Here is a 51,681-nt window from a genome sequence, read left to right as displayed (position 1 = left end):
CCTCCGTCAAAGGGCTGCCTCTGACTAATCGCGTGCGTTCGATGTACTCCATCTAGCACATAGTTCAAACGAGGGTTCCCTTCACCGGGCTCTTTGCCTTCAGGTCCGACATTTAACCTGTTCATGCTTCAACAAATAATGGTATGACACACCTGCTGCCTACTACTCTAGGCTATTGTAGAAATGGTGTTTTATTATCGTGTTGCTCCGCGGTACAACCTATCGCCCAAATAAACCCAAGCAACTCCCTTGCTACCGCCGTGACTGCCACAGCATGCGGCTTACCCTTTGGATACCATTCGAGTGTACTTTCGGTGCAATCGATTTTGAGCTTTCCATGCAATATTTTGTTCCTTGTGGCGCATAGATACCATTACGCAATAGGAACTTGAGCAGGCGATGGCGTGCCGCCAATTGATCTTTTTTGGCGTCTTCTCGCGCTCGAACAAGATCTCGCAGTGCATCACGTCGATCCGTCTTTACACGATCCCCCTGGCGAACTGGAATGAGTGATGGAGCCACCACGATACACGTGATACCCATTGAATGAAGTTGGCGGTACCCAATCCATATCCCGTTGGCCCCGCTTCATAGCAAACCTCAAGTTGAGCGTCGCTCCCTAACTTTCCAATGAGTTTGCGGACTGCCTCTGGTGTATTGGCGATGGTACCGTGGAATCTCGGCGCTTCCCGGCCTGTGTCGGCAATTCCAATGGCAATTGTGTCCTTTGATACATCTAAACCTACGAATTTTATGTTATTCTTCACTGTAACCGGCTCCTTTTCGTATTGTGGCTCTGCACTGGTTATCCAAAATTCAGTGTAACCCACGTGCTTACGAAATGGGGCTGGCCTCGTTCATTATGACTAAAGAGCTATTAGATCGGAGTTTCGCTGTCCATATCGAAGATGCATTCCCATGTTGGATATGCGTTTGTACAGCTTGGCAGACTCGTCTTCAACTCGAGGCCAGGGGATGATCATAGCTAATTGGCATCAGCGGTTATTTTCGTTCATATGGACCTCGAAAGGAAGAAAGAACCCGTGAGGGAGAAGCATCTGATTCGGGCCTTTGTGATACACAACAGTGTCCTCGTTTTCAAGTGATCCCAATCCGTCTGGACCATCAGTAATACAGACCATTCGAGATTTGCAGTCGCTGTTGAGTGCATTACAGGATAATACGCCAGTAATCTTGGCAGGTCATTCTTACCGTGGGCTTTGCGCTCAACGATTTGCTCGTGAACATCCCAATAGCGTTTGCGGTATTGTGCTTATTCGTTTTACTATGGCGAAGGCGTGCGAATAAGTTTCATGACGCTCCCCTGTAAGCTGATAGGATGTTGCTTGAACTGCTCTGATACTTGAGCCTGAAAGTTCTGATTGACCACTTGCTCTAAATAAGCGGCCAACACCCTCATCTACATTTGTAGACCATCTCCTCTTTTACACAATCATAAGGACTTAATTGGAATGAGTCGAATGGTTATACAGAAGATGGTATATATTTGCGCGCTACTTGATGCATTACATCATTTTGCAAGTGGGAAGTTGGCTTGTGCTGACTGTATTTTATATGAATTACCATTTGATGGATATTGATGTAGTTAATTACGATTTGAATATTCAACAAGCTGTCTTGTCAGAAAAGAGGGGCTTGGGATTGCCCCTCTCACTTCTTTGATTTATATGCTCTTTTGGTAATCTTTCTGGTGGGGTTTCTTAACTTCTTTATACCGATTCTTCTTCATTCTTTTGACACACAAAATAACAAAGAGTGTAGTTGGAAACAGGTAAATGAACAATGCCCAAGGTTTATTTGAATCTGTTCCCGAAAATACCCCATGAAAGGTTACAGATAAGAACATCGGGAATGAAATAATGTGGATGGTACGCCAAACTCTCACTCCAATCTTTTCTCTAAAGTATGAACTAGCAATTAGCATTACCCAGGCATATAACGCGAGAATACCGAACGCTACAGGTATCATCCGATAGTTATCCGTAAATGGAATCAGTAAGTTTTTGATTGTCGTAGGTACGGATTTATCCATATACAGACCAAAAAGATGACAGAATAAAAAGGGGAAAACGAGAAGGGATGCATATTGGTGCATCTGAGTCATGAGTTTACGCATATTCCATCTGTCCCAAAATGAAAGCGAACTTGACGCACCAAGTAGTACTGCAATGGACAACAAACCATAAGATGTAAATCCTGCTGAGCGCTCTAAGTACCAATAGGTAGTATTCGCTGTAGCTGCAGGCGGATTAAGGACCTTGGTTGTAAAAAACGAAAATCCGACTACGGCAGCTGCTATAATGAAGGCTAAGATCAGTGGAAAGCGTTGACGCTCGTTTATCAGTTGCATGAATGTTCAACCTCCCCAGAGATTTTCACGATTATCCAATCACACTGTTTATTCATGTCAAAAAGTTGTTGAGCGGCGGAGGTACCTAATATTAATGCAGCCTTTGCTAGAATTTCTGCTTCAATAAGGCTTGGGGAAATCACTGTACACGATATAATGTCAGTGTCCGCAGGCTCGCCTAAAAACGGGTCGATAATGTGGTGAACTTTTCGCCCTTGTTTGGACCACGTTCTGCTATAAGTCCCACTGGTAGCGACACACATGTTCGACACATTGAGATTGAAAATGTGTTTATCTTCATTAAACGGATCAGTAATACCAACCACCCATGGCTGACCGTTGTTTGTTCCCTTGCAAACTAAGTCTCCTCCAGCGTTACAGATAAAATCACTGACACCATTGTTTAAAAGGTGATCTGCTGTTTGTTCTACAATCCATCCTTTTGCAATTCCACCTAGGTCTAACATATAGCCATTGTCTAAGCGTACTTCCTGGGTCATTTCATTTAATTGCAATGGTGAATGCATAGGTGGTAAATAGGGATACTGAATCCTAAAGAGTTCTTGGGTTTGATTATGAATGTCTTTGAAAGTCACACGATAACCTAAATTTTGAATCACATACCCCATAAAGGGATTAAATACCCCATTCGTTAGATCAAATTGTTCGTTCGCTAAGCGCAAGATTGTAAATGTGTCTTTCGTTACTGCAATCCATTTTCCAGTTTGTTGATTAATATGAGATAGTTCACTGTCATTACGAAATCTCGTCAATCGGGACTCCAAAGCTTCCATCCTGCTCTTAGCTGACAGAATCACATCATTCAGTGATGAAATAGGTTGGAATTTAGTGTCATCGATGATGAATTCGACGTTGGTTCCCATTGCACGAAATAAGTTCATTTTCATGGCTGGGACGCAGAAGAGCTTGTGATTGGTGGCACAGTCGGTTGACTCTGAGTCACTTTGTTCTGACTGGATGACCGAGTCGGTGTTTGATTTCTAGTGCTAGACGATGCACTACTTGAACTTGACTGCCTAGTCTGAGTATTGGTTTGCTTCGTACTTACAGTAGGTAGGGTCCTCAATTTATGAGTCTTGACCGCTTGTTTCAGTGTATTTAATGTTGGACGGTCTATTTCGCCAGTGATTGTCAAATGATAAGCCTGTTGAAATGATTTTACGGCTTGTGAGGTGACAGGCCCGTAATACTCAGTAAATGCATGATTAAAGTAACCAAGTTCATATAGCTGCTCTTGAATTGTTGTTACTTGAGAGCCTGTGGAACCTATTTTGTAAAGCGCAGAAGCAGTAGTGACTGTCTTTTCAGTCGGTTTAACTGTTTCAACTGCAGTAGTAGTCGCTTTATTTTGAATGGATTTCGCATCAGAATGAATCGATGCACTGATATTGTGCCAGATGGAAAAGAAACCACCAAAGGCTACGACGGGCATGGTCCATGACAAAGAAGCCAACCATCTACGGAATTTCCTCTCTCTACGTTGACGTTCCAGTTGCTTTTGCTCATTTGGCATCAAAATCTCACTCCTTCTCAATACGCTTCAAAGGTAGAGATGTTCATTTCAGAATGAAATTTTTCACGCGGTTCGAATGTTGCTAACATTTCATTACAAAGATCATTTTAATTTTGCATTTCGGAGTAGTGGAATCGCGATTAAGACTGCAAATACTGCTGCGATGATTCCTAAAGTGAGCGGACTTGGCAATCCATGACCAATTCGCCAATGGTGCCACGGGGCGGAAACAGGAATCATTATAATCGCAGCAATCGCCCCCACAAGTAGTCCAATGATGTTGATCCCGAGACGTCCATTGCGACCAGACACGCCTAATTGTCCATTCCAATCATTTGCAATCAGGCGCGGTACCCTTCGGATATGAGCGTAGATATGGACGGCAATTAAAGGCAGCCACAAAGCAACACTAACGGCATGAATCTTAAAAAACAGACCAGTGTGGGTAGGCCCGACAAATGCCAGCCCAAATCCACTAATGAAGACCAAAAAAGTGATAAAAACGAGGAACGGAGCTAACAGTCGGAGCCATATGTTTGGTGGGCCTTTCTGGACGAAAGCAGGCGACCTCGTATAGAAACGGAAAAAACGATATCCTGTGCTGCACATCTTTACGATCAGTGGTCCAGACAAAAGCACGCCCACAAAAATGTGAACTGAGATCAGTGAGTGTAAGTTCGCTGTGATGACAAGTTCTGTCACAATGAGTACAAATAGCACAGCGCCTGCAAGCGCAGTTAATCGTTCGTTACAGACGACAGCTGATTTTTTTTTCGCAATAATCTTAGGTTGATTCATCAATTCCGTCGCTCCAATCACTTTTGAGAAAACATGATATTAAGCTTCGATTTTCTGGAATTTAGTATTAAGTATAGTAGTGAATTCTCAAATAAAGATTTGAGAGGAGAATAGCCAGATTGCCCAAAATGCAGGATGAATGGTTCTTAGCTCGGGCAAACTTATATCGTTTGGATCAGTCTTATGTGTGATACAGATGTATCTAATAGATCAAATTATCGTTGACTTAGAATCAGTCTAAATCCGATACTGGCATTGTATAAAGAAGCGAGGTGATATGTATGGCGACTCTTTCCGCTTCAAAACGGCTAGACGAGGTTTTAGGGAAGGATCACAAGCACAATGTATCAGATTGGATTGGCGACGCTATATATGGCGTTAACGATGGATTAGGTGCCATTTTTGGCATTATTGCAGGGGTAGCAGGTTATACATCTAACAGCCACACGATATTAATCTCGGGCCTATTTGGAGCATTAGCGAGTACCTTATCGATGGGGGCAGGCGCATGGCTGGCAACTAAGTCGGAGAATGAACTTATGGACACAACCATATCTCGGGCGCGAAGGTCGATTGAAACTCAACGTGAACGTGAACTTGAAATCTTGTCGCTTATCTATCAAGTAAAGGGTTTTAATGAAAAGGACGCTCAGTATATCGCCAAGACCATTGCCAAGGACGAAAAAATGTTTCTTCAGACCGTTGCACAGGAGAAACATGGACTTCATGAATCAGCCAAAGGAAACCCATGGTCATCGGCGACATCAGGCTCGATATCTACACTGATTGGAGCAATCGTTCCCTTAATACCATTCTTTTTTATCGGTGGCAGGGTGGCCTTAATCCTAGCTGCGATCATATCAATTTTAGCCCACTTCGTAGTTGGGGCGCTAAAAAGTCTAGTCACCGTTCGTTCTTGGTGGTCAAGCGGTTTGGAAATGACGATTGCAGGAATTATTGTTGGTGTTGTTTCCTACGCACTAGGACTATTGGGCAATGTCATATTTGGAATAGGTTAACTAAAAGTTATTTCTTTGTTGTACGGATTGTGAGGCAGCACAAAATATGTTGCTCCTATAAACTCAGCACATTAGGTGTATAGTGAATCCAAAAAAGGTGAACAGAAATTATTAGTTTGCAGTTTACCATATTATAAACAATTCTGTGCGGTAAGCACGTCGATTGGGATTACGGAAGGGCTCCAAATGGCTCGGCGGGAACTGCAGATCCTGTTGGGGCAGTACGATTTGCCATACGAGCAACTAGAACACCGCTTGAGAGTCTAATTTGCACCATGTGATTTAGCAGTTTTGTTAAGGCAAAGCCAGACAAACGAAGCGCGGAGCGCGACACTGAACATTCCTTGAGGGCAACGACCCTGGCGGGCAGCACAGCTGGCCTCCACCCTTCGATAGGTGGAATGATGGAATGTAAGGCCAGAAATGGACCCTGTGAGGCGTGAGAGGGTAGACCTCGGAGGTAGAAGTGGAGATCCAAAATCGATACCATAAATTTCAAAAAGAGCACAGCCCTTATTTGAACGTACCCTAACGGCTGAAAGGGCTATGAAATCGCGGTATTCCAAGCCAAACGTCTGGTTTATCCTAAGAAGGAAACCGCTAAATGGCCGGGAGAATCTTAATCATTGAGAGAAGTAAGTCCGAGAACAACTACAAATATCGGATGAATGGTGCGTCATTTTGCATTTGACCATCACGTAAGTACACGTCGATCGGTCAAATTCCGAACCGAAATTAGTTGACATGTATCTAAGAACGCTTTAATATTACGTTTAACTTAATAAGTGAAACGTAGTAAAGTGGAGGTATATTGTATGAGAAAAAAGGAATTAGGACGTTTTTCGGATGCGTCGTTTCTCATTCTTTCTAGCTTGGCTAACGGTCCAAAACACGGTTACGCCATGATGGAAGACATTCGGGCGTTCAGCGGCACACAATTGGAGCCAGGAACGCTTTACGGCGCGATTACACGCTTAGAGAAGCAGGGATGGATAGAAGCACTCCCCACCGAAGAACGACGGCGACCGTACCGCATTACTGGCGAGGGTGTTGCTGCACTCCGTGAACAAGTTGCAACATTGGAACAGGTCGCTTCAGTTGGAAAGAACAGATTGGCAACAATGGAGGGATTTTAATGCGTTGGTTGCTAAAGCTTTACCCTCGCCAATGGCGTGAACGGTATGAAGAAGAAATGTCAGCGGTATTAGAAGAACATGGGATTTCGCCCGCAACAATCATCGACCTGTTGATGGGTGCTATAGATGCAAATTTAAATTACGGCGGTTTTTCGGAAGGAGTGATGTATATGGCAAATCGTCTGCGTTCGGGCATGATTATGGTGTTTTGTGCATTTATGTTGTTTGGAGTGGGTTGGGGAATGTTGCAACGGCTTAATGATCCAATGTCTCTCTTTCAAGCGGCGAATAAGGTTCACCCTGAGTTCGGAATTCTCCACACTGCCGTTTTAATTGTTGGATGTTTGGCGTTTGTTGCGTTATTGGCCGGTGGTCTTCCGATTTTCTTTATTTCTGTTAAACGAGCTATCAAAACTAGGAAAAGAGACGCATTGGTGCCATTTTGGGTCGCCTTATCCTGCCTTTTGCTATTCATTCTCGAAACCGCTATTTTAGCAGACTGGCACCGGATTGCATTCGCCGAACATCATTTGGTTCGATTTTTCTTAAGTTACTTGACGCTAGTCGCTATTGAATTAATCGTTGGGACGTTTTCGGTCTCATTGACAATTTCCAGAACGGATTTCCAATTACGAGAACTGAAATTTATGCTTGTTCCCGAGATTGTTATTTTATTTGGCATGGTTGTTTCCGTTGTTTTGTCAACAGTTCTTATCATCTTGATTACCGCCTATGCACCACAACTATTCAATACTCAGGATGTGGGTAGCCAGATGTTCATTACAGGCATCATCTTTATGGCTCTCGGAACAATATTCGCTTGGATGGGACTTCGACGAGGAGCAATAAAAGGATTTAACCAGTTAACACAAGTCTAATCTTTGCAAATGTGCTGTTGATGGGGGATATATGATGAAACCCAGCTTGACTAAACTGCCAACTCGGTATTGGTTCACGTTACTTCTTGCTCTGGTTACTGCTTTTGTTTTCGGACAGCTCAATTATGGGAATCTGTTCTTAAATGCGGTGCCGTGGGGAATTATTGTCCTTATTTTGACAACATGGTTCGGGAAGAGCCAAAAGGACGCATTACGATTAGGAGCCGTGTTTGGTTTCCTCTTGTCCTATGCATACTTGTGGTTTGATAACCACAACATCCATTCCCTTACCCAGATCCTAATTCTGATCCCGCTAATTATCCTACCATCCTTATTCGGGTTGTTGTGTGGGGCAGCACTAGGGTATTTAGGATGGCGACTTCGGAAGTTGTTCAGGAGGAAGCATGGCGAACACCAATCATCTTGAAACTCAAAGACAGATCAACTTAATTACCAGCAAAGACGCTTATGTCACTACAACGGGCGAGACTGGGTCTTCGGATTATATCGCTCGTTTTTGAATAAACACCCATCTTGGCTGTGTTGGATGTTCTTGAACATTCAGATGATTACAATGAAGGAAACCATGTGGACTGACGCTTTGCATAAAAATACGCCTGTGTTTCGTGGTTCTTGTTCAGCCCTCGGGATGGTTTAATCCGATAGCGATTAAAGCGGAAATTGGCGTAGAAGATTCAAAAGTATTGAGAGAGTTGTCTGCAATCACGTCATGTCTAGAAATTTGAATAGGATCTCCGCCAATAAAGTGCCGAACCTACCTTTATAAGAATGGTAACCACCGGCTCATCGCAAATTGTAACTTTAAATCGTGTTGTCTCGTCTAGATAATGCAAGCTAACACGAGGAGGTTCATCATGAATAAGCACTTTTCTTTAATACCGCTCATAGGAATAGTGTTATTGACTGTAGCGGGCTGTGCCACTAGCCTGAATGGAAATGGCGCTAACAATAATCAAGTCACAAATTCAACATCAAACGCGACCGACGCCAATGCTGTGTCCAATTCAACGACACCGACAAGCAATACCGCTTCGAATACAGGCAACACAGTAAAAAGTGCTTCAGTAGCTAACAGAACAGCGTCACAATCCAATTATACGAGTGAAATCGCGTTGATAAAAGGCAAGGGCTACTCAGTAAATGGAACAACCCCGAATGCGATGGTCAAAACGTCATCTGGCGCAACATTATCTGCTTGGATGGGTGTGTCCGGAACGGATGGGTACAATCAGTTCATTTTCTTCTTTCTCAATGGGAAGTATTTAGGAACAGATACTGCAAAACCAAGCGTGGAGATCACAAGTGTTAAGGCTGCTGAAAATGGCATTGCTGTTACCTATCCTGTCTATAAGAAAAATGATTCTTTTGCAAACCCAACCGGAGCACCTGTAACGATTACGTATACTTGGAATGGTTCAAAAGTGGTTCCTAACAAACCTTATCCAAAGCAATTCCAATCAAGCAACAATTCATCGAATAACCAGTTGTCAGCCTCGTTAGCGGCAAAGATGAAAAATGTCGCTGGCATATCCGATCCAGCGGCATTCGTCCAGGGATTCAATCAATTAAAGACAGATGTTGCACAAGGGAACAAAGCGGGAGTGGCTGCGTTTGGCGCCTATCCGATGAACGTAAACACTGATGGAAAAAAACAATCGATAGCCAATGCACAAGCTTTTGTCCAAAACTACGATGCTATCATGACCCGTAAGGTGAAGTCGGCCATCACGGCTCAACAAATCAACCAGCTGTTTGTTAATGATGAGGGTGTCATGGTAGGAAACGGAGAAGTCTGGCTTACTCAGCACGATAGCAGCAAGTGTAGCATTTACGCGATTAATCCCTGATGAAGGCTGATCACAGGTTGCAGAGAGCGTTTAACGAAACATAAATCGGGTTATTGGTCTAATAAAAAGCATCGAACGGCAAGCAAAGACCGAGGGTATTTTTCCTCGGTCTTTGCTCTATCTAAGGAACAACCATACCTTTGTGTTTCTTCGATAATTCCACATAATATGTCTGTCAGTGACTGTCATCCTCAATTGATACAGCTTGTTATGCCTAATTGCTGTCCACCACAGGCTGGAGTCCCGCTGTCGGCGCCTGAGTTGTTTGGTATTGATAGACTGTATTATCCTCTTGCCACACGAGAGTCGTCTTCGGACCTGATTGTTGTGGAATTTGGATTTGTGCTCTTAATGATGAGGGGGGCTCCTTGGTTATAAGGGCTGAAGCGAGTAAGCGGATGGCAGCTATAATGCGCAAGGTGAAGAACATCGGAAAGCCGTATGCGGGAGAATTGTACCCCCTGAGCGGAGAAAATCAGGATAAGAACCAAATATCCAGTTCCAGAGGCTTGGCACATCAAAATTTATTCCCCTTTGCCGCATGGGCAGGGGTTATAGATAGTTGGTAGGCTTTCGATGTTGCTGAATCGATTTTTTAGCCGTCAAATCCTCATCGAAATCGAGTACAACAATATACTTAAGCCCGTACACTTCACAAATATCAGCCGCATATTGGTCCTTTGTATATTTTTTCACCTTGACAACAATTGGTTGATGTTCTGAATCGAGAACTGTCATTTTCATTCTATCTGAATTTTCCCTAGTATGATAAGGGGTGATTGATTTGTAACACCTCATAGACGGTCTAACCTATGTCACGCACAGTTTTAAGGCGGTGAGGATACTGCAAGGTGCCCGAGCTACCCGGCCAGCTTAACAGGAATAAGCAACTGTGGTTAAAAAACTCCCTCCTCTCCTCTATTTATGAAGCGTGGCGATCGATGCCGCGCTTTTTTTGCGTGATTGGGCTATTATCGGAAAACTGAGTGTAATGAAGTGCCTGTATGGCATCGTCTTAATCAGTGAATGCGATTGGAGGAGGTACTGTTTGCAAATAGAGGACTTGTTTCACCAATATGCGGACGAAGTTTTTACGTTTCTAGTGTACTTGTTAAAAGACCGATCCCTGGCAGAAGACGTGACGCAAGAGACATTTATCAAAGCCATGCGGAGCCTCGAACATGGAAATCATATTCAGTGTCCAAAGCCCTGGTTGCTGCAGATTGCAAGACGCTCGGCGATTGATGTGTTAAGGCAACATAAACGTCACGTAACTTCGGTGATTGAGGATGTACAGGTCATTCCTGATTCTTACGCGGGGACTGAAACAGTAGCTGCATCAAATGTTACGGTTTCCCAACTGTTAACAGTGTTCGAAGAAATGAAACCCGAATACCGGCAAGTGGTTTTGTGTCGGTCGGTTATGGATATGACATCGGAAGATACGGCACAGATCTTAGGCTGGACCTCAAATCGTGTTGGCGTTACGCTGCACCGTGCTTTGAAAGCCGCACGACAGGAACTCAAGAGGAGAGGGTGGTTTAGTGAAATCGCAAAATGAAGACACATTGTTGCAGGAATTCGATAAGATGCCAAAGCACCATTTGAGCGATTCAGCAAAACAACAGATGTTGTCCGAAATTCAAAATCAGAAGGCACGACCCCAGTCTCGGTTTCCTCGTTGGATCGGCAGTATCACTGCGGGTGTTGCTGCGTTGATCATTGCTGCAGGTGGCATTTACGGTACTTTAAATCATGCGCGACACCAGCAAAGTAACAACACATCCCTAGCCACGAACCAAAAGGATAGTTCCGTAATGCACAGTGCCCTTAACAGCAATTGGCAAAAGATTGTCAATCAAATGGGGGAAAAACGAGCAGCACAACTTCAGCGAATGTTGACACAGGCGACAATCGTTATGGATAAGGACGCTTTTAGTGATGATGGACCACCAGAACCAGATCCACAAGGAGAAAACGTGCTTCAGTCCGACTATAACCACCTGTTGCAAATGTTTCCGACGGCAGTGAACCTAATTCGAGCTAATCCTCAATTGGTGACCAATATGGACGCAAGTAGTGACTTGCCGGGATATGTTACTAATCAAGCAACAGGCAAGTCAGACGAGGTAACCGACGTTGTTGCTTTAATTTACCGAGCTTACAAATCGTCCATGTATGATTTGGGGCCTAGCAGTGCCTCGGCTCCATCACCTATGCAGTCTCTGAATCGGTATCAGTGCGCTGATCTATTTGCCCGCATGAATCGCTTATTGTTCGGGAACGAAAGCAAATAAAAAAGAGTAGAGTCACCTAGGGGTATGGGCGACATACGCGCGAAACTGCGTCATAGGCTCTCTTTTATTTCCACAAGGCCATCTTTGATGTCTTAAAACCTGATGATATAGCTAATTTGTGATACCTTGATTTTGAGATGAGTTTGGATGCCCCACTACCAAGCGTTATTAGTCGGACGTCCAAACCAGCTTACAAAGTCTTAGAAACGACCGTTTAATATTCATGGATGCCTAAGGTGCTTCCATTTGATACAAACTAAAACTCACTTACTGCTGTGGTATTATCTTTTAAAGAAGCTAACAAAACGTATTATTCAAAAGTGCAACATACTCTCTCGCACGTTGGACGCGGGTTCGTTACGCCTCACCTCCACCAAGGACTTGAAACTGTATAGCAAGATGTGATATACGGGCCAGGATTTGGCCCGATATTTCTATTCGTCTAAAAATCAAATCACAAAATATGAACTTTCAACAATATTGTTATTGATAATATGTCAAAACGACATAATTGTATATTGATATCCGGTGAGGTATGGTGTAATGTCTACTCCATAGTCCAAAAGATGGTATAGGAGTGGCATTTGACCCATGGATGATTTTGACCTAAAGGCTTTTCGAGAGCAGAAGCTCAATTGGACCCAGGCTCAATTAGCCGAACAGATGGAGGTTGCACAAGACACTATCTCTCGAATTGAAAATGGTTCAAGAGCAATTTCACTAGAGTTTTTTCTGAAACTATGTAGGGTAGCGGGGATGACACCCGATGAGGTACTGAAATTCAAAATATCCCAACCGCAAGCCGTAGAGGTTGACGACGTGTATTCGGATTTGGTAATTCGACGTAATACCCTGAACCAATACATCGAGCCTCGTTACAGGCAATTTGTTGATGAGAAATTCAAAGAAGCTGACGTACAAAGGATTGACGATATTCATAATGTCTTGCATGTTTACGGTTCGAAACCATTGGTTGCATTTATTGGACCCTCTGATGCTGGGAAGAGCCGTATGATCAATTCTTTGACGGGTATCTCCCGTCTATTGAAATCTCAGTGGACGCCAACCACCGCAGTAACCGTGTATGTTAAGCACATCAATGATAGGCCAACATGGATGGAGGACACGGTTTGGGTATTCAAATCTGAAAGCGAATCAAAGGGATGGAATTACCGGCGGTTTCATGATGAAGAATATTGCCGGGCTCAGAAAATAGCCGGAGGGTCACTTGATATTTTAGAGGAATATTGCAATCGTGACTCAAAGGAATATGCAAAAACTGTTGATTCGGCAGTTGTCTACGTTGATTCCCCCATATTGCTGGCGTGCGACATCGTAGATTTGCCCGGCTTTGGAACAGAAAGTGTAAGTGACACCGTTTATTCGCAGAGAGCTCGAGAGCAAGCGGATGCTACTGTGTTCTTATGCCAAAGTAACGCCTTTTTCAACAAACATGAGGATGTTCTGTTCCTTAAAGAAATAGTTCACCGTTTGCCCACAATTCACTTGTCTGGCCATGCTCCTGTTCTTTCAAACTTGTTTGTCGTGGCTTCTCAAGCCAAATTTGTTGGGGAAGAGAACATTCCTATGGTGCTGGAACGGGGATACTCTACCATTGCGACACAGATTTCTGAAGAGCTTGTTCGCCAACATTTCCGTTTGGAAGCTGATCAATTCTATCCAGCACTTCGGAAAAGGTTTTTTACATACGCAATCGAAGATGACGCAGAGGGGTTACGCCGCCAGTTTGAGTCCCAGCTTATATACCTGCTTGAGGAAATTCTTCCACCAATCCGAAAAGAGGGGTTGTCTCAGACCATTTGTGAACTCAGGCAAGAGGCCAAAGGGTACTTTGAGCACCAAGTTCAATATTATGAATCGGTAGTCCACAATATTGAAGCAGCAAAAGCAGAGATGCAAAAACTTGAACGTGAGAAGTACGGGAAATTCAACGAGCTCCAGGCCAACAAGACCGAGGTCATCAAAGAGCTCGAACAGCACCGCAAAAAAAACCGTGATGACATGCGGATATGGGAAAGAGAAGAAGTCACGGTTAAGAAGATCAAGTCAATCATTGAAGATAAAAAATATAGCAAGAAACAGGCGCAAGAGTATTTAGCCGGTAATGTGTCGGACAGTTACTATGTACAGTTGCAGAAGGTTATCGAAACAAGTACCGTTCAATTTAATGAAATTGTTACTCGATTTTTCAAGGAAGCGGAGAAGTCTCTGGCCCAACCAGAACGAATAACGACGGGGCCTGTTCGAGCGCCTTTTGATTTTAAGGGTGCATTAGCCGGCGGTCTAGCGGGTGTTACAGTCCTCGGAGGACTCGGACTTTGGGCAGGTACATTGGGGAACTTGGGTGGATATATATTGGTTACCCAAGGAGTGGGTCTACTATCTTCATTAGGGATATCTGTTGGTGGTGGAGCTGCAGCAGTATCCGCCGTAGCCGCAATTGGTGGACCAGTAACAATTGGTATCGCAATTGCCCTGGGAACATTCTTGGTTGTTCGAGCTGTCGTAGGTGATGGTTGGAAAGAGAGACTTGCCAAGAAGCTTCTTGAGGCAATTCACAAGGAAGATTTGTTGAGCAAATACATTGATTCGATTGACCAATACTGGTCAGATACGAGAACGGCAATTGACGGTGTGGTGGATTCACTTATGAGGCAATACGAGGAGTACATACAAATTCAACGGGATATAGTAGCTTCTCAAGACCCGAGAGCCGTCTTGGAGCTTGCTGAGAAGGCGAAAATGATGCGGGATTTTTTCGACTTTCTCCCTTGGCCATGCCCATCTGATGGTGTGATTGCCTTCAATCCTATTACAGAATGACTGGCATTACTATTCTTGAGCTGAGTAAAGGGAGTGATAAATGATGCTTATCATTGAGTCTATTGTAGTTGCATTGGTGATTGATTGGGTTGCGGGTATGATTGGAATCCCTAAATTATTCCTTTTAGGGATTCTGTCATATTTGTTTGGCGGTTTTGGATTGGTACTTGGAGTTGTCTCGTTAGTTATTTACAAGTTTCTACAGGACAATCACATCCGGGTAGCAGTTACGCTTGCCTGATTTATGTAGACGAAATGGGAGTGAATTCAAGTGCCGAACATGTTTAATCGTCTCAAGGAAATCAAGGAAAAGGCGAGTACAACACTCAATCAATTAGGTGTCCCATTACCGATCACACCGACAATGCTGCAAACGCCCACGAGCAGGGCGAGGATGTTCCAGCGCAAAGAGCAATCCGAGGGTTCTTGGAGCCCGTATACAGGCAGATACCTCGTTGCCGTGGAATCATTGGTCGTTGTTGGAGTTTTTCAAGATGTGTAATATATCCCCGACATTGATGAGATATCTGATCCTAATGCATATGTTAATCGCCTAGCGGGATGGGTGAATCGTCTAAGTGAACTACGGGAACATTTGAGGTGCCGAATGTGTAATGAAAATATGCTTAATGACTTCGCATACTCAAAAAAGCTAAGCGCAAGATACAGCACTACGATAGTGTCGTGTGCTCATGGCTCCGGTCACGATTACAAAGTCTATTTGAATCATTGGTGGGCATGCCAGAAATTGATTGATAGTCGCATAGCTACCGTACAGGATGATAATGGATATTATATCTGCAAGAGATGCGGTAGTGGTGCAAGAAATAGTACAACATTCGTTCAAGGGGAGCTCTGTCCAAACTGTGGGAATCCGAAAATGCGAGAGATATATGACCGTCTAATGCAATGCGAAAAGTGTTCGCACACTATCTCTTTGCCACCAAAACACTCCCTAACTGGACATTGGACTAAGACATAATCCGTAATTATCCGATTCGATCCGTCGAGAAGCAATAGAGATGAATCGTGATGGAAAATGTAATTCAGATTTTTACATGCAACTCAAGAATACTTTCTCGCTGTACTAAAAAGAGAGCAAGTCAAATGGTTAGGGCTGCCAGGTGGGAACGTCATCGTCTTATGAATGGCCCCGAAGAATTAGAAAGAGAAAAGTCCATCTGCTACATCACGGGTAGGAAGTTGGCTCCCAATGACGCAACCATCGATGTAAAGCAAGAGTCGGTAATGACACTCTCGATCACTTAGCGTGCGGTTCAAAGGAACATAACAAATTGAAAGGGAATAATCCGGAGTTGGACGCACAGTTGCGAGGATTTTTAAGACAGCGACATCCACGAGACCGGGTCAACCCCTTCTTATTGGACAACCGATGTTTTTTAAAAAACTAACTCACAATTCAGACTATGGCTTATATATCGTCAGAATTGATGGTCTTCCTATTTTTAAACAAATATTGGTTTGAATGGAAACGGTCCGCGTTTTAAGTATTCACGATGAAAATCGATCGGCGACAGGTAGTGAATACTCGAGTGAATTCGCTCATGATTGTACCATCGCATATATGTGTCCACCGTTTCATAGGCAACGGCGTGCGTTTCAAACTCCGCTGCAGATAGACGGTCATCTTCGAGCAAACGATGAAATGCCTCAATATGTGCGTTCATGTTTGGCGTCTTTGGCGGGATTCTCTCGTGTTCGATCCCCAACCGTTCACATGCTTGCCCAAACGTGTGACTAATAAATTGTGGTCCGTTATCCGAGCGAATGACAGGCATTGCTTGTCCATCAGTAAATAACTTCCGTTTCCACAGCGCGCTCTCTAATGTCATGACCACATCTTTCGCATCGCACCGCAACCCAATGTAGTAGCCCACAATTTGACGGTCAAATACATCGATGTAAGACAAAATATAGAAAAACCTGTCCTCTCCATGGATATACCCATATTTCAAATCGGCTTCCCAGAGTTGATTGGGCCCCATCACCGTGCGGTTTCGGGCTAACTTCCTCGGATACTTCCGTTGCAACTGACGCTGCGGTTTTAACACACCCATTTCCTTACTCAGTCGATAGACCTTCTTTTTATTAATCATCAATTGATGATGACGTTTTAATTGCACCATCAGTTTGACGTATCCATAACCAATTCTCCTCTAACAACCATTCTTTGATTTGTTCGTCGCTGACCTTATGCCCATCCTTCGTCATGGAATAACCAGGAATGGGTCTTCCACCACGATAAACGCGGATCTTTTGCTCATGTGTCTGAAGAAAGTAATAAGTGGAACGAGAGACCCACACAATACGTAGCACCCGACTAATCCCATAGCCTTTGGCTATCCACTTCTTCGCAACCGTTATTTTTTCCGTAAGTGAGGGTTTGATTTTTTAACAAATCACGCAGAATTGAAACTTCCAGAGTTTGTTCACCAGGCGTCTTTTTGATTTGTTCATTCGCTGCCTCAAGTTCCCTTTTCTCGGCCAGCAACTGCCGATATGCTTCATTTGTCGCGTTCGTTGATATGGTGTGAGGTTTACTCGCACAGAGTGTTTCGTTGCGATATTGGCTCACCCAACGATTGACTACATTCGGTCGAATCTCGTGTTTGCGGGCAACGATAGCCGCATTACCGGTTCCTATACATTCTTTCACGACCTGCTCTTTAAACTGCTGTGAAAACTTACGCCTCTCCACTGACAACGCCTCCTGTCCCTTAATTCATCAGGTGTTGTCCAATTATATAACGGGGCTTAAGAGGCAGGACTATTGCATCCCACTGCAAAAAGCGAGAGTCCCACGATCCCGCTGAATACGGCTTTGCTCATCTCTGACTACACCCAAATCGAATAAAAGCAACGAATTTCCCAATGTTTGGGCTAAGTTAACGTTGACAGTAATCAGCATCAGATATATAACTATATGTGATATAGTAATGTGCGTTTGATGGGTTGAGGTGATACGTTGAGCGAGTCTGTAAATAGCGACTTAATTCGGGGCAACATTGACACCATCATTTTGTGTGTCTTGTTAACAAAGGATCATTACGGGTACGAGATCATCAAAGCCATACGCCAACGAAGTGAAGGAGCATACGAACTGAAGGAACCTACGTTGTATGCATGTCTACGAAGGCTCGAAAAACAAAAGATGATCGAGTCGTATTGGGGCGATGAAACACAAGGCGGGAGACGTAAGTATTATCGACTCACAGATGACGGAATTTCCCTGTATAAAAGCAATTTAGTTTCATGGGAAGCCGCGCGGGACTTAATCAATCAGTTAATCACATACCGGGGGAGGGTATATAATGAATGACCTGGAACGGTATGTAAATCGTTTCTTCGCAAAATACGAACATAAAAAGGGTGTACAAGAACTTCGTGATGAAGTGTTAGCCAATCTTCAAGCACGAATCGATGATGAAATGTCGGAGGGGGCGTCTTATCAGGTGGCTCTCGATCATGCGGTAAAGAGCCTTGGCAACGCGGAATTACTGATTGAGGGCACTGAGCAAGTTCCGCTAAATCCACTTAAGCGTGAGCTTGCTCAACTTGCGGTGTTGTATACTCTGATTCCCTGGATTGTGACGATACCCTTGCGGTTCTTTCACGCAGGCGTTCTTGCAAACACAGCACTTACGCTGCTCCTTGTCATTATAGGGGGCGTGTATATCTCACTGTTGTCTCGTCGAGAAACAGACGGCACAACGAGAGTTATCAACGTTGAGAGGATTAAAAACACTGCCAGAGTCGTTTGGGTTCTTTGGGGTGTTTACGTTGTTATTTCGGAGTGCTTTGTGTTGGGGGTACGGTTCGCCAGTAACATTTGGTTTAGTCGCGCAATTCATGTTGATGGACCGTACATGTTTGCAGAACTTGTGGTGTCTGTGCTTCTTCCGTTTGTCACTGTGTTTATCCCGTTGTATTTCACGAGGGTTCGTCGCTTGGTTGAAATATTGGGGGTGTCAGAGTGACAAAAAGACGAAATATCTTAATTATGGTTCTTCTTATAATTGGTGTGCTAACCCTCTGCGTTGTAGAGATTGTAATAAAACCCAATATCCATCGTCAGCAACAGGCATACCTGGTAGCTCAGTTGAATCCGTTGACCAATGACTTTGCAAATATCGTTAAGTTCAAGAATCCGTACATGGGTGACAATGCGAATGATGCGCACTTGAATGCAAATTTACCGTTAGCAAATGTTCCGCATACGTTTGTCATCCATCCACAAACAAGGGAACTGGATATTCGTTACACCAAGACAGTTCAGCGCATGTTGTGGAAATCGGTGGTGTCGATCCGATGAAATGGACGGTGACCAGCGGCTCACTGCCTGCAGGTTTGACGCGGAGCGACCAAGGTGTCATTTCTGGGACGCCAACAGGAAGTGCAGGTCAGTATACCTTTACTGTAACGGTGACTAATGCGAACAATCTTTCTTCCAGCAAACAGTTGACGTTGACGGTGAATGGTTCATCAACGGGTAGCTCGGGTGGTTCTACGACGAACAGTTAAGAAATAGGTGAATGATCTGCGGGGCTCGTGCAAAGCGAGGCCCGCTATTTTTGTAGGAATCGACCTCCCATCTCGGCATGTCGTCGTGGACGAGCCGCGATTCAGGCTTTGGTGGAAGGCTCGTCGGTTTGTTCTCCGTGGACATATCGGCGTCCCCGCGACCATGAGGCAAAAGCTGCGATCAAACAAGCGATAATGGCGAAGATCAGCGCATCATGAAGTCCCGACCGAAACGGTGGGGAGATCAGTGATGGAAAGAACATCCGACCGGTCACTGTCGCGTAATTTGCCTTGGACAGATGAGCCAGCACGTTCGTGCCCAAAAGCGTACGGATGGGATTGTAGCCCAAGAAGGAGGCAAACAAAATCGATACCGGAGGCTGGTGCGATACTCGTTCCGCGGTTGCCAAAGGCACGCCATGGGCCACCAGGCCGGAAGTCATGGTGGTGGGCAATGTGTGTGCGAGCCCAGCAATCATCAGCGAAAAGAAGATACCCATGGACAGCACCTGCGCGGAGTTCTGAAACGTCGAGTTCATTCCGCCACCCGCTCCTCGGTGCTCCGGTGGAAGGCTGTTCATCACACTGGCTCGGTTCGGAGACGCAAAGGTGCCGTTTGCCATCCCCATCAGCAAGAGGGCGCCACCGAAGGCGGGATAGACGAAGTCCACTGGCAAGAGATGCAGCAAAAAGAATCCGATGGCAGCTACCAGCATACCTCCGGTGGCAAAGAGGCGCGCGTCAAACCGGTCGGACAGGAAACCGGAAATAGGTCCAGCTAGCATGATCCCTCCGCTCAGCGGCAACATGTATATTCCCGCCCAAAGCGGTGTAATTGTAAAACTGAAGCCGTGCAGCGGGAGCCATATCCCCTGTAGCCAAATGACCATCATGAACATGAGCCCGCCTCGGGCGATGGCGGAGAGAAAGCTGGAGAACACACCGAATGTGTAGGCTCGAATCTTAAACAGAGACAAGCGAAACATAGGGTAGGGATTTCTTGTCTGCCAGAAGCCGAACGTGATCAGGCAAAGCACGCCTGCCACGAGTTCTCCCAATACCTTGGGATTGGTCCAGCCCATGGCGTGGGTGCGGTAGGGTTGGATCCCGCTCGTGATCGCGATCATAATCAAAGTCAGTCCTACAGCGAACAAAGCGTTGCCCCACAGATCTATCGGTTCACGGCGGCGAATCCCATTGTCGCGCAGCCTGAGATAGGCCCAGATGGTGCCAAAGAGCCCGAACGGGACCGAGATCAAAAATACCAGCCGCCAATCGATGGGCGCCAAAATCCCACCTAGGACCAGTCCGATGAAATTGCCGCTGATTCCGGCAATATTGTTGATGCCGAGCGCCAAGCCGCGTTGATTTGTAGGAAAAGCGTCCGTTAGGATGGCGGCGGAGTTGCCGGTTATAAAGGCGCCGCCAATGCCCTGGACAATCCGCATGACGATAAGCCAGTTGGCCCCGGCCTGACCAGTCATCCAGTCAATCGTTAGCAGGAGTGAAGCCACCGTATAAATCACGAAACCAAGGTTATACATGCGGACTCGACCGAACATATCGCCGAGACGGCCCACACTCACGACCAGAACGCTGCTGACGACTAGGTAACCCAAAATCATCCACAACATATAAAAACTGTTTCCGGGGGCCAGCGGATTGAGATGGATGCCGCGAAAGATGTCGGGCATCGCGATAATCATAATAGAACCGTCAATCGTGGCCAATAGTACGCCAACTGTCGTGTTGGACAGGGCCACCCATTTATAGCCATCGGGTCTCGGAGCTGGAGAAACCGACGGCCGTGCTTCGTTCGTCATGGTCTAATCTCCCTCTAGTCCTGTCTAAAAAAATTATATAGTTAGTTAAACAAAATATCTCAGGGAGATCAACCGCCGTGGTCCGTTTTTAAGCGCTGATGCTTCCGAATCATCGACCAATCTTCAAACAGGATTCGCTCAGATTCGCGTGATCGTGGAAAAAAAACATTGATTGTTGATTTGCTCAGCACCTCAGTGTATATTGTGCATATCCGATATATACAGTTTGAAGAGGAGGTTCCGCATGCTGGCATTAGATATCAGAAATTTAAACAAGAAATATCAAAATTTCGAGTTAAAGGATGTATCGTTTCAACTGGAAAAAGGTTATATCATGGGCTTTATTGGTGCCAATGGCGCAGGAAAAACAACCACCATCAAATCGATCTTGAACATGGTTCATCTCGATAGCGGTGAGGTACGTATTTTGGGCAAGAACATTGCCGAGCACGAGATCGAGTTGAAACAGGCAATCGGATACGCATTTGGCGGCACTGACTTCTATACTCGAAGCAAAATCAAGACGTTGACCGATGTGGTTAAGACGTTCTACGCGAATTGGGATGATGGGACTTATAACAATTATCTGAGAAGGTTCAAATTGGATGAGAACAAAAAAATCGTCGAATTGTCGACGGGCATGAAAGTCAAGTACAATTTGGCCCTTGCCTTGTCCCATGGCGCGAAGCTGCTCATCCTCGATGAGCCGACAAGCGGGCTTGATCCGGTCTCAAGAGATGATCTGCTGGATATTTTTCAAGAACTCGTCGTAGATGGCGAAATCAGCATTCTTTTCTCCACTCACATTACATCCGACTTGGAGAAGTGCGCGGATTTTATTACCTATATCCATAATGGGCAAATTATCCACAGCTCTGAAAAAGAACAATTTATGGAGTCGTATCTCTTGCTGAACGGCAGCGAAAGCCAGTTGAATCACGTGAAAGCCCAACTCATCTCCTACAAAGTAAACTCGTTCGGCTTTACGGGCTTGATCCGCGCCTGTGACTTCGATGCTGCTTCCGATATTAAAGCGACTACGCCGAATCTCGAAGAAATCATGATCTACTTCGCGAAGAAGGAGGATATGTATGTATAACTTAGTGATGAAGGATTTAAAATTAGGCGTCAATCCCGTGTTTTTTTTACTACCATTTTTAATGGGGGCTTTAATGCTCATTCCTGGATGGATCTATTTTATTGTCCTGATGTATTTTTGCTGGATAACCGTGCCGAATATGTTCGCTGGATTTAGAACCCAGCACGATTTGCTCTTCACCACCATGATGCCTGTAACCAAAAAAGACATGGTGAAGGCAAGGGTGGCGGTGATTGTCATCTTGGAATTACTGCATATTTTGATTGCCATGATTTACGGTTTGATAACGGTTCACCTATACCCACATTTGACCTACTATTTCTTCGCGCCGCACATGGGCTTTTGGGGACTGTGCTTTGTCATGCTGGCGATTTACAATATTATCTTTATAACCATGCACTACAAGACAGCATATAAATACGGTCAGGCCGTGTTCGTAGCCGTTGTGGCCGCTATGCTTTTTGCTGGAATTGCGCAATGGCTGGGCATTCAGAGCGCCTTTGTGTCTGACATTTTCAATGGTGCTGGCGTGGACAATACGGCACTTCAACTATCCATCCTGGTCGCGGGCGTTGTCATATTTATCGCCTTCACAGTGATTGCTTGTCGAATTGCGATCAAACGGTTCTTAAAAGTGGAGATCCAATGAACGTATCGATTTCGAATTCATCTGAAAAACCGATTTATCAGCAGCTGTTCGAACAAATTAGCGCTCAAATTTTGAAGGGTGAGCTGGAAAGCGGCTATTGCTTGCCGCCGATTCGGCAAGCCGCTCTGGAGCTTCGCGTTAGCATTATCACCGTAAAGAAAGCTTGGGAAGAGCTCGAACGTAGCGGTTTGATCAATACAGTAACCGGTAAAGGTTGCTTTGTCGCCGAATTTTCATCCGAGGAGAAGTTGCAAATGCGCAATGAAATGATCTTGAAACAAATGGTTGTCGACGCTTCATACTACAAATCTTTCGGCCTCACAATAGAAGAAGTGATTGAACTTCTGAAGAAAGCTTATACACTTTGAATAAGAAGCCATACTGATTGTTTATGTGGCGGGGCCCGTCTCGATAACAATGAAAACTGCTGAGAGACGGCCCCGATTTTGTTTGTGTTCCGTGGGTTTGTAATAAAGGGTCGAGTGATACATGTTTTTTACTCGGCTTTCGGCCTCTTTTTATCCGTTTTGACAGTAGCGTCGCTAACGTGCAACAACTCAGCGATCCCTTGACGAGGATCAGCGCGCAGACGAGGACGATGGCGAGGTCGGTCAGTAAAGTTCGGAATTATTTACAAAATTGTTCGAGGGATTTACAATAAGGACTGGAGATGTATCGAAAGGGGAATCATGACTTCGCCATGTTGAAGGCCCTGTAATGGTTGATCAAAAGAAAAAGGCATCACTGTCACTGCGTGTATGTGGTTTTGTGTGCCTATCTTTAACCATACAAGGGATGCATGGATTGGAGTTATAAAGTGCCCTCAGCGATATGTCTTTTTGTGTCGTACGGGACTGTTCATCTCCGTTAATTCCTCTCCAAGCTCCCTGTGCAAATAGGGGGCACCAATCTTGCAACGCCTACAGGGTAAAATCACTAGCGTTATAGAAGACCAAAGGACACATGGTTATCGGGGATTACTCCGTGAGTATCTCGGGCGACGGAAAATGAAGATGCTTCTACTTGCGTGCCTCACGTGCTCCTCCATTGGTGTCCAGGTTGTGGGTCCTTTGCTATTGTCCGCGTTTGTCGATGATGCCCAAAGCGACGAGACCCTGAACGTTTTGTTTGTCATCGCGTTTGCTTTTATTGCCATTTCGTTTCTGCAAATGCTTCTGGGCGCAATCGAGGCGTATGTTAGCGCCGATATCGCGATGTCCTCGACGAACGAGTTGCGTGAGGATTTGACGCGACGACTGTTGGGGCTCGGGGGGCGTTTTTATGACGAAAACACTACAGGTTACTTGATTGAGCGCGTTGACGGTGACATTGGGCTTCTGGCGAATTTCTTCTCGGAATTCACGGTTCAGATCGTAGGCAATTCTCTCTTTTTAATTGGCATCATTGTTGTCGTCCTGAGCATGAATCTGCGTCTTGGGTTATTTGTGGGGTTATTCGATCTCATCGCGATTCTTGTTTTGCGTCGGATGCGTTCCCTGGGCGTGGCAGAATGGAAGGAGGCTCGTCAAACAAATGCCAATTTGTTTGGGTTCATCGAAGAAAGACTGCTTGGACTTGAGGATATCGGAACCAATGGGGGCAGGGCCTTTGTGTTGGGCCAACTTAGTTCCATACTGAATCGCCTGTTGCATGTGACAAGACGAGCCCGGAGATTGTCCAATGTCACCTTTATCGCGATCAGTTCCTTGTTTGTTTTCGGTGAGGCGCTCGCCTTATTTTTGAGTATCTCCGAATACCGACACCACCTCATCAGCATCGGAACCGTGTTTTTGTTGGAATACTATCTTCAACTCGTCATTGTGCCTATTAATGCTTTAGTATCTCAGTTTCAGGACTTTCAGGCGGCCAGTGCGAGCATCAGCAGGGTTGAGGAGTTGCGTTCTCTTCAGAGCGACGTGGCAAATGGTCCTGGGGTTGTCTTTGGTGACGATGCTCCGAAGGTTGAATTCTCACAAGTCACCTTTGGGTATGACCCTACTCAACCGGTTCTGCACGACATGACTTTTTCAGTACCCCCGGGCGAGGTTGTTGGGGTACTCGGGCCCACCGGGAGCGGAAAGACAAGTCTTGCAAACTTGCTAGTACGGTTGTACGACCCGCAAACCGGCTCAGTGCGTATTGCTGGCGCTGACATTCGTCAAGCCGACTTGAAACAGTTGCGAGATTACGTCGGAGTCGTACCACAATCGGTTCATATTTTTAGAGGAACTGTCAGGGACAATGTGACTCTCTTCCGAAAAGATCACGATGACGCTGTTTTGATCGATGTGTTGCAGGAATGCGGTTTGCGCCAATGGTTGGAGCGATTGCCGAATGGGTTGGACACGGTTTTAGACGCAAATGATTCTGGAATTTCCGCTGGCGAAGCACAGTTATTGTCCATCGCGCGGACAATGATTCGCAATCCGCGCGTCGTCATATTGGACGAAGTTTCATCCCGGCTCGATCCGTTGACAGAAGAATCCATTCAATGTGCGATTGCGCGGTTGCTTGCCAACAGAACGGCGATGATCATCGCTCATCGCCCGAGGACAATCATGCATGCACATTGGATTATGCTTCTTGATGGAGGGGGGATTCGGGAATTCGGAAAGCGCGCCGATTTGCAAGGTGATCCCAGTTCGGCGTTCTCGTCGGTATGGAGACTGAATGGAGGGGAAATCACATGAGCCTAAAGCAGCTTTTGCTCCCGTTGATCCGCCTCAATCCAACTTCATATAGCCTCTCCGCCGCTTTTTGGACGGCCTTTCTGATGCTCCAACTGATTCCGCCGTTGATTGTTCGCAATATCTTTGACGGCCTCACGAACAGCGCTGTTTCGGGAATCAACGTGTCTACGTTGCTGGCTTTGTTTGTGGCTGTTTCTATTGGGAGATTGGTGCTTACGTCGGCTGCGGTCTTTGGGGATATTACCTACAAATATACTGCCGGAGCCGCACTTCGCAAAAATATGTTCGGCAGCCTCATGAAGCAACCGATAAATGCAGTAACTGCGGTATCTTCGGGCGAAGCAGTGAGTAGATTTCGCGATGACGTCGATCAAATGGTGGAGTTCGCTCTTGCTGCACCGTTCGTTTTGGGTCAGATGGTCTTTATGGTACTAGCCGTGATCGTCATGGTGCATATCAGCGTCCTCATGACCGTCGTTGTTGTGGCGCCCGTGTTGGGCGTTGTTGTCATCGTGCAGCAATTTTCCAGACTGATAGAACGCTATCGGCACAATATGCGGTTGACCAGTGGCAGAGTGGACGAATTGCTTGGCGAGATATTCAACGGATGGCTTAGCATTGTGATCGGAAATGCACAAGCAGGGGTCGTAAACCGGCTAATGGAGACCAACCAGCATCGTCGCAAGGCGATGCGGCGAGATCAATCCCTGAGTACGTTGATGAGTGCGATGTCCTTGAACACATCCAATCTCGGCACCGGCATCATGTTACTTATCGGCGCCCACTTGATGCAAACTCGCGCGTTCACGGTCGGCGACTTTGCCCTATTTATCAATTACCTTTATTACGTGACTGGATTGCCCGTCTGGCTGGGGCAATTTCTGACGACACGAAGGCAAACAGCCGTTGCGCAAACGCGTCTTGTCTCGCTCACTGGGACCCCATCTGTCGGAGTCATTGCGACTCATGCAAGGTCCCGTAAGCCGCAGGGCGGCATTCAGGTCATGCAGGGGCCACTGGAGACGTTCGAGGTCCGAGACCTTCGCTTCGAATACGCTGTTGAATGTGGAATTCGTAACGTGAGCTTTTCACTGCCTCGGGGGTCGATCACGGTCATCACGGGTCGTGTCGGGGCGGGGAAAACCACGTTGTTGCGATGCGCTTTGGGGTTGTTGCCACTTCAATCTGGAACGATATGGTGGAACGGTCATCGAGTTGTTGATCCCCGCGCGTTTTTGGCGTCTCCGCGGTGTGGGTATGTGCCTCAGGTGCCGCAATTATTTGACGACACCATCCGGCAAAACATCCTTTTGGGGTATTCGACGAACGAATTGGAACTGCAGCAGGCCGTTCGCCTTGCAGTGCTTGAAGAGGACATTGCCATGATGGCAGGCGGCCTTGATGCATCGGTGGGTTCGAAAGCGAGCCGACTTTCGGGCGGCCAGATCCAACGCGTTGCCGTTGCAAGAGCCTTGGTCCGAGCCCCAGAACTTTTGGTGATGGACGACGTGTCGAGCGCGCTCGACGCAGCCACAGAGCAGATGATTTGGGACCGGATCACCGGGCCCCGACGAGGGACGTGTTTGATTGTATCTCATCGTCTCGGTATCATGGAGCGGGCTGACCATATTATCGTTTTGTCTGAAGGAAAAATTCACGCGCAGGGAACTTTAGCGTTTCTATTGAAACACGACTCGGAAATGCAACAAATATGGGCAACCCACGAGCGTTAAATACATAAAGTGGCCAAATATAAAATCATTTACGCTGGATGCACTAAGTGCGGCAACCACAGTCCCATATGAGACGTGGCATTTGAATCCACCGAATGATAAATTACTGCCACGATTGGACGAGGAGTGTAAACATACGAAAACTGCATTTTTACTAACGGGAAAGCCGAGAATGGGCAAGAGCACCATGGTAAAGAAACTTGTGAATGCAATCGGTTCTCATCTTTGTGGTGGATTCTATACGGAGGAAATCACCAATTCAGGTGAGCGAATCGGCTTCAGATGTGTGTCCGTAAGTGGTGAAAGTGTAGAGATTGCGAATGTGGAGAATCCTAGTAAAATCCGAGTTGGAAGATATGGAATTGACGTAAATCAATTCGAGAACTTTGCGATTCAGGTTTTAGAGGATGCCTTGCCTGTGAAAAAGGTCATTGTCATTGATGAAATCGGATTCATGCAGATGCTATCCGCCTCTTTTCAGAAAAAGATACAAGAAATCTTCTCCGGAAACCATGTCGTGCTTGGAACAGTTCCTGTAGATAGTCATCCTGAAATAGACAAAATTAAATATACTAAGTCTGTAAAGATAATCGACTTAAATGAACACAATCGTGATTCGATAACAGCGGTTTTGGTAAAGGATATTTTGCGGGCTCTGGATTCAAGTCGTTGAAGATTTGGATGCCAAGCGTCTACATCCAAAGTACGTCGCTGTTTTTTTGAAGAACTACATCAGGGATTGCCGAACATAAGTGATGTTGAGTGGGTGTGATTTGTACAGAAAACCGCCCAATGGTTATCAGCCAATGGGCGGTGCAGTGTCGTCTACGATTGATGATCGACGACCGTTTCGAGTGCTTGAATTGGATTTCCCGTTTGTTGCAGTTCATACACAGTGGATCCTTCTTGCCAAGCAATGGTGGTTTTGGGCTTAAAGGTTGTGTTCGTATCCTCGCTTTTTACGACAATAGCGCCATGTTTGTTTGGGGCTGGCAGCATATGCGTGTGTAGATAGGAGACCATGTTCTCTGCAACCTGCTTTACGCCGCTGTTCTCGGTGTAAAACAGGATTTCAATCGTCCAATTTCCCTCATGCCATTGATACCCTGCATGCCCCATGCCCGCATCTGTTTTTGCGGTAATACCATGCCCTAAGTTCAGCGTGGGTGGGCCTCCACTAAATGCCGTCTTAGCTGCTTGAAGGCTCGCGATCTGATTTGCCGCCTCGGCAGTGGTTGAATAGGACTTCTTCGAAATTGGGTTGCGATCTTGATTGGTTGTGGTGTCTGATTGGAACTGTTTTGGGTAAGGCTTGTTTGGAACCAATTTTGACCCATTCCAAGTATACGTAATCGTCACAGGCGCTCCTGTTGGATTGGCAAAAGAATCATTGTTCTTGTACACAGGATAAGTAACAGCAATGCTGTCACCAGCAGCTTTGGCGCTTGTGATGGCTACGCTGGGTTTGGCAGTGTCTGTCCCTAAATACTTACCGTTGAGAAAGAAGAAGACAAACTGATTATATCCATCTCCCCCGGTTATACCTATCCACGCTGACAATGTTGCGCCAGAAGACGTTTTGACAGTCGCATTCGGCGTTGTTCCACTAACCGAGTAGCCTTTGTTTTTGATCAATGCAATTTCATTCGCATAATTAGCGTGAGAACTCGTTGCGTCACTCAAAGAAATCTGGACACTGCTCGCGTTATTGCCTGTGTTTGAAGCTATATTCTTTGACGCTTTCGTCGAGTGGGAAGCAACATGAGCGTCAGATGTGTTTGTCGTTGAACTTGTGAGCGGTTGATTCTTGGTGGCATTTCCATTCGGGGGCGTCGCGCATCCCGCTACAGTCAATAACGCCAGCCCTGTGACCGTTAGGAAAGCAAGCTGTTTGTTCATGATAAACCTCCTCGTGGTTGTTCACTTATCTAGACGATACAACGCGGTTTTACGTTACAATGATCGATGAACCAATGTTTCACGATCCTGTAAAGAGGCCGGAGTCTTGGTGCCGTCACCCGCTGAATTTGCATAACACCAATGGTCTGCATCATCTCTAAGGAGGACTGCCAATGACTAGGCAAGAGAAAGCTTATCAACTGGGGAAACTTGGCCCCAATGTTTCGCGAATTGGTTTAGGATGTATGGGCATGTCAGGCATGTATGGGGAAGCAGATAGACAGGAGAGTATCGCGACGATCCACGCGGCACTCGATGCGGGGGTTAATTTATTAGACACAGGCGACTTTTATGGAATGGGTCATAACGAACTCTTAATCCGAGATGCCTTGCAAAGTCAGCGTCGCGAAGACGTGCTAATCAGTGTTAAGTTCGGAGGGCTGCGGGCGCCGTCAGGAGAATTCGTTGGTTATGATTGCAGGCCGATTGCCGTCAAGAACTTTCTGTCTTACTCATTACAGCGCCTAGGCGTGGATTACATCGATATTTATCGACCTGCCCGAATGGACCCATCAGTTCCAGTTGAGGAAACCATCGGCGCCATCGCAGATATGGTGAAAGCAGGGTATGTCCGATATATCGGTCTTTCGGAAGTGGGCGCCGACACGCTGCGTCGTGCGCAATCGGTTCATTCAATCTGCGATCTCCAGATTGAATACTCCTTGATGTCGCGAGGTATCGAAGCAGAGATATTGCCTACGGCTCGCGAACTGGGCATTGGCATTACGGCGTATGGTGTGCTTTCCCGCGGGTTATTGAGTGGTCGTTGGTCACGAGAACATTCGCAAAGAGGCGACATCCGAGGCATGATGCCACGTTTCCAGGGTGAAAACCTGGAGCGAAATCTAGCGCTTGTGGATGCGCTTCGTAAGATTGCTGAAGAAAAGAATGTGACTGTCAGCCAAATAAGCATGGCATGGGTCTACGCTCGTGGAGTCGACATTATTCCACTTATTGGAGCACGACGTCGGGACCAGTTGGTTGAGGCGCAGGAGGCGCTCAAATTGGAGTTGAGCCAAGGCGATTTAGAGAGAATCGAAGCGGCAATTCCGATTGAATCCGTTGCGGGAACTCGCTATGCGGCGTCGCAAATGGCCCATCTAGACAGCGAACGTTCTGCTCAGTGACACGATCCGTCAAGGCATTCGGAGAGTGGTGAATAACAGGTTATGGTGATAAGTCCAACAGTTCGCGGAAGATTTGCACCCACACCTTCAGGATATTTACACGTTGGCAACGCGCTGACTGCGCTGTTGGCGTGGCTTCAGGTCAGACAACAAAATGGTACTTTCATTCTCCGTATCGAAGATTTGGATGACAAACGTCTACATCCAAAGTACATTGCCGCATTATTTGAAGATCTACATTGGCTGGGTATCGATTGGGATGAGGGCCCAGAGTCGGGAGGCCCCTTCTCTCCTTACCACCAAAAAGATCGAACCCATTTATATCATGCCGCGTTTGAAGAATTAAAAAATCGTGGTTTACTGTATCCCTGTTTTTGCAGTCGTAAACAACTCCGGGCGTTCGCTGTGGCTCCACATGGGGTTACATCGGAAGGACCTGCATACAGCGGAAAATGCCGCTATCTGTCCGAAGAGGAGCGGTTACGCAAAGCCACTGATAAGACGCCTTCTTGGCGGTTCATTTTACCGGACACTCCGATGGCCTTTGATGATCTAGTGTATGGTAAACAGACATTCGCAGCTGGGGCAGGTGGAGACTTTGTTGTCTGTCGTGCTGATGAGGTATTTGGTTACCAATTGGCTGTGGTCATCGACGATGCGGCCATGGGTGTAACCCATGTGTTGCGTGGGAATGACCTGCTGGATTCCACGCCTCGCCAACTATGCCTGTATCAAGCGCTTGGTCTCACCCCGCCATCATTTGCCCACGTTCCACTGATTTACGCTTCGAACGGGGAAAGATTGGCGAAACGCAACGGCCAGATGCCCCTGCGAAGCATGCGCAAAGAAGGACTACGCCCCCAACACTTGATTGGCTATCTCGCTTGGCTTACAGGACTTCTAGTGAAACCTGAGCCTATTGAATTATTGGAGCTAATCAAGGAATTTGACGTCAGAAAAATCGTTAGACATCGAATTGTCTTACCAGTCAATTGGAGCGAAACACTGATGAAGTCAGGTTGAAAAAGCGATTGTGCGAAAGCTGTTTGTTGAGTAATCGACAAATCCTGAGTATTTAAGCATTGCGCTCAGCGCAATGACATTTAGAATTATAGACATATGTTGATCAACGTTGACTATATGTCGATCCACTTATCGGCATGAGGAGTGAAAGCGCATGACGACAACGCGTGTACTAAGTGTTTCACAAGCAAAAGCGCCATTTGAAAAGACGACCATTGAGCGGAGAGAATTGCGTCCTCACGATGTCTTAATCAATATCCAATATAGTGGTATTTGTCACTCTGACATCCACAGTGCGTTTGATGAATGGGGCGGTGGAATTTTCCCAATGGTCCCCGGTCACGAAATCGCTGGCGTTGTAGCAGAGGTCGGAGCAGAAGTCACCAAGTTTGCCGTAGGGGATCGCGTAGGGGTTGGGTGCTTTGTTGATTCCTGCGGAGCATGTGAATATTGTCTCAGCGGTGAAGAACAGTATTGTTCCAAAGGTGTCGTCTCGACCTACAATTCCTTAGACTACGATGGGAATCCGACGTACGGTGGATACAGTCAAAAAATTGTGGTCACAGAAGGGTTTGTCGTTCGAATTCCAGACAAGCTCAACCTCGATGTGGCAGCTTCACTTCTTTGCGCGGGCATTACCACGTATTCTCCGTTGAAACACTGGAATGTTGGACCTGGCAAGAAGGTTGCTATTGTAGGAATGGGTGGACTCGGACACCTTGCTGTCCAATACGCACACGCCTTGGGTGCTGAGGTTACTGTTTTGAGTCAGTCTATGAAGAAAAAGAATGAAGCACAGGAGTTTGGGGCAGATCACTATTTTGCAACCAGCGATACTGCTACATTTTCTCAGCTCGCGAGCCGATTTGATGTGATCTTAAATACTGTGTCCGCAAATCTGGACGTAGACGCGTATTTATCCATGCTTCGCATTGACGGCACGCTCGTTAATGTCGGTGCGCCCGCCGAACCGGACAAGTACCAGGTGTTTTCGTTGATCATGGGTCGTCGCAGCATTGCAGGATCATTGGTTGGTGGAATTCGGGAAACGCAAGAGATGCTCGATTTTTCCGCAGAGCACGGTATTGCTCCAAAAATTGAGGTTATTCGTGCTGATCAAGTGGACGAAGCGTATCAGCGAGTTCTTCGCAGTGATGTCCGCTATCGCTTTGTGATAGACGTTTCTAGCTTGTAATGATAGATACCGAAGAAGGACACAGACTGGGCTTCCCTGTGTCTTTACATAGCTTAAATGTCGGTGCGCGACCATGATCACCGCAATCACGCATTGTCCTTCGTACATCAGCTGTTCGAGAACACTGATCGCAAACGAGATGATTCCTGAATACGAGGAGGTTTTATTGTGAAATATTCAACAGTCGGAAAAACAGGCGTCCAAGTTTCGAGTTTATGTTTTGGCACGATGTCGTTTGGGGGAAACGCTGACGAACAGACATCAAAAGCGATGTTTACACGATGTCGTGAAGCGGGGATTAACTTTTTTGATACAGCCAACGTGTACAGTGCCGGACGCTCGGAAGAGATCTTGGGGTCGTGTATCGCCGATTGCCGGGATGAAATTGTACTCACATCAAAAGTCTTCTTTCCAATGGGAAAGGACATCAATGCAAAAGGACTTTCTCGCCGTCATATCATGCTTGCGGTTGAAGATAGTTTGCTTCGGTTAAAGACGGATCGTCTCGACTTTTACTTTGTGCATATGTTCGATGAGTGTACGCCAATGGAAGAAACGCTTCGGGCGCTTGATGACCTGCAATCACAGGGCAAGATTTTGTATCCGGCAGTGAGCAACTGGGCAGCTTGGCAAATCGCGAAGGCGCTTGGGATTTCAGCGAAAGAGCAACTCGCTCGTTTTGAATTGATCCAACCCATGTATAGTTTGGTGAAACGTCAGGTAGAAGTTGAGATTTTGCCGCTCGCCTTGTCGGAGCAAATGGGTGTGATTGCCTACAGCCCATTAGGTGGAGGTCTACTGACTGGTAAATACGGGGTGAACAAGCGACCTGAACAAGGACGATTGGTTGATGAAGCTAGATATACAGCTCGTTACGCAGATGAAAGTAATTTTGTTGTCGCTGATCGATTTAATGCTTATGCTGCAGAGCAGGGTATCAACCCAGCAACGCTTGCCGTGGCATGGGTGATGTCCCATCCCGCAATCACGGCGCCCATTATTGGGGCAAGAAACTTAGCGCAGTTGGAGGATTCACTCGCTGCGATTGATGTGGATATGACATCAGAGTGGCGTGACGAAATCTCCTCGCTGTCTGTTGCGCCCGCACCTGCGACGGATCGTAGTGAAACGCGTTCCTCGAATTGGGCATGATCTGGCTCTATATGAAAGTGGGCACTGAATGGTGTCCGCTTTTTTTTTTGTGTATTCGGCAATTTTGATTGAAAGGGTGCGAATTTTGCAGGTCGCTCTTCATGCTCATTATGGAACAAATCACTTTTTCAAACTTTAACTCTCTTTTTGACACATTCCTTCTGGTTGCTCCGTCTAACAATCAAACGAGAATGGAGTCGACGCTGGGTCGTCTCCTAAAGGAGAGGGAATTTTAAATGAAGAAACAATGGATCATTTCTACGGCTGCAATTGCAGGCTTACTCGCCATGCCCGTGACAGCGATGGCAGCTTCCAAGACAAGTGCAGCACAAAAGGCAGTAGCGGTTCGTAGTGCAACCGTGAGTTATCCGTATCCGGGGCATCTGATTCAATACGGGAGCAAAGGGATTTATGTAAAAGAAATACAGCAAAGAATCAACCAGTTGCCGAAGAGCAACGCTGGTCAAGCAGACGGAATTTTTGGCCCCAAAACTTTGATTGCGGTGAAGTTATTTCAAATGTCTCATGGATTAACCGCGGATGGGATTGTTGGGCCACAAACATGGAACGCCCTCTTTAAACGCTGATTTTCCTAAAAACAACTGGGAAAAAAGGCTAGAAAGATGTCATAGCGTTTGTATTTTATTTCCACCGCCCGCTCTCTCGCATGGGAGCGGGCGGTGGTGTGCTCAGTGAAGAGATGAAAACGCTTAAAGAGGGGATATAGATTTCCGTAATAACCCAAAAGAGGCCGGAGCCAGGCAGTCAAGACGCTCCAGTCCGGCCTTGTCTTACGCAATGTTACATGCCGGATGTGTTTCCGACAAATGAGTTTGCGCTGTCCGAATTGAAATTTGCTCCAGCATACATGCTTAAACCAGGAGCGTCCACATTGCATGGCATAAACGTGTATTTCACGCCAGGAGTAATGTTTGATGAGAACGTGAAGAAATATTTCATCCCAGACATTCCGTCCTTCGTAATGGTGACGTCCGATTTGGTCAAACCATTCATTGATGTCATTTTGTCATTCATGCCGAGTTCTGCAATGCCGGATGCCATCGCTTGATTGCTCTGAATCCAGTAGTTGCTGGGGGTGGTGGCGGACATCGGATCAACCTTTTGGTCGTACACCACGAGGAGACGGTTTTTCCCCACTTGTTGTACACTGAGAAGATTCGGGATGGTGAACGAACTCATCGATAATTTGGCCCAGTTGGCTTTAACTTTGTAAGTCACGCCAGGGGTCAGCATCTTGCCATTGTTCAACACAAACCCCTTCTTCATCGCGTTATACTTCGCCATCATGGTCGATTTTGATTTCGACATCTTCGTTCCCATGGTGTTCATTGCCTGCAACGTAATGGTTTTGCCTTTCAGAGACATCGTATTTTTCGCCATCAAATCCACTTGAGCGGTGTTTACGGGATAAACCTTCGATACCGTGATTTTGCTCGGCATAGCATGCATCTTGGTTTGCGGCATTGTACTGCCGGCGAACACTGTGCTGGTGAGCGTGATACCTGCCAAAGCAGCTGCGGCGATACCGCCAATTGCGAATTTGTATCCTTTGTTCACTGTGATTTGCCTCCTCTTTTCTGTGGTCAACCTGCTTGACGGACTCTATTCAACACCTAAAGTCTTGCAAGGAAAGGGCACAATCCTTTCAAAATCATTACAAATGGGTAAGCTTTCTGTGAGGCATTCTATTTGAACGGTTGCAAGTGGAGATTGTGTGGTATTATCGGCACCAATACGACCTAGCGGAGGCTTTTTCGTTGAAAGAAACAATTCTTGTCGTGGAAGATGAGGAAAACATACAAGATGTCTGTCGGCGTTACCTGGAGCGAGAGGGGTACACCGTTCTCATGGCAGCAGATGGCGAACAAGGGTGGGAGATCTTTCAAAAAGAGAGCCCGCACTTGGTTGTAGTGGACGTTATGATGCCCAAGAAAGATGGCTACGAGCTCTGCCAGGATATCCGGAAGCAATCCGATGCGCCCATCATTATGTTGACTGCTCGTGGGGACGAGCGGGATCGATTGATGGGGTTAACCCTTGGCGCAGATGATTACTTGACGAAACCATTCTCTCCGCGCGAGTTAATGTTGCGGATTCAGAATATCTTGCGGCGCTTGTCTCCATCTCCTGCAGCGCAAACGCCCGTGACTGAAGACGTTCTGGCATTTCCGAAATTGACGATTGACGTGGGTGGGCGCCGGGTGACTGTGAACGGAGAGATCGTCAATCTAACGGTCAAGGAATTCGATGCATTGCTCGTCATGGCGCGAAGGCCTGGGCAAGTTTTTTCCAAGAGACAGCTCTTGGATTTGGTCTGGGGTTACGAAGACAGCATTGACACAAATGTGGTGACGGTTTTGATGCGACGCCTGCGTGAGAAAATTGAGCAGAATCCGGCTAATCCACGCTGGATTCACACGGTGTGGGGGATTGGCTATCGATTTGAGCCGGGAGGCAAGACGGTATGAAACTCAGCGTACAACTTCTCGTCATCAATTTGCTCAGTGTGGCGCTGCTCATTGGGGCGTTGATGATCGGATATTGGAAAATGCTGCTTACCTTAAACCAGACGTGGATGTTGACAGAGATTGCGATTGGAGCGGGCGTAGTGTCCTCTATTGCTTTTGGACTCATGACCATTCCGCTCACGAGATCAATACGACGCTTAGTCCTGTTCTCCGATAGAGTGGCTCATCTGGCATTTGATGCGCAAGTAAACACGGAGAGGGGGCCCGCCGAAGTTCGCCATCTTGCGCGGTCTCTTTACACGATGAGTCATCGCTTGTCTGAAAGCTTTGCTCAATTGGAGGGGATGGAGCGGACACGGCGAGAGCTCATCGCCAACATCTCCCACGATTTGCGTACTCCGCTCGCCGCCATCCAATCCTATGTCGAGGCATTAGAGGATGGTGTGGTAGACGAAAAGGTAGAGATGGATCGGTATTTGCGGACCATTCACAATGAAACCCGTCGACTCAGTCGCTTAATTGACGACTTGTTTGAACTGTCCAAACTAGAAGCGGGACATCAATCGTTGGGCGCTGTCCCATGTCATCTGGAGCAGGTGCTAGCCGAAGTTCTAGACAGCCATCAGTTGCTGTTGAACGAAAAGCGTCTGACGATGGTCGTCGATATACCGGACAATCTTCCCGTGCTCATCCTGTCGCCAGAGAAGATTTATCGCGTCGTAGCCAATCTTCTTCTTAATGCCATTCGCTATTCACCAGAGGGCGGTGCCATCGAATTGGGCGTGACGCTTGAATCTGCCGATTTGGTTCAGGTTTCCTTGGCGGATCATGGGCCTGGTGTCCATCCTTCCGACCAAGTGCGACTCTTCGAACGCTTTTATCGGTCCGATCCGTCTCGTACTCGACACACAGGCGGATCTGGCCTTGGCCTGGCCATTGCTCGCGGGCTTGTTCAACTGCATGGCGGTGAGATTGGCGTCAAAGGTCGATCCGATGCTTCATCTGGCGCAGTGTTTTGGTTCACGCTGCCCATATTGGACCAAAACGTACCACAGCTGTTTTAATTCCTGGAGCACCTCTTGATAAGTTCCCATGTCACTTGTCAAATGTGGAGCGAACGGAAATACTCAGGTGGAGAATTGGAAAGAACATTTAGAGGACTTCATACAAAAAACGTCGTTGTCAATCACACCTGAAAAAGCGAGATGTGACGTCACCAACTTGTAAAAAGATTGGAGGCTATGCATGAGGGAAGAGATAGGCGGGATTACAAATTCACCAAAGCGAAAATCCTTATTTCATTTCACACGAGTGGATAATTTGAGCTCGATTGCGTTCTCCGATGGATTGTATGCCAGTGATGCCATCCATCCGAATCCGGAAGGAAAACGTCGAACGACGAAAACGGCATACGAGTTTAAGGGAAACAGCGCTTTTTTGAACGCGCATCTCCAAATCTCAAAGGACATGATGGATGTAGATACGAGCATCAGCCAGTTTCGAGCGTTCCTCGATCAGAATGTGTTTCTATGGCCGACGCTCCGGCTTTGCCAACAGATGCTGCAAATGTACACTCGAAGAGAGCCGTGTGAGAAATTCGCAGTATTGCAATTGGATGCCGATTCTCTCCTATCCGACCATGGTGATCGAGCTTATCTTTCTAAGTACGACGCTGGAAGCATGCCACGATATCCTAAACGAACGTCTTATCGCAAGACGCTCCGCATGTTTTTGCAGTTGGAAGCGTTTCGAAAACGGGATGATGCGCTGGTTCCCCGAATTCCGTCAGAGATCCATGAGATCTTGATACACACCTCGGTCCCTTCTCTTCATTCTTATCTTCAAGCTGTTTACTGCGCAGATATCGCGGATCTTCCAGCGCCATGGGTGCATTTATACAGGCCATTGTCGGATATTCAGACATCAAATTAGCGTGGCGCTGTGTGATTGATGTGGGATTAACCATTGTATCCCAGACCATTCTCAGTCGAACAGTCCCCGCCGAATTAAATTCGCAGTGACAGGTTTTCGTCCAATCTCACGCGCCCAATTTGTTTTCAGCTTCAATCATTCTTTTTCGTAAAGATGCATGGATTTTGCGGGCGTGCGAGTGGCGTAGTTTGGCGCATTCATCGGCTAAATGATGATGAAGACGGGCGACATTCGCTGCTCACAGTGGATGTGATCTTTGCGCGTACAGCGTGGGTCGAAATGCAGTCTTGTATGCAAATAGCTCAGATACACACCGCTGAAGTGATCATAATAAAATTTTATCATATTGATTAAAATAATGTATTTTACTTATTTTTAGTGCTGGAATATCATGTTCACGTAATCAAAGACGGGGGTGAACGCAGTGAGCGTCATCAGGCAATTTGGACCGAGTTGGTTCACAACGGTAATGGGCGTAGGCATTGTTGCGGTTCTGACTTACACATCGCCATTTCCAATTCCATATCAACATGACATCGGAGCGGTACTATTTGGACTTTTAAATGCAATTTTTATCGTGGCTTTCCTATTTTGGTTGTTTCGCTGGATCTTCCATACTGATGAGGCGTTAAACGATTTTCGTCATCCGGCGCGGGCATTGTTTTACGGCGCATTCGCAATGGGGATCAACGTGGTTGGCAATGATTATCTGCTGATTGGTTCACACATCTTAAACAGCGGTTTGGCAACGGATATCAGCAAAGTGGTTTGGGTTGCGGGAACCATTGTTTCCATCTTCACAGTCATCGTTGTCCCGTATTTGTTGTTCACCGAGCATGAAGTGGAACAGCACCAAGCGTTGGCCACTTGGCTGATCCCCGTCGTTCCGCCCATTGTCGCGGCGGCTACGGGTGCAAACCTCATCCCTTTTTGGGGTGGAGCAGGGACGCAGTTTGCCATCACAGCGCTGATATTCGCCATGTTTGGCGCGACATTTTTCCTGTTCATCATGATTAGCGGACTTGTCTATGCGAGACTGGTGTATCATAAGCGCTTGAGCGGCGAAGCAGCGCCGAGCCTTTGGGTAGAGATTGGGCCGATAGGTATGTCAATGGGCACATTCAGCACGTTGCCGCTAAAAACACAGGCGATTTTGGGCCAATACGCAAATATGCTGCATGTCATCGGGCTGGTATTCTCCATGGCGCTTTGGGGCATTGGCATCTGGTGGATTGTCATTTCCACAATGCATACGCTCTTGCATCTGAGTAAACGCGGTGAAGGATTGCCTTTTCACATGGGGTGGTGGAGCTACGTCTTCCCAATTGGCAGTTTCACCAGTGGCACATATGCGTTAGACCACCTTGTGAGTTATCCGTTTTACACGATTGCGGGATTCGTACAGCTTTTGATTCTTTGGGGATGTTTTGCAGTGGTGTTCGCCCGGACAGCGACGGGGGTGTGGAAGGGCAGTTTAATCCAATGGAGATCATCTCATTGGACTCGATACGGGCTTTCGAACGAAAAAAGGACTGCGTGAAGCAACATGCTTTGCAAGTATGATGAACGATACCAGGCGAGATCGCAATGATTGGTTTAAGCGTCGATCACGATTTAAAAGGACGGCGATGAACATGAAAATGGTTTTGACGGATACGTGTTTTGAGCAATTGTCGAAAATGCACATACCTGATCCGAAATGTGTAAGATTGTCCGCCGAATATGAAGGTGGCGGATGCAGTTGTACGTTGGCGGTTCAAATGCGGTTGGACGAACAGACTGCAGACGACATATACACCGCGACAAAGGGCATTCCGTTCATCATTGACAAAACCTCGCAGATGCTACTTGGTGATGAGGGGTTTGAGTTGGATTTCCGAAATATTTCGGGGTATGTTTTGAAAACCCCAAATGAAACATTGGCATATGGGATTCAGTTTGAACGATAGAAGAAGACGGCGGCGCATATGTGAAATGTATCGCCACATATGAACGCAAATAGAATTCGTAAATATGTTCAATTAAAAGGGGTTGTCCCAAAGTCTGCGAATAGCAGCGCTTGTGCATCACCGTGTTTCCAGGTCAGCGGCAAAGACAAGGGGAGCTTTTGGCTTCCCTTGTTGAGCGTGATGAAGTCTAGGTGCAAGCGCTAACTCAATCTCCCCATTACTGCGTCTTGATGATCAGCTTTAACCCGTCGTTAAAGAGATCATCTGCTGTATGACCAGCATTAAAATACTCCTCGATACCGGCCATCATCGTCGGATGGTCTTTCGCGAACTGCTCCATGTCAAAATCCTCGCTCATTTCCGCGTCAGGCGGCGTCTGCTCCTCTATGACAAAACCAAAAGTGAAATGTTGCGCTGTCAGCGCGATTAAACGGGATTCCCGCAAACTGACACCTGCGGTGAGCAGTGATCGGATGGCTGTTTCCATGACGTCGGACATGCTTAAAGATAGGTGAGCGCCTGCGACAACACGTCCCCCATCCGTGTAAGCGCGCATCGCTCTGCGCAATCGATTGAATACGTCCATCAGCCACGTTTGCCAAGCTTCATCAGAACCTCGCGCCTGCAGGTCATGAAATTCCGATTGCAGTATTCGTTCGGCCATTTCGTTGATCAACGCTGCCTTATTTTTCACGTGCCAGTATAATGTAGGCGCTTTGACGCCCAATCTTTTTGCCAGTTCCCGCAAACTCACGCGATCAATGCCGCTTTCATTGAGCAGTTTTAAAGCTTCGTCCACAATCATGCCCTTGTTGAGCGCCATCGTTTTATCTCCTTCGCACCATTTCCTTGACAGTCTAACACATGTAGACTATATTTTGAAATATAATCTATACATGTTAGAGAGAGTGCGACTTTAACATCTGAAATACGAGGGGGAGAGCACGTGAAGGCAGCGGTACTGTACCAGTTTGGGGAAATCCCGCGATATGAGGATTTTCCGGATCCGGTTCCTGGAGAGGGGGAGGTGCTCATCAACGTGAAAGCGGTGGCGCTGGAAAATGTGGATAAGATGATGGCAGAGGGAACACATTTTGCGAGTCGTCAGTTCTTATCCACGCTCCCGGCCATCGTTGGCTTCGACGGTATTGGGGAACTTCCTGACGGCAGGTTGGTCGGATTTGGCGGCGTGAAAGGACCGTATGGAGCGATGGCGGAAAAGACAGTCGTGCCAAAGGAATATACAGTGCCGATTCCCACGTCCGTTGACGCCGTTACAGCGGCAGCTTTGCCTGCCTCAGCTTTGACGTCTCTCTTTCCGCTCAAATGGGGAGCAAGGCTTGAGGCTGGGGAAACGGTGTTCATCAATGGCGCAACCGGTGTGGCTGGTAAACTTGCCGTGCAGATCGCCAAGCTGTTGGGCGCAGGGCGAATTGTTGCAACCGGGCGGAATGAGGCGTCGTTGAAGCAAATTGCAGCGTTAGGCGCAGATACCGTCATTGATTTGAAGCAGGCTGATGAACAGCTTGTCGAGCAGTTTCGTCGAGAGGCGGGGAAGGGGTTTGACGTCATTCTCGATTTTCTGTGGGGGCGTGTGACGGAGTTGTTGATTCGCTCGTTGGTGCCACAGGGGTTGAGCTTCGCGCAAGGGAGGACGCGGTTGGTGCAGATTGGAGAGAAGGCGGGATCGACCATTTCGCTTTTGGCGGATGCGCTGCGGACGACGGGGCTTGAGATAATGGGTGCGGGCGCAGGTTTAACGCCTGAAGCGATACCGGCGGGCGCCGCGCAGGTGTGGGATTGGATCCGGGCTGGCAAGTTGCGCATGGATATCGAGCAAGTCGCGCTTCAAGATGTTGCGGATGTGTGGGAACGCGATGATTTTCATGGGAAGCGAGTCGTGATTGTGGTTTAAATTGAGGCATCCGTTGATTCGAAGGGAGAAAATATGATGCTGAATAACATCAAGCGCTGACACCGCGCGATGGTGCAGAAGATCGCTGTGAAATTTGGGCTTCCAGAAGACATGAGTCACCATCACCACCATTCACATGCTCTGCGCAGCAATGCGAATTTGCATATGAAACGACATCGCGCTTTTCATCAGCGTCACGCGCAAATGGCGAAACAGAATGCAAAAAGGTTGGCGGATTGGCAACAACAACATAATCAACGCGTGGGAGATTGGCATGCTCGACATGCTGCTGCAGTCATGAGTGGAACTGCTGGATTGTACAAGTGGGAAAGGTTTGTTTACAAAAACGTAAGTCGTATCGCCAAAATGGCAAAGTGAGCGTAAATCAGGATATCCATAGTGACCGTGCCGCAGGCGATTCGTCTGCGGTTTTCCCTGTTGGCAACCGGAACTGCAAATTTCGTAAAATAGTACAATAAAGAGATGACGACGAACGAGGAATTTATCTATAAATAGAGAGGGATTACTCATCATGCAATCCATCGAGATTCAAATGTTGCCTTGTCATGCGAATACCCATGCAGTTGAAATGAAGCAAATCGTGAACATCGTGAACCGTGTTTACGCTGCGTCCGAGGGGAGTCTTTGGAAACGACGAGCCATTCGTACGACTGTGGAGGAAGTGGTCGATCTCGTTCGCGCTGGGGAGATGGCTGTCGCTCGATCACCCCGGGGGATTGTTGGATGTGTTCATATTAGACGAATTGACGAATCAACAGGAGAATTTGGCATGCTTGCTGTGGACAACGACTTCCAGGGAACTGGCATTGGACGCGCGTTAGTGCGGTTTGCTGAACAAAAGTGTATAAAGGAACACCTTCGTAGCATGCAACTTGAATTGTTGGAACCACAGGTGGGCTCTCATCCGGCAAAGGTGATTTTGAAAAACTGGTATATGCGGATAGGATATCGTCCCGTTCGCACTGAATCGGTTGATTCATTGTTTCCAGCGTTAGTGGAGTTGCTGGCTGTACCTTGTAAGTTTGTGATCCTCCAAAAAGAACTAGTGGAAGCACAAGGCGTAGGCAGCTAAACTCATAAAACAAGTGGTTTCTGGTGAGTGTAACCGTGTAGCTGAGCGGCGAAATCCTTTTAAACGTCTTTGGTTCAAAAATGAATGGTTCTGCTTGGTCGTATCATGCGAAATAACCGAGGGGGCGAACCCCCTAGTTGTTTTGTGAACCACTGCTAAACGCTTTCCAACCGGATGGGTAAACTTTGAAGGGATTGGCCCACCCCGGAATCAATCAAATGTTCTGTAAGGTCGAATGCTTCCGCTGGTTGAATATTGGCGAACTGTTTCACAAACGTGGTTAAAGCAATGTTTGCTTCCATCCGAGCAAGTGGAGCACCTAAGCAGAAATGCGAACCGGCACCAAAAGTTAAATGTTTTTGATTCCCTTGACGATGAATATCAAATGCTTCCGCATGCTCAAATTGAGCTTCATCGCGGTTTGCGGCGCCTATCCATGCCACGATGATCTGCCCTTTTTTCATCTCAAAGCCAAATACGTTTGTATCTTGGGCAATCTGTCTATCCATGGAAGCTGGAAAGCGAAAACGTAACACTTCCTCAATCAACTTGGGCACCAATGACAAGTCGTTTCGCAGTTCCTGATATATGCCGGGTTTGTCGAATAACATGGCGTAAAACATGTTGGAAATCAGCGTCGTTGTGGTTTCATTGCCTGCGCCCAACAATCCGATGCTGGACATCACCACTTCTCTATCCGTTAATTGTTCGCCTTCAAGCTCGGCCTTGGTCAAATCGGAAATGATGTCATCCACAGGATGTGCTCGTTTCTCTTGCACGATGGGATAAAGGTAGTCATAAAACGCCTGCATGGCTTGTGCTTTTTGCTCGGCGATATCGCTAAAAGCTTCTTTGTTATACGGGGAAAAGAGAATATCTGACCAGTGCTTAATCCGTTCCCGGTCTTTCGCAGGCACACCCAACAAACGGGCGATGACGGTTACCGGTAAGGGGATGGCCAGCTTTTGTACGATATCCACGCTCATCTGATCTTCCATCTCTTTGACCAATTCGTCAGTGATCGCTTGGATTTTGGGTCTCCATTCTTCCAGACTTCGCGGAGTGAAAGCATGGGCGAGAAGCGCCCGGCGCTTGCGGTGTTCCGGTGGATCACAAGAATTGACGTTGCTTCGGTTGTCGTTTCTGGGGATGGGAATGAGACTGCGTTCCTTTTTGTTGGAGAACAACTCGTGATCAAAAAGCACACGTTTGGCATGATCATATAAAAACACATTCCACACATCTTGCTCGGCATCATAAATCACAGGATTGTTTTCTCTCATCTCTTTATACCAAGCAAATGGTTCCCATTGAGCTTCGTTTGATTTGAGCTGAGATATTTCGTGCAAAAGGATAATTTGACTCGTTGAACTCACATACATCAGCTCCCTGTGGTTATCGCTACATAGGTTATTTTAATCTAGCGAGTGGGTGATAGAACCATTTCACACAAAATTCAATTCGAGAATAGAAAGATAATTCGGGAATAGAAAGATTTTTTTGTCGGTCAATCAATTCCATTGCGATCGAAAGTCGCCACACCGACGGAACCCCCGGATATCTCCATACGTAAGCGGGCGTTGCGCGAGGCTATGCAGAGATGGATGGTCGATGCGCATTACGCAAATATGTCGTCAGAGGAACTTAGACAAATGTTTGACGAGGTACTGGCTGAATGGAATCGGAATAGAGGAGGAACGACTGCATGAGCCTAGCCATTGAGATGAAAAACGTGACCAAGCGGTTTGAGCGCGATGTGGTCCTGGACAACGTGGATTTTTCCGTCAGCCGAGGGCGTGTGCATGCGGTGATTGGGCCAAACGGAGCGGGGAAGAGCACATTGCTTAAACTGATGGTGAATCTATTGAATCCATCATCCGGCGAGATTTGCGTCATGGGCGAGCCTGTCAGGGACAATCCGAGGGTTCGGCAGTGGGTTCACTATGTGGGCGCCGATACGCACATATTCCCGATGTTCAAGGTTGGCGAAGTGCTTCAGTACGCGCGCCTCTTATACGACGCGTGGGACGAGGTTCGCTGTCAGCAACTCGTTGCCGCTTGGGGGATGCCCGTAACGAAAAGAGTTCGGCAACTGTCGCTGGGGATGAAGATGAAGCTCAAGTGGATGATGGCCTTCGCGGCGATGCCGCAGGTTTTGTTGTTAGATGAGGCGCTGACTGGGATTGATCCGGTGTCGAAGCAGCAAATTGTGGACATGTTGCTGCAGGAAGTGGCACTCCGTGACGTCACCGTCATCTGCGCGACACACGAACTGTCAGAAGTTGAGCAGATGGCAGACACGTTAAGCGTGCTTGGCCGCGGACGCATACTTGCAACGAAGAATGTGGACCAACTGAAGGAACACGTCTGCGAAATCGCAGCGCTCGTACCGAGTGGTCACGATGTCAACTTACAGGACCATGCCATCTTGTCCGTCAAACAGGCAGGCAGGCGCTGCACTCTTGTGCTGGAAGGGGACACAGCCGAGGCGCAAGCGGAATTGGAGCGGTCGGGCGGCAGCGTGATCGATATCAGAGCGGTATCGCTTGAACACTGGTTTCAGGCGTTGTTGGTAAAGGAGGGCATGGTCGGTGGCCGAATTCAGTTATCAAAAAGCATTGTTTTATAAGGAGTGGCTACATAAACGCTGGGCTGCGCTATTCGTATTTCTGTTGATTGCGCCATCTGTGTACTTGCAAACTTTGATGCCGCTCAACGGGCGGCGCATCATTCAGATAGGTAGCCCAGGGCATTGGCAAGCGGTTGATGTGGTCGCATTGAATTTCGCGGACACGGTCAATCAAATTGAAAATCGCTATACCACGGGGATATGGGCTTGTCTCGTGGTCGTGGTGTTTGCGCTATACTCCATCTGGATTGAACGGTATCACGACACCTTTTGGGTTACGCTAGGTGGCCCAACTTCCAAGTCTACCATTCTGCGGACGAAATTCCTCGTCGATGCCGCCATCATTGTCGGCGTCTTCACAGTGCTTGGCGCGTCCCTCTGCATTATCGACGGAGCGGTTCACGCGCATTATTCCATCGCGGGAATAGCTCGCTGGTGGTTGGCCGAGGTCGGGATACTGATGGGGATGTATGGGCTGACGGTGTTGATTTCGACCGTGCTTGGCAACCCCTTCGCAGCGGGAATCATCATATTCGGCGTGACCGTTGCGCCCATGTACCTTGGCGCGCTGCTGGTCAATTGGTTGGGCGCAAATCTCATTTACTTTGTTGACGGGCACACGACCGCGCATATTCCGACTAGTTGGAAGCTGATGTGGATCATCAGTCACCTAAGTCCGCTCAACTGGTACAACATGACGTTTACGAAAACCTGGGGACATCCTGCATTGTTTTTCGTCTGGTTTTTGCTGGCCAGCCTAATTTGCTGTTGGCTTGCAGTGCGATTGTTTGAACGCGCCGACAACGAACGGTTGTCCAACCTATTCGTGTTCCACCAAACACAGCATGGTGTTGCATTGATTTTGAGCGCTGTTGTTGCATTCATTGTCGTAGATACAGCGCTGCATCAAGCATCAACCACACACGCCGCTTACCTGATGTGGTTCTGTGTCGTGACGGCCATCATCTGGCTGTTGTTCACATTTGTTCGTTTGCGGTGGTTGAAGGTACGGTAGAGGATGGCACTTGCCGTTGCGCAAGAATTACAAAATGAGTTGTCCGCATAAGATAGAGCGGGTGGTAAACTGTTACTGTAACCAGAAATGCCGGATCGACACAGTGAAACCAAATCTTCGACGGCGAGGAGGTGATTTTGCGGCTGCGTCAGATCTCGTTTGTGTCGGCAATTTGGCGATGGTGAGGATTTGACGATAACCTGTGCGACTGTGGAATTATGCGAATTGTGTGTCAGTGGTGACGAGATCGACCCATTGTCTTTTTCCGTGTCAGACAGGCTGTATGAATCGCGAATGGGAGTTGAACTGATGAATATTTGTATTGCGTCCTATTCATTTCACGGATTGTTAAAGGAAGAGAAAATAGATGTATTTGGCTATCTGGAAAGTGTGAAATATCGTTACCATCTGAACGCTGCGGATATCTGGAACGGTATGCTCGTGAGCATGGAGGACGACTATCTGAAAAAAGTCCGCCAAGCGTTGGACGAGCGGGGGCTGTGTCTAGCCAATCTGTGTGTTGACGGCGCGCATTTGTGGGAGCCAGATGCAGAGACGAGGGAACAAAATTACCGCAATGCGCTTGCGCATTTACATGCTGCTGAAGTGTTGGGCGCGCGTACGGTGCGCATCGACATGGGCGGCCGGGATACGGAAATGACGGAGGAGCAATTCGAATATACGGTCAAACGATATCAGGAATATACGCGCCGGGCGCAGGAGAATGGCTATATGGTTGGTCCGGAAAACCATTGGGGCGCTTCACGCGTACCGACCAATATTCAAAAAGTCTATGATGCGGTCGACAGTCCGGCATTTGGCATTCTGCTTCATTTTGAGAATTGGGATGTCGACGCGCAGAATGGGGATCAAATCTGTGCGCCGTATGCGTTCCACACGCATTTAGCCGCTTGGGTTGAACCGCGCTATGAGGAAAAGCTGAACATGCTGGCGGATGCCGGGTACAAAGGCTATCTCGGTGTAGAACATCACTCTGCGCAAAACGAGTATGTGCAAGTGGCGTGGCAGTTGGCAAGCCTGCAGCGGACGGTTGCGCTACAGGCGCGATAAAAGAGGAGGTGAACCCGAATGGAGCAGATTCGGGTAGGTGTCATCGGCGTTGGTATCATTGGCAAGACACATCTGGAGAACTACGCTAAAATTGCTGGCGTGGAGGTTGTCGCCATTGCGGATGTGAACGAAGCGGAATTGCGTCGAGTCGCCGACACATATCAGGTGCCCAACGTATACACAGACTTTCGCGAACTTTTGCAACGGGACGATCTCGACGCGGTCGACGTGTGTCTCCACAACAACTTCCACGCGCCGGTCACGATTGCAGCTCTGGAGGTCGGAAAGCACGTCTACTGTGAAAAGCCCATTGCTGGCTCTTACGCTGACGGCAAGGCGATGGTCGATGCGGCAAAAGCGTGCGGGAAACAACTGCACATTCAGTTGGGGACGTTGTATACGCGGGAGACGAAGGCGGCAAAACGGCTGATTGACGGCGGAGAACTGGGGAAACTCTATCACGCGCGCTCGACAGGTTATCGCCGGCGCGGCCGTCCTTTTGTCGATGGCTACGGCACAAAGTACTTTACCAGAAAAGAAACCGCTTCCGGTGGCGCGTTGTTTGATATGGGTGTGTACCATCTCGCGCAAATCTTATATCTAGTGGGTGTTCCAGAAGTCGCGACGATTTCCGGCAAAACCTATCAAGAGCTGGGCATGGATGAAGCGAGGAAAAATGAGAGCGGTTTTGATGTGGAAGAGTTGGGCGTTGGCTTTGTCCGCTTTGCGAATGGCTTGACGCTTGACGTGATCGAATCCTGGGCGATTCAATTGAATGGTTTTGAGGGCAGCAGTATCGCAGGGTCAAAAGGCGGCATTCGCCTGCCTGGTATTGCGAACGGGGAGCAAACGCCGTTGAGCTTCCATACGACGCTGTGCGATATGGAGATGAACAGCACGTTTGAATTGAATGGCGCGGACTACCGCTGGCATCAGCTGGAGGAGAATCCAGATGCTTATGACTCCTCACAACACCATTGGATCGCAGCGCTACAGGGACGGGTCGAATTGCTGCCGACTGCGGAAATCGCGTTGCAGACGATGTTGATCAGTGAAGGGATCTATTTGTCTGACCGCCTCAATGAAGAAGTGAAGACAGCAGATGTTGTCGCGATGTCTAAGTCCTGTTCCGTGCAATTGTAGTATTGGCACAGCCATCGTAAAAAATAGATGAAAAGAGAGGATTACGCCAGCGTGTGATATTGGCGTAGTCCTCTCTTTTTGAATATTTCGTTCAAAATTGAGATTTGATATTGACGTTTTGATTTGTAGGCAGTTTAATAAACTTAGTTTTCTATAATAAACGAGCGATGTGAACCTTTTCAGGCGATGAGGAGGTGCATGGGTCATTTGTGTAATGAAAGCGGAGACATGGTGAGGTTGTCATGGAGATGAACGGTGGGAGTGTGAAGACAGCGGAGAAAAAATACTGGGTACCGGCCATCGAGCGGGCTCGTGATGTATTGGAGATGATTGCGTCCGCGCCTTCCAAGTACCGTTTGATTGATTTGGCAAACAAACTCGAGGTGAACAAGAGCTCGATGTTTTCCATGCTGCATACACTTGAATCAATTGGTTGGATTGTCAAAGAAAAAGGAGATACCTATACGCTGGGCGCGAATTTGGGCACACTGAGCGCCGCGTATTTTCATCAATTTGATTTGCTTCGCTCGTTTCATGAAGAAGCAGCAAAAATGGTCGCGCGGATTCATCTGACGATTCAGCTTGGCGTATTGGATAAGCGCGAAGTGCTGTATCTGGCCAAGGAAGAAATCAGGGCGCCGCACGTCGTCTCCTACCCAGGCATGCGCATTCCCGCCCATGCGACCGCACTGGGAAAAATTCAGTTGAGTGGGTATGCGGATGTCGAATTGGAACAAATGTATGCAGATTATCGTTTTGAGAAGTTGACGCCATATACCGTCAGTAGTCTGGCCGAATTGCAGCAGCAACTGGCAGAGATGAGGCGCGATGGGTTTGCGTATGATCACGAGGAAGCCGTGTTGGGGTTTTATTGTCTAGCGGCGCCAGTGTACAACTACGCGGATCAGATGATTGCGGCCGTCAGTTGCTCGCTGACCAAGGCTGATTTTGAGGTGAAGCAGGCGCTTGCGCGAGGGGAAATTCTAGATTTGGCTGGCCGTTTATCGCGGTTGGCTGGTCATGCAAAGAGGCATTCGCAGAAGGAGTGAGCGACATGAGGTTAGAAGGCAAAACGGCTCTGATTACAGGTTCCGGTTCTGGCATTGGCCGGTGTACAGCACTTTTGTTCGCCAAAGAAGGCGCGCAAGTCGTGGTCAATGATGTGTCAGCCGAGCAAGGCGAGGCGACGGTGAGCGCCATTCGCGAAGCTGGGGGCACTGCCATCGCCATTCAGGCAGATGTCACGAAGGCGTCCGATGTCGAGCGCATGGTGGACAAAGCGCTTGCCACCTACGGCAAAATAGATGTGCTGTTCAACAATGCCGGTATTTCCGGTGTGGGGGCTGTGCACGAAACCAGTGAGGATTTATGGGATAAAGTCGTCAACGTGAATTTAAAAGGGGTCTATTTGACGTCGAAAGGTGTGCTGCCCCACATGATGGAGCGGCAGGCCGGATGCATCATCAATATGTCCTCCTGTGTGGCTGAAATCGGTCTGATGAAGCGCGCGGTCTATGCCTCCACCAAGGGTGCGGTCTTGGCGTTGACCAAATCGATGCAGGTGGATTACGCGCCATACAACATTCGCGTTAACGCCCTTTTGCCAGGCACCATTCTGACGCCCTTCGTCGAAAACTACTTAAAAAGTTCCTATGATGATCCAGAAGAAGCTTTGGCAACCATTCGCAAACGGCAACTCGGCGGCGATCTTGGGCGGCCGGAAAATGTGGCATCGGCGGCATTGTTCCTCGCGTCTGATGAATCTTCGTTTGTCATGGGTTCGCCATTGTATGTGGATGGCGGCGCAACCTTTGGCAAAATGGCCTAAATCAAATGAGTTAACGCTTTGTGTGCAGTGAAACCCTGAACCGATGTTGAGGAGGAAGTTTTTATCATGAAAACATTGACATTTTACGCAGAAGACAAGCTGAAACTCGGTGTGAAAACAGGACAAGGCATTCTGGATGTCGATAAAGCCCTAAGCAAGATTCCGGCGGCTGATGCTGTCCCTACTTCTGTGGAAGAACTTTTACAGGGCGGCGCTTCGGCCTTGGCCAGTTTGGAAGGCTATGTTCGTCTTGTGCTGGATAGAAATGATGCAACGCTGTTTCACGCAGAGGAAAGCCTGAAACTAGGGCCCTGTGTCACGAAGCCAGAGAAAATCATCTGCGTCGGTCTGAACTATCGCAAGCATGCAGAGGAATCCAACATGCCGATTCCGGAAACGCCGATTCTATTTAACAAATTCAACAACACGCTGGCTGCCCATGAAGAGGATGTGTTGTTGCCGCACAACTCGACACAAGTAGATTATGAAGCTGAGTTGGTTATCGTCATCGGCAAAAAAGCGAAACAGGTCAGCAAGGCGGACGCCCTGGAGTACGTGTATGGCTACTGCAACGCCGATGATCTCTCAGCAAGAGATCTTCAGTTTAGAACCCATCAATGGTTGCTGGGGAAATCTTGCGATGGATTCAGTCCATTGGGCCCATACTTGGTGAGCGCCGATGAAATCGGGGATCCAAATGATCTGGGGATTCGCTGCTATGTGAACGGTGAACTGCGGCAGGATTCAAACACCTCAGATATGATTTTCCACTGTGATGAGATTGTCAGTTACATCTCTGATCACATGACTTTGGAGCCGGGGGACATCATTTTGACCGGAACACCTGCAGGGGTGGTTTTGGGATATCCTGAAGCCGAAC

At 47.4% G+C, this 51,681-nt stretch carries 51 protein-coding genes; 38 read left to right on the top strand and 13 right to left on the bottom strand.

All coding sequences use genetic code 11. From position 1 onward, the window contains the following. Positions 1 to 479 precede the first annotated feature (479 nt). The 5 genes from ACFSB2_RS19230 to ACFSB2_RS19210 all read right to left on the bottom strand — a co-directional run bounded on the left by ACFSB2_RS19230 (position 480) and on the right by ACFSB2_RS19210 (position 4,703). A complete protein-coding gene (locus tag ACFSB2_RS19230) occupies positions 480 to 767 on the bottom strand; it encodes a hypothetical protein (RefSeq protein ID WP_377944714.1) in 288 nt (95 codons plus the stop codon). Positions 768 to 1,684: 917 nt separating this feature from the next. Continuing rightward, complete coding sequence (locus ACFSB2_RS19225; RefSeq protein WP_377944713.1) at positions 1,685 to 2,371, bottom strand: ferric reductase-like transmembrane domain-containing protein; 687 nt, start codon at positions 2,369 to 2,371, stop codon at positions 1,685 to 1,687. Beyond that, on the bottom strand, positions 2,362 to 3,279 hold the full coding sequence (locus tag ACFSB2_RS19220; RefSeq protein WP_377944712.1) for an FAD:protein FMN transferase: 918 nt from the start codon (positions 3,277 to 3,279) through the stop codon (positions 2,362 to 2,364). The genes ACFSB2_RS19225 and ACFSB2_RS19220 overlap by 10 nt, the downstream gene beginning before the upstream one ends. Continuing rightward, complete coding sequence (locus tag ACFSB2_RS19215) at positions 3,276 to 3,905, bottom strand: peptidoglycan-binding domain-containing protein (protein ID WP_377944711.1); 630 nt, start codon at positions 3,903 to 3,905, stop codon at positions 3,276 to 3,278. The genes ACFSB2_RS19220 and ACFSB2_RS19215 overlap by 4 nt, the downstream gene beginning before the upstream one ends. A 102-nt stretch (positions 3,906 to 4,007) precedes the next feature. Then, positions 4,008 to 4,703 carry a hypothetical protein gene (locus ACFSB2_RS19210; protein ID WP_377944710.1) on the bottom strand — a complete coding sequence of 232 codons (696 nt, stop codon included), beginning with the start codon at positions 4,701 to 4,703 and terminating at the stop codon, positions 4,008 to 4,010. A gap of 281 nt (positions 4,704 to 4,984) precedes the next feature. Between ACFSB2_RS19210 and ACFSB2_RS19205 the strand changes: the two genes are divergently transcribed. The 9 genes from ACFSB2_RS19205 to ACFSB2_RS19165 all read left to right on the top strand — a co-directional run bounded on the left by ACFSB2_RS19205 (position 4,985) and on the right by ACFSB2_RS19165 (position 15,247). Continuing rightward, on the top strand, positions 4,985 to 5,722 hold the full coding sequence (locus ACFSB2_RS19205; protein ID WP_377944709.1) for a VIT1/CCC1 transporter family protein: 738 nt from the start codon (positions 4,985 to 4,987) through the stop codon (positions 5,720 to 5,722). Between the two features lie 815 nt (positions 5,723 to 6,537). Beyond that, positions 6,538 to 6,858 (top strand): PadR family transcriptional regulator, encoded by a 321-nt coding sequence (locus ACFSB2_RS19200; RefSeq protein WP_377944708.1) that lies wholly within the window; start codon positions 6,538 to 6,540, stop codon positions 6,856 to 6,858. Then, positions 6,858 to 7,736, top strand: coding sequence for a hypothetical protein (locus ACFSB2_RS19195; RefSeq protein WP_377944707.1), 879 nt, complete (start codon positions 6,858 to 6,860; stop codon positions 7,734 to 7,736). The genes ACFSB2_RS19200 and ACFSB2_RS19195 overlap by 1 nt, the downstream gene beginning before the upstream one ends. Before the next feature lie 875 nt (positions 7,737 to 8,611). Beyond that, entirely contained in the window at positions 8,612 to 9,604 is a 993-nt protein-coding gene (locus ACFSB2_RS19190; protein WP_377944706.1) for an LppP/LprE family lipoprotein, read from the top strand. 1,048 nt (positions 9,605 to 10,652) lie between these two features. Beyond that, positions 10,653 to 11,165 (top strand): RNA polymerase sigma factor, encoded by a 513-nt coding sequence (locus ACFSB2_RS19185; RefSeq protein WP_377944705.1) that lies wholly within the window; start codon positions 10,653 to 10,655, stop codon positions 11,163 to 11,165. Further along, the gene (locus ACFSB2_RS19180) at positions 11,149 to 11,901 is read left to right on the top strand and encodes a hypothetical protein (protein WP_377944704.1); all 753 of its coding nucleotides are present in this window, start codon (positions 11,149 to 11,151) and stop codon (positions 11,899 to 11,901) included. The genes ACFSB2_RS19185 and ACFSB2_RS19180 overlap by 17 nt, the downstream gene beginning before the upstream one ends. Before the next feature lie 591 nt (positions 11,902 to 12,492). Beyond that, positions 12,493 to 14,745 carry a helix-turn-helix domain-containing protein gene (locus ACFSB2_RS19175; RefSeq protein ID WP_377944703.1) on the top strand — a complete coding sequence of 751 codons (2,253 nt, stop codon included), beginning with the start codon at positions 12,493 to 12,495 and terminating at the stop codon, positions 14,743 to 14,745. 43 nt (positions 14,746 to 14,788) lie between these two features. Further along, positions 14,789 to 14,986, top strand: a complete 198-nt coding sequence (locus ACFSB2_RS19170) for a hypothetical protein (protein WP_377944702.1) — start codon at positions 14,789 to 14,791, stop codon at positions 14,984 to 14,986. 30 nt (positions 14,987 to 15,016) lie between these two features. Further along, positions 15,017 to 15,247: a hypothetical protein gene (locus ACFSB2_RS19165; RefSeq protein WP_377944701.1), complete on the top strand. Its 231-nt coding sequence runs from the start codon at positions 15,017 to 15,019 to the stop codon at positions 15,245 to 15,247. Positions 15,248 to 16,211: 964 nt separating this feature from the next. Here the strand turns inward: ACFSB2_RS19165 and ACFSB2_RS19160 are convergent. Together ACFSB2_RS19160 and ACFSB2_RS19155 are read right to left on the bottom strand one after the other, a co-directional pair. Continuing rightward, entirely contained in the window at positions 16,212 to 16,916 is a 705-nt protein-coding gene (locus ACFSB2_RS19160) for an IS3 family transposase (protein ID WP_377944726.1), read from the bottom strand. A gap of 170 nt (positions 16,917 to 17,086) precedes the next feature. Further along, on the bottom strand, positions 17,087 to 17,464 hold the full coding sequence (locus tag ACFSB2_RS19155; RefSeq protein WP_377944700.1) for a transposase: 378 nt from the start codon (positions 17,462 to 17,464) through the stop codon (positions 17,087 to 17,089). 267 nt (positions 17,465 to 17,731) lie between these two features. Here ACFSB2_RS19155 and ACFSB2_RS19150 point away from each other — a divergent pair, with 267 nt between their 5' ends. From ACFSB2_RS19150 to ACFSB2_RS19135, 4 genes are read left to right on the top strand one after another with little or no spacing between them, the layout of a single operon-like run. Further along, on the top strand, positions 17,732 to 18,085 hold the full coding sequence (locus tag ACFSB2_RS19150) for a PadR family transcriptional regulator (RefSeq protein WP_377944699.1): 354 nt from the start codon (positions 17,732 to 17,734) through the stop codon (positions 18,083 to 18,085). Next, entirely contained in the window at positions 18,078 to 18,743 is a 666-nt protein-coding gene (locus ACFSB2_RS19145) for a permease prefix domain 1-containing protein (protein ID WP_377944698.1), read from the top strand. Before ACFSB2_RS19150 ends, ACFSB2_RS19145 begins: the two co-directional genes overlap by 8 nt. Next, a complete protein-coding gene (locus tag ACFSB2_RS19140; RefSeq protein WP_377944697.1) occupies positions 18,740 to 19,078 on the top strand; it encodes a hypothetical protein in 339 nt (112 codons plus the stop codon). The genes ACFSB2_RS19145 and ACFSB2_RS19140 overlap by 4 nt, the downstream gene beginning before the upstream one ends. Continuing rightward, positions 19,051 to 19,287: an Ig domain-containing protein gene (locus ACFSB2_RS19135; RefSeq protein WP_377944696.1), complete on the top strand. Its 237-nt coding sequence runs from the start codon at positions 19,051 to 19,053 to the stop codon at positions 19,285 to 19,287. Before ACFSB2_RS19140 ends, ACFSB2_RS19135 begins: the two co-directional genes overlap by 28 nt. Positions 19,288 to 19,388: 101 nt before the next feature. Here ACFSB2_RS19135 and ACFSB2_RS19130 read toward each other — a convergent pair whose 3' ends face one another. Then, positions 19,389 to 21,110, bottom strand: coding sequence for an MFS transporter (locus ACFSB2_RS19130; RefSeq protein WP_377944695.1), 1,722 nt, complete (start codon positions 21,108 to 21,110; stop codon positions 19,389 to 19,391). A 244-nt stretch (positions 21,111 to 21,354) separates the two neighbouring features. On the opposite strand from ACFSB2_RS19130, the gene ACFSB2_RS19125 reads away from it, so the two are divergent. The 6 genes from ACFSB2_RS19125 (at position 21,355) to ACFSB2_RS19100 (ending at position 27,954) form a co-directional block, all read left to right on the top strand. Next, a complete protein-coding gene (locus tag ACFSB2_RS19125) occupies positions 21,355 to 22,209 on the top strand; it encodes an ABC transporter ATP-binding protein (RefSeq protein WP_377944694.1) in 855 nt (284 codons plus the stop codon). Next, positions 22,202 to 22,858, top strand: a complete 657-nt coding sequence (locus tag ACFSB2_RS19120; protein ID WP_377944693.1) for an ABC-2 transporter permease — start codon at positions 22,202 to 22,204, stop codon at positions 22,856 to 22,858. Before ACFSB2_RS19125 ends, ACFSB2_RS19120 begins: the two co-directional genes overlap by 8 nt. After that, positions 22,855 to 23,226, top strand: a complete 372-nt coding sequence (locus ACFSB2_RS19115; RefSeq protein WP_377944692.1) for a GntR family transcriptional regulator — start codon at positions 22,855 to 22,857, stop codon at positions 23,224 to 23,226. Before ACFSB2_RS19120 ends, ACFSB2_RS19115 begins: the two co-directional genes overlap by 4 nt. Positions 23,227 to 23,865: 639 nt before the next feature. Then, positions 23,866 to 25,548 (top strand): ABC transporter ATP-binding protein, encoded by a 1,683-nt coding sequence (locus tag ACFSB2_RS19110; RefSeq protein WP_377944725.1) that lies wholly within the window; start codon positions 23,866 to 23,868, stop codon positions 25,546 to 25,548. Then, positions 25,545 to 27,281, top strand: a complete 1,737-nt coding sequence (locus ACFSB2_RS19105; RefSeq protein WP_377944691.1) for an ABC transporter ATP-binding protein — start codon at positions 25,545 to 25,547, stop codon at positions 27,279 to 27,281. Before ACFSB2_RS19110 ends, ACFSB2_RS19105 begins: the two co-directional genes overlap by 4 nt. A gap of 82 nt (positions 27,282 to 27,363) precedes the next feature. Beyond that, positions 27,364 to 27,954 carry a nucleoside-triphosphatase gene (locus tag ACFSB2_RS19100; protein ID WP_377944690.1) on the top strand — a complete coding sequence of 197 codons (591 nt, stop codon included), beginning with the start codon at positions 27,364 to 27,366 and terminating at the stop codon, positions 27,952 to 27,954. 152 nt (positions 27,955 to 28,106) lie between these two features. On the opposite strand, the gene ACFSB2_RS19095 is transcribed toward ACFSB2_RS19100, so the two are convergent. Then, positions 28,107 to 29,180 (bottom strand): LppP/LprE family lipoprotein, encoded by a 1,074-nt coding sequence (locus ACFSB2_RS19095; RefSeq protein ID WP_377944689.1) that lies wholly within the window; start codon positions 29,178 to 29,180, stop codon positions 28,107 to 28,109. 173 nt (positions 29,181 to 29,353) lie between these two features. Between ACFSB2_RS19095 and ACFSB2_RS19090 the strand changes: the two genes are divergently transcribed. From ACFSB2_RS19090 to ACFSB2_RS19070, 5 genes are all read left to right on the top strand, one after another. Further along, a complete protein-coding gene (locus ACFSB2_RS19090; RefSeq protein ID WP_377944688.1) occupies positions 29,354 to 30,367 on the top strand; it encodes an aldo/keto reductase in 1,014 nt (337 codons plus the stop codon). A gap of 42 nt (positions 30,368 to 30,409) precedes the next feature. After that, entirely contained in the window at positions 30,410 to 31,390 is a 981-nt protein-coding gene (gluQRS, locus tag ACFSB2_RS19085) for a tRNA glutamyl-Q(34) synthetase GluQRS (protein WP_377944687.1), read from the top strand. Positions 31,391 to 31,544: 154 nt separating this feature from the next. Further along, positions 31,545 to 32,585 carry an NAD(P)-dependent alcohol dehydrogenase gene (locus ACFSB2_RS19080; RefSeq protein WP_377944686.1) on the top strand — a complete coding sequence of 347 codons (1,041 nt, stop codon included), beginning with the start codon at positions 31,545 to 31,547 and terminating at the stop codon, positions 32,583 to 32,585. Positions 32,586 to 32,753: 168 nt separating this feature from the next. After that, positions 32,754 to 33,737: an aldo/keto reductase gene (locus ACFSB2_RS19075; RefSeq protein ID WP_377944685.1), complete on the top strand. Its 984-nt coding sequence runs from the start codon at positions 32,754 to 32,756 to the stop codon at positions 33,735 to 33,737. A gap of 236 nt (positions 33,738 to 33,973) precedes the next feature. Continuing rightward, positions 33,974 to 34,324: a peptidoglycan-binding domain-containing protein gene (locus ACFSB2_RS19070; RefSeq protein WP_377944684.1), complete on the top strand. Its 351-nt coding sequence runs from the start codon at positions 33,974 to 33,976 to the stop codon at positions 34,322 to 34,324. Positions 34,325 to 34,538: 214 nt separating this feature from the next. Here the strand turns inward: ACFSB2_RS19070 and ACFSB2_RS19065 are convergent, their stop codons facing one another. After that, on the bottom strand, positions 34,539 to 35,315 hold the full coding sequence (locus ACFSB2_RS19065; RefSeq protein WP_377944683.1) for a hypothetical protein: 777 nt from the start codon (positions 35,313 to 35,315) through the stop codon (positions 34,539 to 34,541). Between the two features lie 200 nt (positions 35,316 to 35,515). Between ACFSB2_RS19065 and ACFSB2_RS19060 the strand changes: the two genes are divergently transcribed. The 5 genes from ACFSB2_RS19060 (at position 35,516) to ACFSB2_RS19040 (ending at position 40,107) form a co-directional block, all read left to right on the top strand. After that, positions 35,516 to 36,226 carry a response regulator transcription factor gene (locus ACFSB2_RS19060; RefSeq protein WP_377944682.1) on the top strand — a complete coding sequence of 237 codons (711 nt, stop codon included), beginning with the start codon at positions 35,516 to 35,518 and terminating at the stop codon, positions 36,224 to 36,226. Beyond that, on the top strand, positions 36,223 to 37,290 hold the full coding sequence (locus ACFSB2_RS19055) for a sensor histidine kinase (RefSeq protein WP_377944681.1): 1,068 nt from the start codon (positions 36,223 to 36,225) through the stop codon (positions 37,288 to 37,290). Before ACFSB2_RS19060 ends, ACFSB2_RS19055 begins: the two co-directional genes overlap by 4 nt. Before the next feature lie 181 nt (positions 37,291 to 37,471). Continuing rightward, positions 37,472 to 38,158: a DUF7002 family protein gene (locus tag ACFSB2_RS19050; protein ID WP_377944680.1), complete on the top strand. Its 687-nt coding sequence runs from the start codon at positions 37,472 to 37,474 to the stop codon at positions 38,156 to 38,158. A 424-nt stretch (positions 38,159 to 38,582) separates the two neighbouring features. Then, positions 38,583 to 39,698: a TDT family transporter gene (locus ACFSB2_RS19045; RefSeq protein WP_377944679.1), complete on the top strand. Its 1,116-nt coding sequence runs from the start codon at positions 38,583 to 38,585 to the stop codon at positions 39,696 to 39,698. Positions 39,699 to 39,792: 94 nt separating this feature from the next. Beyond that, positions 39,793 to 40,107, top strand: a complete 315-nt coding sequence (locus ACFSB2_RS19040) for an iron-sulfur cluster biosynthesis family protein (RefSeq protein WP_377944678.1) — start codon at positions 39,793 to 39,795, stop codon at positions 40,105 to 40,107. 217 nt (positions 40,108 to 40,324) lie between these two features. Here ACFSB2_RS19040 and ACFSB2_RS19035 read toward each other — a convergent pair whose 3' ends face one another. Beyond that, positions 40,325 to 40,930 (bottom strand): TetR family transcriptional regulator, encoded by a 606-nt coding sequence (locus ACFSB2_RS19035; protein WP_377944677.1) that lies wholly within the window; start codon positions 40,928 to 40,930, stop codon positions 40,325 to 40,327. 123 nt (positions 40,931 to 41,053) lie between these two features. Between ACFSB2_RS19035 and ACFSB2_RS19030 the strand changes: the two genes are divergently transcribed. Then, positions 41,054 to 42,022 (top strand): quinone oxidoreductase family protein, encoded by a 969-nt coding sequence (locus ACFSB2_RS19030; protein ID WP_377944676.1) that lies wholly within the window; start codon positions 41,054 to 41,056, stop codon positions 42,020 to 42,022. Between the two features lie 132 nt (positions 42,023 to 42,154). On the opposite strand, the gene ACFSB2_RS19025 is transcribed toward ACFSB2_RS19030, so the two are convergent. Beyond that, the gene (locus ACFSB2_RS19025) at positions 42,155 to 42,553 is read right to left on the bottom strand and encodes a hypothetical protein (protein ID WP_377944675.1); all 399 of its coding nucleotides are present in this window, start codon (positions 42,551 to 42,553) and stop codon (positions 42,155 to 42,157) included. Position 42,554: 1 nt separating this feature from the next. Here ACFSB2_RS19025 and ACFSB2_RS19020 point away from each other — a divergent pair, with 1 nt between their 5' ends. After that, positions 42,555 to 43,115 (top strand): GNAT family N-acetyltransferase, encoded by a 561-nt coding sequence (locus tag ACFSB2_RS19020; RefSeq protein ID WP_377944674.1) that lies wholly within the window; start codon positions 42,555 to 42,557, stop codon positions 43,113 to 43,115. Positions 43,116 to 43,270: 155 nt separating this feature from the next. On the opposite strand, the gene ACFSB2_RS19015 is transcribed toward ACFSB2_RS19020, so the two are convergent. Beyond that, a complete protein-coding gene (locus tag ACFSB2_RS19015) occupies positions 43,271 to 44,491 on the bottom strand; it encodes a cytochrome P450 (protein ID WP_377944673.1) in 1,221 nt (406 codons plus the stop codon). A 329-nt stretch (positions 44,492 to 44,820) separates the two neighbouring features. On the opposite strand from ACFSB2_RS19015, the gene ACFSB2_RS19010 reads away from it, so the two are divergent. From ACFSB2_RS19010 to ACFSB2_RS18980, 7 genes are all read left to right on the top strand, one after another. After that, positions 44,821 to 45,744: an ABC transporter ATP-binding protein gene (locus ACFSB2_RS19010; RefSeq protein WP_377944672.1), complete on the top strand. Its 924-nt coding sequence runs from the start codon at positions 44,821 to 44,823 to the stop codon at positions 45,742 to 45,744. Then, positions 45,707 to 46,759, top strand: a complete 1,053-nt coding sequence (locus ACFSB2_RS19005) for a hypothetical protein (protein ID WP_377944671.1) — start codon at positions 45,707 to 45,709, stop codon at positions 46,757 to 46,759. The genes ACFSB2_RS19010 and ACFSB2_RS19005 overlap by 38 nt, the downstream gene beginning before the upstream one ends. A gap of 309 nt (positions 46,760 to 47,068) precedes the next feature. Next, the gene (locus ACFSB2_RS19000) at positions 47,069 to 47,830 is read left to right on the top strand and encodes a sugar phosphate isomerase/epimerase family protein (RefSeq protein WP_377944670.1); all 762 of its coding nucleotides are present in this window, start codon (positions 47,069 to 47,071) and stop codon (positions 47,828 to 47,830) included. Between the two features lie 18 nt (positions 47,831 to 47,848). Further along, positions 47,849 to 48,973, top strand: coding sequence for a Gfo/Idh/MocA family protein (locus ACFSB2_RS18995; RefSeq protein ID WP_377944669.1), 1,125 nt, complete (start codon positions 47,849 to 47,851; stop codon positions 48,971 to 48,973). 242 nt (positions 48,974 to 49,215) lie between these two features. Further along, a complete protein-coding gene (locus ACFSB2_RS18990; RefSeq protein ID WP_377944668.1) occupies positions 49,216 to 50,022 on the top strand; it encodes an IclR family transcriptional regulator in 807 nt (268 codons plus the stop codon). Positions 50,023 to 50,027: 5 nt separating this feature from the next. Further along, the gene (locus tag ACFSB2_RS18985) at positions 50,028 to 50,801 is read left to right on the top strand and encodes an SDR family NAD(P)-dependent oxidoreductase (protein WP_377944667.1); all 774 of its coding nucleotides are present in this window, start codon (positions 50,028 to 50,030) and stop codon (positions 50,799 to 50,801) included. A 66-nt stretch (positions 50,802 to 50,867) separates the two neighbouring features. Beyond that, on the top strand, positions 50,868 to 51,681 hold an 814-nt coding region (locus ACFSB2_RS18980), incomplete at its 3' end, for a fumarylacetoacetate hydrolase family protein (protein WP_377944666.1).

This window comes from Alicyclobacillus fodiniaquatilis (assembly GCF_042678105.1).
Lineage (GTDB): Bacteria > Bacillota > Bacilli > Alicyclobacillales > Alicyclobacillaceae > Alicyclobacillus > Alicyclobacillus fodiniaquatilis.
This window is presented reverse-complemented; position numbering and strand designations above follow the sequence as displayed.

Coding starts and splice junctions, on each gene's coding strand:
- ACFSB2_RS19225 (WP_377944713.1), bottom strand. CDS start 2,371: ATGCAACTGATAAACGAGCGTCAACGCTTTCCACTGATCTTAGCCTTC.
- ACFSB2_RS19220 (WP_377944712.1), bottom strand. CDS start 3,279: ATGAAAATGAACTTATTTCGTGCAATGGGAACCAACGTCGAATTCATC.
- ACFSB2_RS19215 (WP_377944711.1), bottom strand. CDS start 3,905: ATGCCAAATGAGCAAAAGCAACTGGAACGTCAACGTAGAGAGAGGAAA.
- ACFSB2_RS19210 (WP_377944710.1), bottom strand. CDS start 4,703: ATGAATCAACCTAAGATTATTGCGAAAAAAAAATCAGCTGTCGTCTGT.
- ACFSB2_RS19205 (WP_377944709.1), top strand. CDS start 4,985: ATGGCGACTCTTTCCGCTTCAAAACGGCTAGACGAGGTTTTAGGGAAG.
- ACFSB2_RS19200 (WP_377944708.1), top strand. CDS start 6,538: ATGAGAAAAAAGGAATTAGGACGTTTTTCGGATGCGTCGTTTCTCATT.
- ACFSB2_RS19195 (WP_377944707.1), top strand. CDS start 6,858: ATGCGTTGGTTGCTAAAGCTTTACCCTCGCCAATGGCGTGAACGGTAT.
- ACFSB2_RS19190 (WP_377944706.1), top strand. CDS start 8,612: ATGAATAAGCACTTTTCTTTAATACCGCTCATAGGAATAGTGTTATTG.
- ACFSB2_RS19175 (WP_377944703.1), top strand. CDS start 12,493: ATGGATGATTTTGACCTAAAGGCTTTTCGAGAGCAGAAGCTCAATTGG.
- ACFSB2_RS19170 (WP_377944702.1), top strand. CDS start 14,789: ATGCTTATCATTGAGTCTATTGTAGTTGCATTGGTGATTGATTGGGTT.
- ACFSB2_RS19145 (WP_377944698.1), top strand. CDS start 18,078: ATGAATGACCTGGAACGGTATGTAAATCGTTTCTTCGCAAAATACGAA.
- ACFSB2_RS19130 (WP_377944695.1), bottom strand. CDS start 21,110: ATGACGAACGAAGCACGGCCGTCGGTTTCTCCAGCTCCGAGACCCGAT.
- ACFSB2_RS19125 (WP_377944694.1), top strand. CDS start 21,355: ATGCTGGCATTAGATATCAGAAATTTAAACAAGAAATATCAAAATTTC.
- ACFSB2_RS19120 (WP_377944693.1), top strand. CDS start 22,202: ATGTATAACTTAGTGATGAAGGATTTAAAATTAGGCGTCAATCCCGTG.
- ACFSB2_RS19115 (WP_377944692.1), top strand. CDS start 22,855: ATGAACGTATCGATTTCGAATTCATCTGAAAAACCGATTTATCAGCAG.
- ACFSB2_RS19110 (WP_377944725.1), top strand. CDS start 23,866: ATGAAGATGCTTCTACTTGCGTGCCTCACGTGCTCCTCCATTGGTGTC.
- ACFSB2_RS19105 (WP_377944691.1), top strand. CDS start 25,545: ATGAGCCTAAAGCAGCTTTTGCTCCCGTTGATCCGCCTCAATCCAACT.
- ACFSB2_RS19095 (WP_377944689.1), bottom strand. CDS start 29,180: ATGAACAAACAGCTTGCTTTCCTAACGGTCACAGGGCTGGCGTTATTG.
- ACFSB2_RS19090 (WP_377944688.1), top strand. CDS start 29,354: ATGACTAGGCAAGAGAAAGCTTATCAACTGGGGAAACTTGGCCCCAAT.
- gluQRS (WP_377944687.1), top strand. CDS start 30,410: ATGGTGATAAGTCCAACAGTTCGCGGAAGATTTGCACCCACACCTTCA.
- ACFSB2_RS19080 (WP_377944686.1), top strand. CDS start 31,545: ATGACGACAACGCGTGTACTAAGTGTTTCACAAGCAAAAGCGCCATTT.
- ACFSB2_RS19070 (WP_377944684.1), top strand. CDS start 33,974: ATGAAGAAACAATGGATCATTTCTACGGCTGCAATTGCAGGCTTACTC.
- ACFSB2_RS19055 (WP_377944681.1), top strand. CDS start 36,223: ATGAAACTCAGCGTACAACTTCTCGTCATCAATTTGCTCAGTGTGGCG.
- ACFSB2_RS19050 (WP_377944680.1), top strand. CDS start 37,472: ATGAGGGAAGAGATAGGCGGGATTACAAATTCACCAAAGCGAAAATCC.
- ACFSB2_RS19040 (WP_377944678.1), top strand. CDS start 39,793: ATGAAAATGGTTTTGACGGATACGTGTTTTGAGCAATTGTCGAAAATG.
- ACFSB2_RS19035 (WP_377944677.1), bottom strand. CDS start 40,930: ATGGCGCTCAACAAGGGCATGATTGTGGACGAAGCTTTAAAACTGCTC.
- ACFSB2_RS19025 (WP_377944675.1), bottom strand. CDS start 42,553: ATGAGTAATCCCTCTCTATTTATAGATAAATTCCTCGTTCGTCGTCAT.
- ACFSB2_RS19020 (WP_377944674.1), top strand. CDS start 42,555: ATGCAATCCATCGAGATTCAAATGTTGCCTTGTCATGCGAATACCCAT.
- ACFSB2_RS19010 (WP_377944672.1), top strand. CDS start 44,821: ATGAGCCTAGCCATTGAGATGAAAAACGTGACCAAGCGGTTTGAGCGC.
- ACFSB2_RS19000 (WP_377944670.1), top strand. CDS start 47,069: ATGAATATTTGTATTGCGTCCTATTCATTTCACGGATTGTTAAAGGAA.
- ACFSB2_RS18995 (WP_377944669.1), top strand. CDS start 47,849: ATGGAGCAGATTCGGGTAGGTGTCATCGGCGTTGGTATCATTGGCAAG.
- ACFSB2_RS18990 (WP_377944668.1), top strand. CDS start 49,216: ATGGAGATGAACGGTGGGAGTGTGAAGACAGCGGAGAAAAAATACTGG.
- ACFSB2_RS18985 (WP_377944667.1), top strand. CDS start 50,028: ATGAGGTTAGAAGGCAAAACGGCTCTGATTACAGGTTCCGGTTCTGGC.